This window comes from Paraclostridium dentum, assembly GCF_048568265.1.
Classification (GTDB): domain Bacteria; phylum Bacillota; class Clostridia; order Peptostreptococcales; family Peptostreptococcaceae; genus Paraclostridium; species Paraclostridium dentum.
On the sequence record NZ_CP183813.1, the window covers coordinates 173,014 to 230,684 of the forward strand.

53 protein-coding genes, 1 other RNA gene, 1 pseudogene and 1 other annotated feature (2 of these 56 only partly in view) are annotated in these 57,671 nt (G+C 29.7%); of the genes and pseudogenes, 48 read left to right on the forward strand and 7 right to left on the reverse strand.

Annotated features, from left to right (window positions below; translation table 11 throughout):
* Together feoB and ACN6I1_RS00790 are read right to left on the reverse strand one after the other, a co-directional pair.
* A protein-coding gene (feoB, locus tag ACN6I1_RS00785) for a ferrous iron transport protein B (protein ID WP_021430273.1) crosses the window boundary here: on the reverse strand, positions 1-1,558 show its 5' portion. 371 nt of this gene lie to the left of the window's left edge; only the first 1,558 of its 1,929 coding nucleotides appear in the window; the start codon lies at positions 1,556-1,558; its stop codon lies beyond the left edge, outside the window.
* Between the two features lie 11 nt (positions 1,559-1,569).
* Positions 1,570-1,788 carry a FeoA family protein gene (locus ACN6I1_RS00790; RefSeq protein ID WP_025162334.1) on the reverse strand — a complete coding sequence of 73 codons (219 nt, stop codon included), beginning with the start codon at positions 1,786-1,788 and terminating at the stop codon, positions 1,570-1,572.
* Between the two features lie 174 nt (positions 1,789-1,962).
* Between ACN6I1_RS00790 and ACN6I1_RS00795 the strand changes: the two genes are divergently transcribed.
* The 14 genes from ACN6I1_RS00795 (at position 1,963) to ACN6I1_RS00860 (ending at position 17,065) form a co-directional block, all read left to right on the forward strand.
* The gene (locus ACN6I1_RS00795; RefSeq protein WP_419742398.1) at positions 1,963-2,472 is read left to right on the forward strand and encodes a Gx transporter family protein; all 510 of its coding nucleotides are present in this window, start codon (positions 1,963-1,965) and stop codon (positions 2,470-2,472) included.
* Between the two features lie 65 nt (positions 2,473-2,537).
* Positions 2,538-2,711 carry an aspartyl-phosphate phosphatase Spo0E family protein gene (locus ACN6I1_RS00800; protein ID WP_021430156.1) on the forward strand — a complete coding sequence of 58 codons (174 nt, stop codon included), beginning with the start codon at positions 2,538-2,540 and terminating at the stop codon, positions 2,709-2,711.
* 125 nt (positions 2,712-2,836) lie between these two features.
* Complete coding sequence (locus tag ACN6I1_RS00805) at positions 2,837-3,673, forward strand: mechanosensitive ion channel family protein (RefSeq protein ID WP_025162336.1); 837 nt, start codon at positions 2,837-2,839, stop codon at positions 3,671-3,673.
* A gap of 151 nt (positions 3,674-3,824) precedes the next feature.
* Positions 3,825-4,445, forward strand: coding sequence for an MgtC/SapB family protein (locus tag ACN6I1_RS00810; protein ID WP_419743286.1), 621 nt, complete (start codon positions 3,825-3,827; stop codon positions 4,443-4,445).
* Positions 4,446-4,492: 47 nt separating this feature from the next.
* Positions 4,493-5,344, forward strand: coding sequence for a DegV family protein (locus tag ACN6I1_RS00815; RefSeq protein ID WP_226892056.1), 852 nt, complete (start codon positions 4,493-4,495; stop codon positions 5,342-5,344).
* A 26-nt stretch (positions 5,345-5,370) separates the two neighbouring features.
* The gene (pepF, locus tag ACN6I1_RS00820; RefSeq protein ID WP_419742399.1) at positions 5,371-7,155 is read left to right on the forward strand and encodes an oligoendopeptidase F; all 1,785 of its coding nucleotides are present in this window, start codon (positions 5,371-5,373) and stop codon (positions 7,153-7,155) included.
* A gap of 229 nt (positions 7,156-7,384) precedes the next feature.
* The gene (pstC, locus tag ACN6I1_RS00825) at positions 7,385-8,290 is read left to right on the forward strand and encodes a phosphate ABC transporter permease subunit PstC (RefSeq protein WP_085282889.1); all 906 of its coding nucleotides are present in this window, start codon (positions 7,385-7,387) and stop codon (positions 8,288-8,290) included.
* A gap of 1 nt (position 8,291) precedes the next feature.
* Complete coding sequence (pstA, locus tag ACN6I1_RS00830) at positions 8,292-9,116, forward strand: phosphate ABC transporter permease PstA (RefSeq protein WP_021430334.1); 825 nt, start codon at positions 8,292-8,294, stop codon at positions 9,114-9,116.
* A gap of 1 nt (position 9,117) precedes the next feature.
* Positions 9,118-9,873 (forward strand): phosphate ABC transporter ATP-binding protein PstB, encoded by a 756-nt coding sequence (gene pstB / locus ACN6I1_RS00835; protein ID WP_021430165.1) that lies wholly within the window; start codon positions 9,118-9,120, stop codon positions 9,871-9,873.
* Between the two features lie 37 nt (positions 9,874-9,910).
* On the forward strand, positions 9,911-10,564 hold the full coding sequence (gene phoU, locus ACN6I1_RS00840) for a phosphate signaling complex protein PhoU (RefSeq protein ID WP_025162341.1): 654 nt from the start codon (positions 9,911-9,913) through the stop codon (positions 10,562-10,564).
* A gap of 168 nt (positions 10,565-10,732) precedes the next feature.
* On the forward strand, positions 10,733-11,545 hold the full coding sequence (locus ACN6I1_RS00845; protein ID WP_195945627.1) for a polysaccharide deacetylase family protein: 813 nt from the start codon (positions 10,733-10,735) through the stop codon (positions 11,543-11,545).
* A gap of 67 nt (positions 11,546-11,612) precedes the next feature.
* Positions 11,613-11,843: a binding site (T-box leader), on the forward strand.
* Positions 11,844-11,897: 54 nt separating this feature from the next.
* Positions 11,898-14,561: a valine--tRNA ligase gene (locus tag ACN6I1_RS00850; protein WP_419742400.1), complete on the forward strand. Its 2,664-nt coding sequence runs from the start codon at positions 11,898-11,900 to the stop codon at positions 14,559-14,561.
* 268 nt (positions 14,562-14,829) lie between these two features.
* Complete coding sequence (locus ACN6I1_RS00855) at positions 14,830-15,453, forward strand: PH domain-containing protein (protein ID WP_021430242.1); 624 nt, start codon at positions 14,830-14,832, stop codon at positions 15,451-15,453.
* 316 nt (positions 15,454-15,769) lie between these two features.
* Positions 15,770-17,065 (forward strand): bifunctional folylpolyglutamate synthase/dihydrofolate synthase, encoded by a 1,296-nt coding sequence (locus tag ACN6I1_RS00860; protein ID WP_419742401.1) that lies wholly within the window; start codon positions 15,770-15,772, stop codon positions 17,063-17,065.
* 52 nt (positions 17,066-17,117) lie between these two features.
* On the opposite strand, the gene ACN6I1_RS00865 is transcribed toward ACN6I1_RS00860, so the two are convergent.
* On the reverse strand, positions 17,118-17,369 hold the full coding sequence (locus ACN6I1_RS00865; RefSeq protein ID WP_021430220.1) for a TIGR03905 family TSCPD domain-containing protein: 252 nt from the start codon (positions 17,367-17,369) through the stop codon (positions 17,118-17,120).
* 165 nt (positions 17,370-17,534) lie between these two features.
* On the opposite strand from ACN6I1_RS00865, the gene ACN6I1_RS00870 reads away from it, so the two are divergent.
* The gene (locus ACN6I1_RS00870; protein ID WP_419742402.1) at positions 17,535-18,401 is read left to right on the forward strand and encodes a YncE family protein; all 867 of its coding nucleotides are present in this window, start codon (positions 17,535-17,537) and stop codon (positions 18,399-18,401) included.
* Position 18,402: 1 nt separating this feature from the next.
* On the opposite strand, the gene ACN6I1_RS00875 is transcribed toward ACN6I1_RS00870, so the two are convergent.
* The 3 genes from ACN6I1_RS00875 to ACN6I1_RS00885 form a co-directional block, all read right to left on the reverse strand.
* A complete protein-coding gene (locus tag ACN6I1_RS00875) occupies positions 18,403-18,939 on the reverse strand; it encodes a DUF4364 family protein (RefSeq protein ID WP_021430274.1) in 537 nt (178 codons plus the stop codon).
* 178 nt (positions 18,940-19,117) lie between these two features.
* Complete coding sequence (locus ACN6I1_RS00880; RefSeq protein ID WP_021430292.1) at positions 19,118-19,315, reverse strand: alpha/beta-type small acid-soluble spore protein; 198 nt, start codon at positions 19,313-19,315, stop codon at positions 19,118-19,120.
* 261 nt (positions 19,316-19,576) lie between these two features.
* Positions 19,577-19,741 (reverse strand): hypothetical protein, encoded by a 165-nt coding sequence (locus ACN6I1_RS00885; protein ID WP_220796087.1) that lies wholly within the window; start codon positions 19,739-19,741, stop codon positions 19,577-19,579.
* 123 nt (positions 19,742-19,864) lie between these two features.
* On the opposite strand from ACN6I1_RS00885, the gene ACN6I1_RS00890 reads away from it, so the two are divergent.
* From ACN6I1_RS00890 to rnr, 27 genes and pseudogenes are all read left to right on the forward strand, one after another.
* Complete coding sequence (locus tag ACN6I1_RS00890; RefSeq protein ID WP_419742403.1) at positions 19,865-20,629, forward strand: polysaccharide deacetylase family protein; 765 nt, start codon at positions 19,865-19,867, stop codon at positions 20,627-20,629.
* A gap of 139 nt (positions 20,630-20,768) precedes the next feature.
* On the forward strand, positions 20,769-22,538 hold the full coding sequence (prdR, locus tag ACN6I1_RS00895; protein ID WP_021430194.1) for a sigma-54 dependent transcriptional regulator PrdR: 1,770 nt from the start codon (positions 20,769-20,771) through the stop codon (positions 22,536-22,538).
* A gap of 334 nt (positions 22,539-22,872) precedes the next feature.
* A complete protein-coding gene (prdC, locus tag ACN6I1_RS00900; RefSeq protein WP_173391677.1) occupies positions 22,873-24,159 on the forward strand; it encodes a proline reductase-associated electron transfer protein PrdC in 1,287 nt (428 codons plus the stop codon).
* Between the two features lie 19 nt (positions 24,160-24,178).
* Positions 24,179-26,062, forward strand: coding sequence for a D-proline reductase (dithiol) proprotein PrdA (gene prdA, locus ACN6I1_RS00905; RefSeq protein ID WP_150886668.1), 1,884 nt, complete (start codon positions 24,179-24,181; stop codon positions 26,060-26,062).
* A 37-nt stretch (positions 26,063-26,099) separates the two neighbouring features.
* Entirely contained in the window at positions 26,100-26,369 is a 270-nt protein-coding gene (locus ACN6I1_RS00910; protein WP_021430161.1) for a CBO2463/CBO2479 domain-containing protein, read from the forward strand.
* A 16-nt stretch (positions 26,370-26,385) separates the two neighbouring features.
* The gene (prdB, locus tag ACN6I1_RS00915; protein ID WP_419742404.1) at positions 26,386-27,111 is read left to right on the forward strand and encodes a D-proline reductase (dithiol) protein PrdB; all 726 of its coding nucleotides are present in this window, start codon (positions 26,386-26,388) and stop codon (positions 27,109-27,111) included.
* A 58-nt stretch (positions 27,112-27,169) separates the two neighbouring features.
* A pseudogene (gene prdD / locus ACN6I1_RS00920) lies at positions 27,170-28,414 on the forward strand (proline reductase cluster protein PrdD).
* Positions 28,415-28,436: 22 nt separating this feature from the next.
* Positions 28,437-29,444, forward strand: coding sequence for a proline racemase (locus ACN6I1_RS00925; RefSeq protein WP_021430157.1), 1,008 nt, complete (start codon positions 28,437-28,439; stop codon positions 29,442-29,444).
* Between the two features lie 113 nt (positions 29,445-29,557).
* Positions 29,558-30,430, forward strand: coding sequence for a sulfite exporter TauE/SafE family protein (locus ACN6I1_RS00930; RefSeq protein ID WP_220796092.1), 873 nt, complete (start codon positions 29,558-29,560; stop codon positions 30,428-30,430).
* 181 nt (positions 30,431-30,611) lie between these two features.
* The gene (locus ACN6I1_RS00935; protein ID WP_220796093.1) at positions 30,612-31,247 is read left to right on the forward strand and encodes a single-stranded DNA-binding protein; all 636 of its coding nucleotides are present in this window, start codon (positions 30,612-30,614) and stop codon (positions 31,245-31,247) included.
* 139 nt (positions 31,248-31,386) lie between these two features.
* Entirely contained in the window at positions 31,387-31,950 is a 564-nt protein-coding gene (locus tag ACN6I1_RS00940; RefSeq protein ID WP_419742405.1) for a class I SAM-dependent methyltransferase, read from the forward strand.
* A gap of 187 nt (positions 31,951-32,137) precedes the next feature.
* On the forward strand, positions 32,138-33,913 hold the full coding sequence (locus ACN6I1_RS00945) for a sigma 54-interacting transcriptional regulator (protein ID WP_419742406.1): 1,776 nt from the start codon (positions 32,138-32,140) through the stop codon (positions 33,911-33,913).
* Between the two features lie 174 nt (positions 33,914-34,087).
* Entirely contained in the window at positions 34,088-35,389 is a 1,302-nt protein-coding gene (locus tag ACN6I1_RS00950; RefSeq protein WP_419742407.1) for a serine dehydratase subunit alpha family protein, read from the forward strand.
* Between the two features lie 76 nt (positions 35,390-35,465).
* Positions 35,466-36,005: a hypoxanthine phosphoribosyltransferase gene (hpt, locus tag ACN6I1_RS00955; protein ID WP_021430311.1), complete on the forward strand. Its 540-nt coding sequence runs from the start codon at positions 35,466-35,468 to the stop codon at positions 36,003-36,005.
* Positions 36,006-36,170: 165 nt separating this feature from the next.
* Entirely contained in the window at positions 36,171-37,289 is a 1,119-nt protein-coding gene (locus ACN6I1_RS00960; protein WP_419742408.1) for an N-acetyldiaminopimelate deacetylase, read from the forward strand.
* Between the two features lie 71 nt (positions 37,290-37,360).
* Entirely contained in the window at positions 37,361-37,615 is a 255-nt protein-coding gene (locus ACN6I1_RS00965; RefSeq protein ID WP_142730867.1) for a small, acid-soluble spore protein, alpha/beta type, read from the forward strand.
* Positions 37,602-38,348 (forward strand): class I SAM-dependent DNA methyltransferase, encoded by a 747-nt coding sequence (locus ACN6I1_RS00970; RefSeq protein ID WP_021430329.1) that lies wholly within the window; start codon positions 37,602-37,604, stop codon positions 38,346-38,348. Before ACN6I1_RS00965 ends, ACN6I1_RS00970 begins: the two co-directional genes overlap by 14 nt.
* A 34-nt stretch (positions 38,349-38,382) precedes the next feature.
* On the forward strand, positions 38,383-39,264 hold the full coding sequence (gene hslO / locus ACN6I1_RS00975; protein ID WP_419742409.1) for an Hsp33 family molecular chaperone HslO: 882 nt from the start codon (positions 38,383-38,385) through the stop codon (positions 39,262-39,264).
* A 108-nt stretch (positions 39,265-39,372) separates the two neighbouring features.
* Positions 39,373-40,719, forward strand: a complete 1,347-nt coding sequence (gene rpoN / locus ACN6I1_RS00980) for an RNA polymerase factor sigma-54 (protein WP_419742410.1) — start codon at positions 39,373-39,375, stop codon at positions 40,717-40,719.
* Between the two features lie 144 nt (positions 40,720-40,863).
* Complete coding sequence (locus ACN6I1_RS00985; protein ID WP_114542604.1) at positions 40,864-41,886, forward strand: sugar-binding transcriptional regulator; 1,023 nt, start codon at positions 40,864-40,866, stop codon at positions 41,884-41,886.
* A 58-nt stretch (positions 41,887-41,944) separates the two neighbouring features.
* A complete protein-coding gene (gene gap / locus ACN6I1_RS00990) occupies positions 41,945-42,952 on the forward strand; it encodes a type I glyceraldehyde-3-phosphate dehydrogenase (RefSeq protein ID WP_021434093.1) in 1,008 nt (335 codons plus the stop codon).
* A 239-nt stretch (positions 42,953-43,191) separates the two neighbouring features.
* Positions 43,192-44,391, forward strand: a complete 1,200-nt coding sequence (locus ACN6I1_RS00995; protein ID WP_114542603.1) for a phosphoglycerate kinase — start codon at positions 43,192-43,194, stop codon at positions 44,389-44,391.
* A 111-nt stretch (positions 44,392-44,502) separates the two neighbouring features.
* Positions 44,503-45,249: a triose-phosphate isomerase gene (tpiA, locus tag ACN6I1_RS01000; protein ID WP_021430225.1), complete on the forward strand. Its 747-nt coding sequence runs from the start codon at positions 44,503-44,505 to the stop codon at positions 45,247-45,249.
* Between the two features lie 15 nt (positions 45,250-45,264).
* Positions 45,265-46,794 carry a 2,3-bisphosphoglycerate-independent phosphoglycerate mutase gene (gene gpmI / locus ACN6I1_RS01005; protein WP_220796101.1) on the forward strand — a complete coding sequence of 510 codons (1,530 nt, stop codon included), beginning with the start codon at positions 45,265-45,267 and terminating at the stop codon, positions 46,792-46,794.
* Between the two features lie 109 nt (positions 46,795-46,903).
* Positions 46,904-48,196, forward strand: a complete 1,293-nt coding sequence (gene eno / locus ACN6I1_RS01010; RefSeq protein WP_021434089.1) for a phosphopyruvate hydratase — start codon at positions 46,904-46,906, stop codon at positions 48,194-48,196.
* Between the two features lie 556 nt (positions 48,197-48,752).
* Positions 48,753-48,974 carry a preprotein translocase subunit SecG gene (gene secG / locus ACN6I1_RS01015; protein WP_052169208.1) on the forward strand — a complete coding sequence of 74 codons (222 nt, stop codon included), beginning with the start codon at positions 48,753-48,755 and terminating at the stop codon, positions 48,972-48,974.
* A 210-nt stretch (positions 48,975-49,184) separates the two neighbouring features.
* Complete coding sequence (rnr, locus tag ACN6I1_RS01020) at positions 49,185-51,323, forward strand: ribonuclease R (RefSeq protein WP_419742411.1); 2,139 nt, start codon at positions 49,185-49,187, stop codon at positions 51,321-51,323.
* Between the two features lie 476 nt (positions 51,324-51,799).
* Here rnr and ACN6I1_RS01025 read toward each other — a convergent pair whose 3' ends face one another.
* Positions 51,800-52,126 (reverse strand): hypothetical protein, encoded by a 327-nt coding sequence (locus ACN6I1_RS01025; RefSeq protein ID WP_021430155.1) that lies wholly within the window; start codon positions 52,124-52,126, stop codon positions 51,800-51,802.
* Positions 52,127-52,392: 266 nt separating this feature from the next.
* On the opposite strand from ACN6I1_RS01025, the gene smpB reads away from it, so the two are divergent.
* From smpB to ACN6I1_RS01055, 6 genes are all read left to right on the forward strand, one after another.
* Positions 52,393-52,848, forward strand: a complete 456-nt coding sequence (gene smpB, locus ACN6I1_RS01030) for an SsrA-binding protein SmpB (protein ID WP_021430171.1) — start codon at positions 52,393-52,395, stop codon at positions 52,846-52,848.
* A gap of 126 nt (positions 52,849-52,974) precedes the next feature.
* Positions 52,975-53,326: a transfer-messenger RNA gene (gene ssrA, locus ACN6I1_RS01035) on the forward strand.
* Between the two features lie 73 nt (positions 53,327-53,399).
* Entirely contained in the window at positions 53,400-55,685 is a 2,286-nt protein-coding gene (locus ACN6I1_RS01040; RefSeq protein WP_419742412.1) for an ATP-binding protein, read from the forward strand.
* Positions 55,686-56,060: 375 nt separating this feature from the next.
* The gene (locus ACN6I1_RS01045; RefSeq protein WP_419742413.1) at positions 56,061-56,261 is read left to right on the forward strand and encodes a hypothetical protein; all 201 of its coding nucleotides are present in this window, start codon (positions 56,061-56,063) and stop codon (positions 56,259-56,261) included.
* 18 nt (positions 56,262-56,279) lie between these two features.
* Positions 56,280-57,116 (forward strand): LPO_1073/Vpar_1526 family protein, encoded by an 837-nt coding sequence (locus ACN6I1_RS01050; protein WP_419742414.1) that lies wholly within the window; start codon positions 56,280-56,282, stop codon positions 57,114-57,116.
* A gap of 216 nt (positions 57,117-57,332) precedes the next feature.
* Positions 57,333-57,671, forward strand: partial view of a tetratricopeptide repeat protein gene (locus tag ACN6I1_RS01055; RefSeq protein ID WP_419742415.1) — the start only. The gene runs 3,552 nt beyond the window's last position; 339 of the gene's 3,891 nt are visible here — the first part of the coding sequence; the start codon lies at positions 57,333-57,335; the stop codon falls past the right edge of the window.

A 57,671-nucleotide genomic window follows, 5' to 3' on the forward strand; every position in this document is an offset into this window, starting at 1 on the left:
CTGTATTTAAATTTCCGTAAAGTATTTCCATTGTACTTATAAGAACTTCTTTTGCACTTATACCAGTTAATATAGAAACTCCTGCTCTCCAATCTCCGAATCCTAAAGGAGCAAATATAGGAGCTATTAATCCACCGATTAAAGCTAAGAAACTGCTATTTATATCACTAGTAAATCCGCTGAAATTAAATGATGATAATGCCCATATAACAACAGACATAGCAAACATTATTGTACAAACTTTTATTAAGAAACCTTTAGCTTTATTCCATGTATTTTTAAATAGAGCGTTTAGAGTTGGAAGTTTGTATTCTGGTAACTCTAGAACAAAAGGTTCTATATCAGCTTTATACACTGTTTTATTTAATATTAAGGCTATTATTATTGCAACTACTATACCTAATAGATATAAAGATGTAGTTACAATAGCTGCATTTTTAGGGAAAAATATAGAAACAAATAATGCGTAAACAGGTACTTTAGCACCACAAGTCATAAGCGGAGCAATAAGTGCTGTAACTTTTCTATCTTTTTCACTTTCTAAAGTTCTAGTAGCCATTATCGCTGGAGAAGCACAACCGAATCCCATTATCATAGGTATAAATGCTTTACCAGATAAACCAACTTTTTTCATTATGTTATCCATTAAGAATGCTGTTCTAGCCATATATCCACTATCCTCAAAGAATGACATTCCTAAGAATAATACAAATATTAATGGGAAGAATGGTAGAGCTCCACCTAATCCACCTATTATTCCATCTACTATTAGTGAATGGAACCAAGGACTAGAATTTGCTAATAAAGCATCTACAGGTGTAGCTATATAAGTATCTATTAAAGTTTCTGTTAATGTTTGAAGAGGCCCACCGACCCATTCAAATGTAAATTTAAAAAGTGTTAATAGTGCTAAAACAAATATAGGATAAGCTAATATTGGATTTAATATTATATTATCTAATTTACTACTAATACTTTCTTTATTTTTAGAATCCGACTTCATAGATTTACTTAATATTTTTTCGATTTCCTTATAGGTATTTATTTCGTTTCCAAAATCTTTTCTATAATTAAAAGTTGTATTTAAACATGATTTTATTTCATTAGATATATTTTCAAGACCTTCTTTTTTCTTAGCAACTATAGGTATTACTTTAACCCCTAATTCCTTTTCAAGCTTTGCTGGGTCTATGTGTACACCCTTAGCTTCTGCAACATCTATCATATTAAGCAATAATATAATTGGTTTATTGTATTGCATAAGCTGAGTAGTTAAATATAAGTTTCTATCTAAGCTAGATGCATCTACTATGTTTAATATTAAGTCTACATCTCCGCTTTCTAAAAATCTTTTAGATACTTTTTCTTCGTTAGAGAATGTATCCATAGCGTATATACCAGGAAGATCTACAACCTTAATATCTTCATTTATAAATCCTTCTTTTTTTTCTATAGTAACTCCAGGCCAGTTACCTACATATTGTTTAGATCCAGTAAGAATATTAAACACTGTAGTTTTACCAACGTTAGGATTACCGAATAATGCAACATTAATCACGATGATACCTCCTATTTTAAGCTAATGTTTTTTGCGTCACTTTTTCTTATCGCTAAATCAAATCCTCTAAAACGAACTAATATAGGATCTCCTAATGGAGCGATTTTTCTTACTTCTATTTCAGTTTCATTTATACATCCAAGAGCTAATAATCTTTTAGCTAATTTTTCGTTTCCATATATATTATTAATGATACCTTTTTCACCGACTTTTAAATCGTAAACAGTCATCATTAGCACCTCCTAATGAGTTTCATTCTCAATTAATTATAATATAAATATACCATTTAATATTCAAAAAGTCAATAAATAGTGTATAGATTAAAAAAATAATTAAAAAACTTACTTTAAGACTATGGTAATATATAGGTAATAGAAAATTTCAACTAAGGGGGAGCAAAATATATGAAGACTAAAAAACTGGCTCATATGTCATTGATGGTTGGATACAGCTTAATATTGTATATAATAGAAAGCTATATGCCAAACCCACTAATTGCTATATTTCCAGGCGCTAAGTTAGGGATTGCAAATATAGTTACGTTAACTTCTTTAGTTTTATTTGGTCTAAAAGATACATTCATAATTTTATCTGTAAGGGTTATTATGTCATCTATATTTGCAGGACCAATATCATATTTATTGTTTAGTATAGCGGGTTCATACTTAAGTTTGATATTTATGTACTTAGCTTTAAAAATTAATAAATTTTCATTAATAGGGGTAAGCGTCATAGGAGCTATTGGTCATAATATAGGGCAGTTAGCAGTGGCTGGAATGTTAATAAAAAATGGGATGATATTTGGATATTTACCATATATGTTGTTCGCATCTATAATAACTGGGCTGTTTGTTGGAATTGCTTCTAAATTTACAGTAGGAAAGTTATCTAGTATTGATAAAAACGTTTATTGACACACTAGGGAAAACCTTGTTAAAATATAAATGAATATATATAAATTTGTAACTATGGTGATAATATGACTAAAAATGAACTGGTTTTGCTAAAGAAAGAAATAGAAGCTTTAAGGGAAGAAATAAATACTTATATAGAATACCCGGATATATTTAAAGACGAGTTGGTTAGTACGAGTAATAAAATTGATCAAGCGATAAATAAGTATATACAGCTTAGCAAAGAGTCTTCCGAATAAAGAGAAGGCTTTTTTGTGTGTCAAAAAATTGATATATAAACTAGTTTGATTAGGTATATGATTTAAATATAGAGTTAATAATTAATAATTGAGATATAGAAATTGTTAAAAGAAAGGTATTAATTATGATTTTAGCAAAGTTAATAAACTCAGTTATTATAATTGTTTGTGCGTACGTTTTATTAAAATTAATACAATACTTTTTAAAAAAACTATTTGAATTTACTAGATTTGACGTAAGATATGAAAATACTTTAAACAGTCTTTTATGCTCAATGTCATACTATGTGATATTTATTTTGACAATAATATTATTATTGAAAGAATTTAATATAGTAGATGTAACTAAATTTGGTACTTTGGTTACAGGAGCAAGTATAGTCGGATTGATAGCTGGGGTTGCATCTCAAAGCATATTAAAAGATATATTTAATGGTTTTTTTATAATATTTGAGAAACAAATACAAGTTGGTGACTTTGTTTATATAAATGAAAAATATAGAGGGACTATAGAAGAAATAGGTCTTAGGAGCACCAGCTTAAGAGATTGGGATTTGAGAAGAGTAACTATTCCAAATGGAAATATTGTTAGTATCAGAAATTATAGCAGGAAAAATATGAGAGTAGTTGTAAGTGTTAGAGTTCCATATCAAGAAGATCCTCTAGAAGTTATTAAGTCTTTAGAAGAAGTATGCGACATATTAAATGAAAGACATAAAGAATTTTTACATACAAAAAAGGGGAAGGAAAATGCTGGGTCATTTAGCGTATATGGAGTTACAGATATTGAAGAAAAGTCTGTAGGAGCTAAGTACACTATAACAGGTGTTGTTCAATCTCATAAGTACTTTACAGTTCTTAAAGACACAAAATTGCAGATACTCATAACATTTAGAAATAATGGAATAAATATAGCTTACCCTACTCATATAAATATAGTTAAACAAAATATGTGTGATTAAGATTAAGGACTATTCAAAATAGTCCTTTTTATTTTCGGTTAAAATATAGTCGTAATAATGGACTAACCCCTGCAAATATAAATATAAATATACCTAACTATAAAGGAGGGGGAGTAAAATATCACCTACTGAAATTTTAACTAGATTATTAATAGCTCTTATTATAGGAGGACTGACTGGACTAGAGAGGGAAAAGTCGTATCAATTTGCAGGATTTAGAACACACATTTTGGTTTCAATTGGATCGTGCATAACAGCTATAACATCTGTAATATTATTTATTGAGTATAGTTCAAAAACAAATTTAGATCCATCAAGATTAACAGCTCAAGTATTATCAGGTATAGGTTTTTTAGGAACAGGAGCTATACTTAAAAACTCAAGCGGAATAAGAGGACTTACTACTGCAGCGGGAATATGGGCAACAGCGTGTATAGGAATTGCTATAGGATATGGTCAATATATATTAGGAATATCAGCGTGGCTATTTGTAATGGTTACATTATATATATTGAAAAATATAGATAAGGTAGTTTTTAGAAAAAAGCAAAATATATTAACTATAAAGGTAGATAATGTAAATATTATTTCTACTATATACAATAAACTTGAAAAATCTCAAATAAATGTTAGTAATATTGATGTAGTTAGTGGAGAAAATGATTATATAATAAACTTTTTCATTGTTTATGATAGACGAATTATGGTAGAAAAGATAATATTAGAATTAAATGACCTAAAAAATATAATAAGTGTAGATTATTTACATTAAAATATATAAAATAAGATATAGCTATAATTAAAATCGAGGTGTATGAATTGAAGACAAACATAAGAGTAATAATTGAAGGGTCAACTGATTTCCCTAAAGAACTATTAGATAAAATGGGAGTAAAAGTTGTAGGAATAAATATAGCATTTGGAGAGGAAAACTATATAGGCGGAGAAGAAATTACTGAAGAAACGTTTTATGAGAAAATGAAGGGGTGCAAAGAATTACCGAAGACATCAAGTCCATCACCTGAGAGATTCATAGAAATGTTTGACTGTGAAGAAGAGGAAATATTAATTATTACACTTACTTCTAAATTATCTAGTACTTATAGTAGTGCTGTATTAGCTAAAAATATATATTTAGAACATAATCCTGAAAGTGAAAAAAGAATAGCTGTTGTAGATTCATTAAGTGGGTCTATAGGAGTTGGATTAATGGTTTATAAAGCTAACAAATTAATAGAAGAAGGAAAATGTTTAAAAGAAGTAGTTGAATACTTAGAAGATATAAAAGGAGACATAGCTTTTTATGGTGCGTTAGATACGCTTGAAAACGCTATAAAAGGTGGAAGAGTGAATCCTATTGCTGGAAAATTAATAAATGCGCTTAACTTTAAAGTTATAATAGAAATATCAGAAGGATTAGTTAAACCTATAGATAAAGCAAGAGGCGAAGGTAATAGTATGAAAAAGCTATTTGAAAAGGTAAAAAACAATGTTCATGATATAAAAAATAAAACTTTAGTTATAGGACATTCAAACTGTAAAGAAAAAGCTGAAAAAATAGCTAAACATATAGAAGAAAATTATGAACATAAGGACATAATAATATCAAGTATAGGTCCTGTTATGGGAACTTACACATCAGAAGGAGCAATATTAATAGCTGTTCTGTAAAATATTATAAACAAAGGAGTGAAATTATGGGATTAGATAGAGCTTCTATAGAAGAAAAGTTTAAATGGGATATAGACACTATGTATAAAAGTGAAGAAGCTATAGACCAAGATATAAAAAAAGTAGATGAAATTATAGGTGAACTTAAAACTTATAAAGGAAAACTTGCTGATAGCAAAGAAAACCTTTATAAGGTATTAACAGATTCAGAAAAAGCATCTAGAATACTTCAAAATTTATATGTATATACTCATATGAAACAACATGAAGACACTAGAAAAAATGAGAATCAGGCTAAAGCTACTAAGACTGAAATGTTATCTACAGAACTATCGATGGCAACATCATATATGGTTCCAGAGATAATAGCAATGGATGAATCAAAATTACAAGAGTACTTAAGTGATGAAAAATTAAGCTTTTATAAAAAACATTTAGATGAAATACTAAGAGATAAACCTCATACACTTACAGAAAAAGAAGAAGAAATACTAGCAGCAGCTTCAGATTTAAGTGGAATAGCTGAAAATGTATATGAAATGTTTTCTTTTGCAGATTTAAAATTCCCTGAAATAAAAGATGAAAAGGGCGAAACTGTACAAATTACTCATGGAAATTATTCTGCGTTCTTAAAGAGCAAAGATAAAAGAGTTAGAAAGGATGCATTTGATGCTGTGTATTCAACTTACGATGAATATAAAAATACATTTGCATCAACTTTATACGGTGGAATAAAAAGTGAAATTTTCTATGCGAAAATGAGAAACTTTAAATCAGCTATAGAAGGTTCATTATTCCAAGATGATATAAGCGTAGATGTATATAATAACTTAATTGATGCAGTTGATGAGAGTTTAGATACATTAAATAAATATGTAGATTTAAGAAAAAAATATTTAGGTATAGACGAAATGCATATGTATGATTTATATGTACCTATAACATCAAACTTTGATATGAAGGTAACTTATGAAGAAGCACAAGAAATAATATTAAAAGCATTAAAACCATTAGGTGAACAATACTTAAGTGTTGTTAAAAAAGCTTTTGATGAAAGATGGATAGACGTTTATGAAAATGAAGGTAAGCAAGGTGGAGCTTATTCGTGGGGAAGTTATGATTCATCTCCATACATATTGATGAGCTACAAGGATGATTTAAACTCATTGTTTACATTGATTCATGAACTTGGACATTCTATGCATAGTTACTACTCAAGAAGTAATCAAGAATATTTATATTCATCATATAAAATATTTGTAGCAGAAGTTGCATCAACTTTAAATGAATTATTACTTGTAAATTATTTATTAGAAAACTCAAAATCAAAAGAAGAAAGAATGTATCTTTTAAATTATTATTTAGAACAATTCAGAACTACAGTATATAGACAAACTATGTTTGCTGAATTTGAAAAGATAACTCATGAAAAAGTAGAAAACAAAGAACCGTTAACTGCTAAAGAATTTACAGAAATATATTATGATTTAAATAAAAAATACTATGGGGAATCTTGTATAGTAGATGAACCAATTGGATTAGAATGGGCTAGAATACCTCATTTTTATTCAAATTTCTATGTATATAAATATGCAACAGGATTTTCAGCAGCTAGTGCTTTAAGTGAAAAAATCTTAAAAGAAGGCGATGCAGCTGTTGAGAAGTATATAGAATTCTTAAAAAGTGGAGGATCAGAATATCCACTTAATCAACTAAGAGCTGCTGGAGTAGACATGGAGAAAAAAGAATCTATAGAAAATGCATTACATGTATTTAAAGAATTAGTAAATGAATTAGAGAGAGAATGTTAATCAACATTCTCTTTTTTTTGAAAATATTTAATTTAGTTTGAAAAACATCATTTTACGGCGAGTTAACATACTTTACTTTCAGTTAACATAACTCTAATTTAAACTTAACATTTAAACTTTATTATTGAATTGTAGAGAAAAAACTTAAAAAAGAATAAAGCATAGTAAAGTTGACAAACTAAAATTATAAATTAGAAATCATAAGAGTTATAAAAAAATGGAGGTATTTATGTTAGCTAATGAGCAACTGATTAAAACTAAAAATAACAACAAAACAAAGTATACAATAGAAAAAATAGCAAAAAATGTATTTATGATAAGTGCTTTAATTGCAGTAATTAGCTTATTACTTATTATAGGTTTTGTTTTTTATAAAGGGCTTACACCATTTATATCAAAGGGATACTCATTTATAGACTTTTTAACAGGTACTTCATGGGTTCCAAGTGCAGATCAATATGGAATTTTACCTATGATAGTAGCATCAATTTTATCAACAATAGGTGCACTTTTAATAGGAGCTCCGATTGGAATTCTTACGGCAGCATTTATTGCAGAAGTAGCTCCTAAAAAAATAGCAAACATAATAAGTTCTGGAGTTGACTTATTAGCAGGAATACCATCTGTACTTTATGGATTATTTGGATTAGCAGTTATTGTTCCCAATATTCAAGATGTATTTAATTTACCAAAGGGACAAAGTTTATTTGCTGTAATAATAGTTCTTTCTATAATGATGTTACCTACAATAATAGCTGTTTCAAAAACTGCTATTAAAGCTGTACCAGATGCTTATAGAGAAGGGTCTTTAGCTTTAGGAGCATCAAAAATTGAAACAATATTTAAAGTAGTTTTACCAGCTGCAAAATCAGGTATTTTAGCGGCGGTAGTATTAGGAACAGGAAGAGCTTTAGGTGAGACTATGGCAGTAATACTAGTTGCAGGTAACTCACCAGTTTTACCTAACTCACTTATGGATAGTGTAAGACCATTAACAACTAATATTGCATTAGAAATGGGATACGCATTTGGAACACATCAAGAGATGTTATTTGCGACAGGAGTTGTACTATTTATATTTATATTAGTACTTAACTTAGTATTAAGTAAACTTTCTAATAAGGCAGGCAATTAATATGAGAAAATTAAGAGAAAATTTTTTAAAGGCGGCAGTTTGGCTATCAGCTATATTTACAATAGGAATGTTGTTAGTAATAGTTGGATTTATATTTATAAAGGGTATTGGGGGAATAAACCTAAACTTTTTAATTAGTGATTATTCAGCAAGTGGTGATGGTGGAATACTACCAATGATCGTCACAACTTTATATACAGTATTTTTATCATTAATAGTTGCTACACCAATAGGTGTTTTAGCGGCAGTATATTTACAAGAATATGCTAAAAAAGGACCAATAGTTAATATTGTAAGATTTGCAACAGAGAGTTTAGCAGGTATACCATCTATAGTTTATGGATTATTTGGAGGTATATTCTTTGTTATAACACTTCAAATGGGATATTCAATTATTGCAGGATCATTAACAGTAGCTATAATAATTTTACCTGTAATAATACGTACAACAGAAGAAGCATTAAAGACAGTTCCACAAGGATATAGAGAAGCATCTTTAGCTATGGGAGCTACAAAATTCCAAACTCTATACAAAGTAATAGTACCAAGTGCATTACCAGGGATTTTATCAGGAATAATACTATCAATAGGTCGTGTGGTTGGGGAGTCAGCAGCTATATTATTAACAGCTGGAACAGTAGCACAAATGCCAACTAGCATATTTGATAGTGCTAGAACACTTACAGTTCAATCTTACTTAGTTGCCAAAGAAACTGGAAATATACAACAAGCAGCTAGTGTAGGTGTAGTTTTAATAATTATAGTATTATGTTTAAATACTTTAGCTAAATTTATAGTTAAAAAGCTTAGTAAGGAGAGCTATTAAGATGAATAATATAAAAATAAATGTAAAAAACTTAGAACTTTTCTATGGAGATAACAAAGCATTAAAAGGAATAGACATGCAGATAAAAGAAAATAAAGTAACTGCATTAATAGGACCTTCAGGATGTGGAAAATCAACTTTTTTAAGAACTTTAAATAGAATGAACGATTTAATTGAAAATGTTAAAATAAAAGGGGAAATATCTGTAGACGGAGAAGATATATATAAATCTGATGATGTTATAAAACTACGTACAAAAGTAGGAATGGTATTCCAAAAACCAAATCCATTCCCAATGAGTATATATGATAATGTTGCTTATGGACCTAGAATACATGGAATAAAAGATAAAGCTACATTAGATAAGATTGTTGAAGAAAGTTTAAGAGGAGCTGCTATTTGGGAAGAGGTTAAGGACAGATTAAATAAATCAGCTTTAGGATTATCAGGAGGACAGCAACAACGTATTTGTATAGCTAGAACAATAGCTATGAAGCCAGAAGTAATATTAATGGATGAGCCAACTTCAGCGCTAGATCCGATATCAACATCTAAAGTAGAGGAATTAATAGATGAGTTAAAAGATAAATACACTATAGTAATAGTAACTCATAATATGCAACAAGCCGCTCGTGTATCGGATGAAACTGCATTTTTCCTATCAGGAGAAGTTGTAGAATTTGACGAAACAAAAACTATATTTACTAGTCCAAGGGATAAACGTACAGAAGATTATATAACAGGAAGATTTGGATAAAATAAATATAAAATAATCAATAAAAAGGAGTTTTAAAATGGTCAACAATAACTTAGAGTTAAATATAAATACCCTTATAAACTATACACTAAAAATGTTTGATAAAAGTCAAGAAATTCTAGAAGAATCAGTAAACAGCATGATAACAAAAGATATTGAAAAAGCAAAAGGAATTTCAGAAAAAGATGATGAAATAGACACTTTAAGAGACTATATAAGGGATAGAAGTATTGAGCTTATGGCATTAAAACAACCTATGGCAAAAGATTTAAGATTTATATATGCATTAGAAAGTATGTGCTTAGAGTTAGAGCGTATAGGCGATTATTCTGTAAATATATCGGTTGAAGTTGTAAAGATAGGAAAAGAAGAATATATAAAAGAATTAATAGATATACCTAAAATGAAAGATATATGCATTGATATGATAAAAGATGCAAAGAAAGCTTTAGAACTAAGAGATGAAGAACTTGCATACAATACAGCTTTAAAAGATGACTTAGTAGATAAGTTGTATGATGTTATACATGAACATACACTTAAGGTTATGCATGAAAAAGAAGTAAACATAGATCAAGGAGTGACGATGCTGTTTGTTGCTAGGTATTTAGAAAGAATTGGAGACCATATTACCAATATATGTGAAAAGATTATATATGCATTAAGAGGCGATATGATTGAAATAGGATAAAACTACAGGAATGTAGTTTTATTTTTTTTGTGCTAATATTTTATTGAGTACAAACATATCTATTAAAGTACAGTGTTTAATTATAAAATTTAGCTATATTGATTGAAATAATTGTCAATAATAACTAATAGTATTTATTAAAATATAAAAAACAAAGGGGAAGTGGGGATGAAAAGAAAAATAAAACCTATTTTTTTAAGTGTATCTACAGTTGTATTACTTTTGTTTTTATTATTTGTTACATTTGATAAAATAATTGCTACATCAAGTGAACAAAATAATATAGATATAAAATTGCTAGAAAGTGATACGATGACATTAACTGACCTCATGATGAAAGCAAGTAGTGTAAATAATAGAGGACCGAAGCCAAAACCTGAGAAGGTTGCTTATATAACAATTGATGATGGACCATCTAAATATACTGATGGAATACTATCTATTTTAGATAGCAATAATGTTAAAGCCACGTTCTTTATGATAGAAGGTAATATGAAACAACATCCAGAACAATTAAAAAGAATCGCTCAAGAGGGCCACTCTATGGGATTTCACAGTGTAAGTCACGACATATCTGTACTATATAAAACTCCTGAAAATACTGTTAATGAATTTGACAAGTGCCAAGACACATTAAATAAAATTGCTAAAGTAAACTCAAACTTAATAAGATTACCTTATGGTAGTAAACCTTATGCTCCAGAAGAATCATACAATGCATTAGTTGATGATGGATTTAAAATCTGGGATTGGAATTTGGATACAGAAGATTGGAAGGGTACTCCACAAACTATAGTAAATAATGTAAATAAATATTCAAATCAACATAGTGAGGTTGTACTTTTAATGCATGAAAAGGAACAAAGTGTTAAAGCTCTTCAAGGTATAATAAATCAATTAAAAGAAAAAGGATATACAATAATGCCAATAGAAGAAAGTGATATGCCGAAAAATTTTTGGGAACAAAATTTACGTAACTGAATATAATATTTATAAATATTGACAATAATAATGATGATTATATATAATTAAAAGATAAACAGAATATTTAAAAACTGAGAAAAAGAGGAGTATGCAAACTCAACTTACAGAGAGGAAAGTTCACCGGCTGAAAGACTTTCCAAGAAATGAATTGCAGAAGGTAGCTTTGGAGTTTCTAAGCTGAAAATAATAGTAAGCTTAGACGGTGAGAATCGTTAAATTTATTAAGTGTTATGTAAGGTTTGATTAAAAGCTTTACATAAAATTAAGGTGGTAACGCGAGCTTTTCGTCCTTAAATAGGATGAAGGGCTCTTTTTTATGTATATAAAATAAAAAATAGGAGGAATTTACATGGAAAATACAAACTTACCAAAAACGTATAATCCAAAAGACTTTGAATCAAGATTATATTCAAAGTGGGTAGAAGAAGGTTTATTCAAATCTAAGCCAAACCCAAATAAAAAGCCATTTACTATAATGCTTCCCCCACCAAACATAACGGGGCAATTACACATGGGGCATGCTCTTGACCATACATTACAAGATATACTTATAAGATGGAAGAGAATGGACGGTTATGAAGCTTTATGGCAACCAGGAACAGACCATGCTTCTATAGCAACAGAAGTTAAAGTTGTTGAAAGAATAAAAGAACAAGAAGGAAAAACTAAGTACGAAATAGGAAGAGAAGAGTTCTTAAAAAGAGCTATGGACTGGAGAAATGAATTTGGTAGAAAGATAGTAGACCAAATGAAACAATTAGGAGATTCATGTGACTGGGAAAGAGAAAGATTTACAATGGACCAAGGTTGTAATGAAGCAGTTACAGAATTCTTTGTAAAGTTATATGAAAAAGGTCAAATTTACAAAGGAAATAGAATAATAAACTGGTGTCCTGATTGTAAAACTACATTATCTGATGCTGAAGTTGAGCATGAAGAACATGATGGAAAGTTCTATCATATAAAATACCCAATAGCAGGTAGTGATGAATTTTTAGAAATAGCTACAACTAGACCAGAAACGATGCTTGGGGATACAGGTATAGCTGTAAATCCTGAAGATGAAAGATACACTCATTTAGTAGGAAAACATGCTATACTTCCACTAGTAGGAAGAGAACTTATTATAGTTGCAGATGATTACGTTGATTTAGAGTTTGGTACAGGTGCAGTTAAAATGACTCCAGCACATGACCCTAATGACTTTGAAGTAGGGCAAAGACATAATCTTGAAAAAATAAACGTAATGAACGAAGATGGAACTATGAATAAATTAGCTGGTAAGTACGAAGGTATGGACAGATATGAGTGTAGAAAGCAACTTATAGCTGACTTAGAAGAAGCTGGGTACTTAATAGCTATAAAAGATCATAATCACAATGTAGGATCTTGTTACAGATGTAAAACTGTAGTTGAGCCAAGATTATCAGATCAATGGTTCGTTAAAATGGATGAATTAGCAAAACCTGCTATAGACATATTAAAGAAACAAGATTTAGAATTTGTTCCAGATAAATTTGATAAAACTTACCTACAATGGTTAGAAAATATAAGAGACTGGTGTATATCAAGACAGTTATGGTGGGGTCACCAAATACCAGCATACTACTGTCAAGAATGTGGTGAAGTAGTAGTTGCTAAAGAAATGCCAAAACAATGTAAATGTGGACATACTCACTTCAAGCAAGATGAAGATGTACTAGATACATGGTTCTCTTCTGCATTATGGCCTTTCTCAACATTAGGATGGCCTAATAAAACAGAAGAGCTAAACTATTACTATCCAACAAGTGTACTTGTAACTGGATACGATATAATATTCTTCTGGGTTGTAAGAATGGCATTTGCAGGAATGTTCTGTATGGGAGAAACTCCATTTGAACATGTATTAATACATGGACTTGTAAGAGACTCAGAAGGTAGAAAAATGAGTAAATCTCTAGGAAACGGAATAGATCCATTAGAAGTAATAGACATGTATGGAGCTGATGCTTTAAGATTCATGTTAGCTACAGGAAACTCTCCAGGAAATGATATGAGATTCTATATGGAAAGAGTTGAATCATCTAGAAACTTTGCTAATAAGTTATGGAATGCATCTAGATTCGTATTTATGAATATAGATGAAGAAATAATGAATGGTGTTACTAGAGAATCAGTAGAAAAAAATATGACTTTAGCTGATAAATGGATAATATCAAGAGCTAATAATGTTGTTAAAGAAGTTACTGATAACATGGATAAGTTTGACTTAGGAATAGCAGCTCAAAAGATATATGACTTTGCTTGGTCAGAGTACTGTGACTGGTATATAGAAATAGTTAAGCCAAGATTATACTCAGATGATAAAGAAGCTAAGCAAACAGCACTATATACATTAACATATGTATTAGAAAAAATATTAAAACTTCTTCACCCATACATGCCATTTATAACTGAAGAGATATACACTCATCTTCCAACTGTAGAAGGAAGTATAGTTGTAGCTCAGTTCCCTCATTACGATGAAGCTGACAATATGGCTAAAGAAGAAGAAATGATGAATTTAACAATGGATGGTATAAGAAATATAAGAAACGTAAGAGCTGAAATGAACGTGCCACCATCAAAGAAAGCTAAAGTGATAATAGTTCCAACAGCTGATAAGAAAGAAGCTATGGAAGCTGGACTTGATTACTTTGTAACATTAGCATCTGCATCTACAGTTGAAATAGTTGAAGATGAAACTAATATACCAGAAGACGCTGTAAGTGTTGTTATAGATGGTGTAAAAATATTTATACCTCTTGATGAATTAGTTGACTTCACTAAAGAACTAGATAGATTAAATAAAGAAAAAGCTAAATTAGAAGGTGAAATAAAGAGAGTTAACGGAAAACTTTCTAATCAAGGATTCTTAGCTAAAGCTCCAGAAAGCTTAGTTAATGAAGAAAAAGCTAAAAAAGAAAAGTTTGAAGAAATGATTAAGTCAGTTCTTGAAAGAATCGAAAATATAGAAGCTAAAATGAAGTAGTAAAAATAGTAGAGACCCTGTTTAAGTTTTGCTCCACAAAGCTGAAAAGATGCTTTGAAATGTCGCTAAAACTTAAACAGGGTCTTTTTATGGTAGGAATGAAAATGAAGGTTTTGCTCCACAAAGCAGAAAAGATGCTTTGAAATGTTGCTAAAACTTAAACAGGGTCTCTTTATGATGGGAAGATAAGGATAAAGGTAAAGAGTTATGTGAAGAATATAGATTATAGGGTATAATAGTAAATAATAAAATTTAAGGAGGGGTATTTATGGCAGGAAATTTATTTGGAAGAATGGCAGCTGATACTTTAGGTTTATCTGATATAGGTAAAATAATATCGCCAAGAGATTTTGATAAAGTAGATGGTGATGATTATATAATGCATGAAGATGGAGAAAAAATATTCTTTGTTATAAAATCAAAATCGGATGAGTATGTATTTACAAATAGAGGTCTTTTACATGTAGATGGCGCGAATGCAATTAGTAAAAAAAGAACTGTTAAAAGACATGAATTTTATTATGAAAGAGTACATTCAGTAACGCTAGAAACTGCGGGAACTGTAGATTTAGATATAGAGATAAAATTTAGTTTTGGAGAAGAAGCATTTAGTATAGATGTAGATAAAAAACAATTAGAGCAATTAAAAGATTTATATAAAGCTTTAGTTGAAGTTGGAATACAACAAGGTAAAAATCAAGTTGCTATACAAGATGGAACAAAAGGGCTTGATATGGCAAACAATGCAATTTCAAGATGTAAGTTAGATGGAAATGCAGTAAATGTTGTAAAAGAGTTAACTAACTTTAACTTAGATTGGATGGAATCGCTAAGATTAAATTATAGCAATAAAGATTTCACTGAAGTATTTGAAAAATATATAAATAATTAAACTAATATATAATAGTAGAGTATGTAGAGTCCATATATAAGTTTTGCTCAACAAAGCGGTAAAGATGCTTTGAAATGTAGCTAAAACTTATATATGGGCTATTTTATGTTTATAGATAAAAAATATGAAATAGTATATAGATAACTTACCTAAATATAAGTTAAAATATAAGTTGGCAATTTTATTTTTGAAAATTTTCAGGCAAGAAATTTGCATAGAATTTTTAAGTTATTAACAAGAGGATTAATTGAGTATTTTGCCGAAATTAAATAACATTAGAAATAATTTACACTTAATTATACAATGGAGGAACAATATGAATTATAATGAGGCTTTACAGTTTATACACGAAAGTCATAAGTTTGGTATGAGACTAGGTTTAGATAATATAAAAAAATTATTAGAACTATTAGGAAACCCGCAAAATAATTTAAATATAATACACGTTGCAGGTACTAATGGTAAAGGATCAACATGTTCTTTCATATCATCTATTTTAAAAGAAAGTGGATATAAAGTAGGATTATATACTTCTCCATTTTTAGAGACATTTACAGAAAGAATAAGAGTAAATGGAGAAAATATACGTGAAGAAGAAGTTGGAAAAATAGTATCTTTAATAAAAGAAAAAATAGAAATAATGGTTAGTGAAGGATATTCTTATCCTACTGAATTTGAAATAGTTACAGCTATGGCATTTTATTATTACAACCAAGAAAAAGTTGACTTTGTTGCTCTAGAAGTTGGTCTTGGAGGTAGATACGATGCAACTAATGTTATCGATAAACCTGTAGTAAGTGCAATAACTTCAATAAGTTTAGATCATACAGGTATACTTGGAGATACATTAGGAAAAATAGCTTTTGAAAAAGGTGGAATTATAAAAGAAGATTGCCCTACTATAGTGTATCCACAGCAAGAAGAAGCAAGTGAAGTTATAAAAAATATATGTGCTGAAAAGAAGTCTAAATATATAGAATGTGATTTTAAAAATATAGAAATAAAATCATCAAATATTAACTCGCAAATATATAGTTGTAATATAAATGGAAAAGAATTAAGAGATTTAGAAATTAAATTAATAGGAGATCATCAGATAAAAAACTCTATTGTAGCTTTAAATGTTATTGATTATTTAAATGATATTAAAATTACAAATATATCTGAAGAAAATATTAGAAAAGGGTTATTAGAAACTAAGTGGCCAGGAAGAATAGAAAAAATAAGCGAAAATCCAATGTTTATAATAGATGGAGCACATAATGAAGAAGGTGCTAAATCACTTGCAAATTCTATTGATAAATATTTTGAAAATAAAAACAAGATTCTAGTTATAGGAATGCTTGAAGACAAGGATATAGAATCTGTACTAGATTTATTAATACCGAAATTCAATAATGTTATAACTACTACTCCTGATAATCCAAGAGCTATAGATGCTAATAAACTTAAAGAAAAAATAGAAAGATATAATATAGAAGTAACTTGCAAACCAAATATAAAAGAAGCTGTTGACTATGCATTAGAAATATCAAATAAAGATGATGTAATAATAAGTGCAGGATCTTTATATATGATAGGAAATGTAAGGACTATAATAGTAAATAAATAAAAATAGAGTTTGTAATCTGAGTTAAAATACTTAAATTACAAACTCTATTTTTTTATTTTGATAATTGTTCACGTAAAGCTTTAGATAATTGATCAGGACAAGAAGTAGATTTTCCTCCACAAGTTATACCAGCTAATTTCTCCGCAACTTCATCAGCACGAGTTCCCTCTACAAGATGTTTAAGACCTAATAAGTTACCAGGACATCCACCAACGAAGTCTACACTTGTAACTATATTATTTTCATCGATATCAAACACCATTTCCTTACAACAAACCCCTGATGGTTTAAATGATACTTTCATTGTAAATACCTCCAAAAACATGATAAGTAAATAATATCAAATAATATAGATGAATATCAACAACTTTTTAATAAGTATAATTTCCTAGTTAGTAAAAAAAGTAATAAGACGAGCATTTTAAACAATATACTATGATAGTACATTTTATTGCGAGGAGGTTTTGTTTTGAAGCTATATACATCTAATTATTTATCACAGAGTTTAAGTGTAATAGATTATCAGACTCTTAAATTGGAAAAAGAAATAAATTTAGGCCCAGACATATATCCTCACCATTTTTGCATAGAAAAAGATAAAAACATAATGTATATACCAAGTTCGTTTGATGGAGTTCTTTATGTTTTAGATATTGAAAAAGAGAAAATAATAGATTCTGTATCTATAGGAGGAAATTTAAGCCAGGTTTCGCTTTGTAAAAATGAACTTTTTGTAGCTAATGAAGATTCCAATAGTATTTATGTATTGGATAAGGATAATCTGGAACCAATAGGGGTTATTAGCGTTGATAATATGCCTCATGGGTTTGCGTATGATAAAGTAGATAATAAACTATATGTGCCTTGTATCGATTCTATTTTATGTATAGATATAGAAAAGAAAATAGTTGAACGAAAGGTCGATTTAGATTATAAAGCATGGCATATAAAAATAGATAAATATAAGGATATTATATATACATCTACATTAGATGGTAAGATAATTATTTTAGATAAAAAAAACTTAAACATATTAGATACAATAGGAAATTTTTTAATACCAGTTGAAATTTGCGTAAATTATAAAAAAGAACATATATATATAGCAGACTTAGGCTATAAAGCTATAAAAATATTAGACTATAAAACACATAAAGAAATTGGATGTATAAAGATAAATGGGAATCCTCAAGGGTTAGAACTATCAAATGATAGTAAATTTTTGTTTTTAACTGATACTTTTAATAATAGTGTTAAGGTTTATGGAACGGATAAAAATGAGATTATAGATGAAATTAAGGTAGGAAAAGAGCCTACCACTATAGTTTTTGTGTAGGCTATTTTTTGTTTGTAATAAGTAGTTCTATTATTTCAGCATACATATACGATGCATTCTTTTTCCAATTGTCGCATATTAATTTTGCTTGTTTTTCGGAAGATACGTTTAAATTTAAATCTATTAAGTTTGATTGGTTTTCAATAACTCGTAGATTTACTATATATTCATTATCACTTTGCTTGACAAAGCTTGACTTTACTTGAGTATCTGCTAATAAGTTTTCTTTATTTAATTTTATATACTCATCTAGCTTCTCTGTAATTTGAGAAGGAATTCTAGATAAGAAGTAGTTTAGAGTCTCAATACCTTTTTGTGTTAAAGTGTAATACTCTCTATTTGAATCTTCATATATTTTTAAGAATTTGGCATCCATAAGTTGTGAAAGAAATTGCTGTAATGAGAAATAATTCATTACTTCCGTCTCAAGAATAACTTGTGTTATTTGAGAATTTGTTAAATCCATTTTAGCTTTTTCTAAAACATATAAGATTAATAACTTATGGTAAGCTAATTCTTCAGATGAGTTTTCAAACATAATATCATCCTCCGTATAATGTTTCTATATAACTACTATATTAAACTAAAACATATAAAAATAAAAGTAGAATTTAATATTTAAATATATGCACTTATATAAAAATTTTATTTATCTATGTAAAAAGGCTACCTTGTCAGGTAGCCTTCTTATGAATCCTAGGTGTCTAATTTACTACTTATTTTCCAGACATTTGTCTTTCTGCCATTTCTACTAGCTTTTTAGTCATGTATCCACCTACATATCCATTTTGTCTAGCAGTTAAGTTTCCTTTATCTACTGATTCATAGTTAGATAAACCTAACTCATTAGCTATTTCTAGCTTCATTTGATTTAATGCTGCTTTAGCTTCTGGAACGGCTTTTTTAGTTGACATAGTAAATTTCCTCCTTAAAGTTATAAGATGTCTCAACAAGTTTTTTCTAAAATCTTGTTGTTGGTATTAATTTAACCAATGCCCAAAATTATATTCACATTTTTTAAAATTTTTTTTAATTCTTAGGAAATTATATTTAATCTTGAATTATAGATAAATATAATTTCCAACTTAAAAGCTTGAGCAACGGACCTGTTTTTTCAAAAGGTCGTTGGCGACATGAAGTGGTTCGCCGACGTAGTCGCTCAAGTGAAGCGAATTTTATTTAAATTTTTTATTTATTTTTATCTTTTTATCTTTTCTAATTCCTTCTTGAATTCCATGAGCTTCTCTTAAAAAATGTGTACTGTTTAATTTAACACTTTTGATTTCATTGTTTTCAGCTTTTCCTTTTAAAAATCCAAACTCACTTCTTAGATTAGTCATAAATACACCACCTTTTTTTAGATTACAATTAACTTTCCCAATTAATAAAATTAATTTAGTAGTAATTTTTTGAAAAAAATAAAAATAAACTTGTACTAGAGTATTTATAATTGGAGGGATGATATGAATAAGAAAATAACTGAAATTAAATCGTTGATATCTAGTTTCTTGTTTTTTGCTTTTACGCTTACAATTGTATTTGGGGTAGTGTATAGCGTAAGGTACATAGGGGAAAATATGTCAAATGAAAAAATTCCAATAAGTAAAGTGGAAACTGATGATAGAAAAATATCTTTAACTTTTGATATAGCATCTGGATCATCTAATGTAGAAACTATATTGGATACTTTAGATAAATATAATGTAAAAGCATCATTTTTTCTAGTTGGAAATTGGGTAGATGAAAATGAAAAAATAGTAAAAGAAATTAATGAGCGTGGGCACGATATAGGAAACCATTCAAATTCACATGCTAATATGAAAGAGATAAGTGAATCTGATTTAAAAAATGAATTAAATACAACATCATACAAAATAGAATCTATAACAGGAGAAAAGACAACTATGTATAGACCTCCTTTTGGAGAATTTGATAATAAGAGTTTAAAGGTTTGCGAAGATTTAGGATACACTGTAGTTAATTGGGATATAGATTCGTTTGACTGGAAGGAAATAGGGCCTAATTTTGTTACAGAGAAAGTTTTAAAGGGAGTTAAACCAGGATCTATAGTTTTATTTCATGGAGATATAAAAAATAGTGAACAATACTTAGAAAAAACAATATCAAAGTTAAAAGAAAAATATGAAATAGTTCCATTATCAAAGTTAATGTATAATGAAGGTTATGAAGTTGATTCAAATGGAATTCAAAAATTAAAAAGTAATTAGAAAAAAAGTTATAGGCAAAAGCCTATAACTTTTTTTCTAATTATGTATTTTCTAAAAGGTATTTAAATAGAAAGTATTTTATGCAGAAGGTATATAGTATAATAGTACTTATAAAAATTTTCATTCTCAGGAGGTTATAATGTTTTCTGTACCAGAAACTAAAATAGTAAAAGATGTTATGGGAAAGAGTTTTGTCTTAGTTGATGAAAACATCACACTAGGACAAGCTATCGACTTGATTGTAAGTAAAAATGAAAGAGAAGTTATGGTTGATAATGGAAACGGCGGCATAAAAGGAATCGTATCATTAACGGATATATGCAATCTATCATTAAAACGTAAAGATTATAAAAATGAGTTAGTTAAAAATGCAATGAGTAAAAATCTAATAAGTATAAATAAAGATGCAAAGTTAGATGAATGCAGAAACATAATGATGAGAAATAACATAGGGGTACTACCAGTACTAGAAAATGAAAAGTTAATAGGGGTCGTAAATCAAAAACATATAAGAGATTTCTTATATATGGAGTTAGAAGATTACGGAATAACTGTTAAGCATATAATAGGTGAAATAAAAGAAGGAATATGTGCTATAAATACAGATGGAAAAGTTGTTCTTTGGAATAAATTTATGGAAAATCGATATGGAATAAAGTCAGAAGAGATTGTTGGGAAATCCATGGAGAAGTATCTTAGTGGAACTATATCAGCTAGAGTTTTAAGAACTAAAACAAGAGAAAGTGGTATATACAAAAATAATGATAATGAAAATGATGTTTATGGAGTAGTTGATGCAAACCCTATATTTATAAATTCGGAATTTGTAGGAGTTGTATGTACAGAAGTAGACATAACAGAGGCGCAAAAGCTTTCAAGAAAGCTTGATAAGGCAAATGATAGATTAAAATACTTAGAGGATGAAGTAAAAAACTTATCAAAAGGAAGTTTTGATAATATATTAGGCAGAAGTTATAAATTAGAAAGAGCTAAGGAAGTGGCTAAAAGGGTTTCGAATACAAATAGTAGTATATTTATATTTGGAGAAAGTGGAACAGGTAAAGAAGTTTTTGCACGTGCTATACATGATTATAGTGAAAGAAAAGGTCCTTTTATACCTGTAAACTGTAGTGCCATACCATCAGAATTATTTGAGAGTGAATTTTTTGGATATGAAGCAGGGTCGTTTACCGGTGCAAATAAAAAAGGCAAAATGGGTATATTTGAACTAGCAAAGCACGGTACTGTATTTTTAGATGAGATAGCAGATTTACCATTAAGCATGCAGGCGAAACTATTAAGAGTATTGCAAGAAAAAGAAGTAAGAAGAATAGGTGGAGAAAAAACTATAAAAATAGACGCTAGAATTATATCTGCAACTAATAAAAATTTACAAAATTTAGTTGAAGAAGGTAAGTTTAGAGAAGATTTATATTATAGATTAAATGTAGTAGAAATAGATTTACCACCATTAAGAGAAAGAAAAGAAGATATATTACTTTTAGTTAATAAATTTATAAAAGAGATATGTGAAGAAAATAATAGAGAGCCACTAAAAATAAGTAAAGAAGCTATGGATATATTACAAAGATACACGTGGAAAGGTAATATAAGAGAATTAAAAAACACAATAGAAAATATAGTAGTGTTATCTACTGGAGATATAATAGATAAAGATGATATACCTGTTTATATAGTTGAATCTAGTCAACATATAAGTGTAGATGAAGAATATCCATTAGATCTTAATAAAGCTATAAGCAAATTAGAAGTAAAAACTATAAAGGTTGCACTAAGCATGACTAATGGAAATAAAGCAAAAGCAGCTAAAATACTTAATATACCAAGAACAACTCTTTATTATAAGATTGAACAGTATGATATAGAAGTGACTAAAAATAGACATTAGACGAAAAACTGACATTTGTAACGTTTTCAATTTGAAATAGGGAAGTTAGGGGGATGTGATAAAAATAACTATAAAAAAATTAAAATGAAACCTTAAAAGTGTCGGAAATATGACGTTTATTCTTGGGAAAACGTAATTTGTCGTTGTAATTTGATGAAATTTGGTATAAAATATATGTAGAGATTAAAGATAAATACAAAAAACGTGTCGAAAAATGATATTTTATAAACAAATACGACAAAAATTTTAAAAAAATAATTAAAATAAAATATTTGGCACGGTAATTGCTAATAATAAAATAGTGTAAAATAAAATTAGTCAGGGGGTGAAATCTATGATGCTTAAAATAGAATTAAGACAGCATGTAGGTGCGCCATGTAAACCTATAGTTGAGGTTGGAAGCGAAGTTAAAAAAGGACAACTTATAGCTGAGCCACAAGGATTAGGAGCAAATATACATTCAAGTGTTTATGGTAAAGTTGTTGAAGTTACAGAAAGTTCTATAATAATAGAGGCTTCTGAGAATCAACCTGATGAGTATGTAAAAATAAAAGATACAGAAAGTAACTTAGACGCTATAAAAGAAGCTGGTATAGTTGGTGCAGGAGGAGCTGGTTTCCCTACACATGTAAAACTTAATGTAGATCTTACAGGAGGATGTATCATAGCAAATGCTGCAGAATGTGAGCCAGTACTTGGTCACAATGTGGAGTTAATGGAAAATAATCCAGAGATAATAATTAAAGGATTAAAATACATGCTTGATATAACTAAAGCTGATAAAGCTTATATAGCTGTAAAGCCGAAGTACAAAAAAGCCATAATGGCATTAGGAAAAGCTTGTAAGAATGAAGCAAACATAGAATTAAAATATTTACCAGATATGTACCCAGCTGGTGACGAGAGGGTTATAATAAGAGAATTATTAGGAATAACTCTTGTTCCGGGACAACTTCCAATAGAAGCTAAAACTGTAGTTTCTAATGTTGAAACTATAAAACGTATAGTAGAAGCTATAGAAGAAAGAAAACCTTTTATAACTAAAGACATAACTGTTGGAGGAAGAGTAAAAGGTGCAGAGAACAAAGGCAAAGTATTTATGGATGTTCCTATAGGAATGCCTATAATAACATATATAGAAAAATGTGGAGGATTCATTGCACCATATGGAGAAATAGTACTTGGAGGTCCTTTCACTGGAAGACACGGTGAAGAAGAAAGCCCAGTTACTAAAACTTTAGGTGGAATATTAGTATCTATGCCACTTCCACAAGAAAGCAAGAAATTAGGAATAATAGCTTGCGAGTGTGGAGCACAAGAAGATAGACTAAAACAAATTGCATCTTTAATGGGTGCTGAAGTTGTAGCAGAAGAAAAATGTAAGAGAATGACTGAGGTAAATGGTAGATTTAGATGTGATTTACCAGGTATATGCCCAGGTCAAGCAGAAAAAGTGCTTAAGTTAAAGAGTCAAGGAGCTGAAGCTGTATTAATAGGTAACTGCGAGGACTGAACAAACACAGTTATGCAAGTGGCGCCTAGGTTAGGTTTGCCTGTATACCATAGTACAGACCATGTATTAAGAGCTTCGGGACATAGATTATATAGAAGAAAAAAATAATGCTAGGAGGTATTAGAAAATGTCAATAACTGTAGAAACAGCTAAAGCTCATGCTAAAGATCCAGCGGTATGCTGCTGTAGATTTGAAGCTGGGACTGTACTAGAACCATCAAATTTAGAAGATCCAGCAATATTCGCTGACTTAGAGGATTCAGGATTATTAACAATAGCAGATGATTGTTTAACAATAGAGCAAGTTTTAGGAGCTAAATTATTAAAAACTTTAGATGCTTTAACTCCAATAACTGCTGACTGTGTAGAAGGTGTAGTAGCAGTAGCTGAAGAGGCTAAAGAAGAAGTTAAGGAAGAAGTTAAAGAAGTAGCACCAGTTGCTTCAGTAGCTCCAGTATCTCAAATAGCTCCAGTAAATGGACAAACTATAAAGATACATATAGGTGAAGGTAGAGATATAAACTTAGAAATACCTTTAAATGTAGCTCAAGGAATGGGTGTAGCACCAGTTGCTCCTGTAGCTGTAGCAGAAAATGCAGAAGCTGTAGAAGTTAAAGCTGAGCCAGTTCAAGAAGCTAAAGCAATAAGAAGCTTAACTAAAAAACATTTTAAAATAGAAAAAGTAGTTTTCGCTGAAGAAACTAAAATAGATGGAACTACTTTATACTTAAGAACTCCAGAAGAATTAACTAAAGAAGCTGTAAATTCAGAAGAATTAGTTGTTGATATGAAGTTAGAAATAATAACTCCAGCTGAATACAACAAATACAGTGAAACTATAATGGACGTTCAACCTATAGCTACTAAAGAAGAAGGAGATATAGGAGAAGGTGTAACAAGAGTTATAGACGGAGTTATAATGATGGTAACTGGTACTGATGAAAACGGAGTTCAAATAGGTGAATTCGGTTCTTCAGAAGGTGTATTAGAAACTAACATAATGTGGGGAAGACCAGGTGCTCCTGATAAAGGTGATATATTCATCAAAACTCAAGTAACAGTTAAAGCTGGTACTAACATGGAAAGACCAGGACCATTAGCTGCTCACTGTGCATCTGATTATATAACTCAAGAAATAAGAGAAGCATTAAAGAACGCTGAAGAGTCTTTAGTAGTTGATACTGAAGAATTAACTCAATATAGAAGACCTGGTAAGAAAAAGGTTGTTGTAGTTAAAGAGATAATGGGACAAGGGGCAATGCATGATAACTTAATATTACCTGTTGAGCCAGTTGGAACATTAGGAGCTAAACCAAACGTTGACTTAGGAAACGTTCCAGTAGTATTATCTCCACTTGAAGTATTAGATGGTGGTATACATGCATTAACTTGTATAGGACCTGCATCTAAAGAAAACTCTAGACATTACTGGAGAGAGCCATTAGTAATAGAAGCTATGCATGATGAAGAAATAGATTTAGTAGGTGTTATATTTGTAGGATCTCCACAAGTAAATGCTGAGAAATTCTATGTATCTAAGAGATTAGGTATGATGATAGAAGCTATGGGTGTTGATGGTGCTATAGTAACAACTGAAGGATTCGGAAACAACCATATAGATTTCGCTTCTCATATAGAGCAAATAGGTAAGAGAGATGTAGCTGTAGTAGGTGTAAGTTTCTCTGCTGTTCAAGGTGCTCTAGTTGTTGGTAATGAATACATGAAATACATGATAGACAACAACAAGTCTAAACAAGGTATAGAAAATGAAGTATTATCAAACAATACATTATGCCCAGAAGATGCTGTAAGATCTTTAGCAATGTTAAAGACAGTAATGGGTGGAGAAGAAGTTAAAGCTGCTGAGAGAAAATGGAATGCTAACGTTAAATTAAATAACGTTGAATTAATAGAAAAAGAAACTGGTAAGAAGTTAGAACTTGTTGAAAACGAGCAAACTTTACCAATGAGTGAAAAAAGAAAGAATATATACGAAAAAGACGCTAAATAGTAAAAGACGTTAATAGGTTATGGAAGGATGAAATATTATGGATAGATTAAAATATATATCAACTGAAAGAATGTATGAAGGAGTTATAGTAGATATCACTGACGGTGGAGTTACTATAGACTTAAAAGGCAGATTAGGCCAATTTAAAATACCGAAAAGAATGCTTATAACTGATTATGAGCTTAAGCTTGGTCTTGAGGTTGGGTTTATGTTAAGTTATCCAGAAGTACTAAGTCCGGAACCTAATCAAAAGTATGTAGATATAATCGAAAGAAATAAAAAAAATAAAGAAGAATTAGAGAAATAGAAGGGAGAGAAAAACTATGAGCCTTACAACAATAAAAGGACTTCAATCTGAAATATTTGTACCAATAACACCTCCTCCTGTTTGGACTCCTGTAACTAAAGAACTAAAGGATATGACTATAGCTTTAGCTACAGCGTCAGGTGTACATTTAAAAGCTGATAAGAGATTCAACCTAGCAGGTGACTTTACATTTAGAGAAATACCAGACACAGCAACTACTGATGAGATGATGGTATCTCACGGAGGATATGATAACGCTGATGTTAACAAAGATATAAACTGTATGTTCCCTATAGACAGACTACATGAATTAGCTAAAGAAGGATTTATAAAATCTGTAGCTCCAGTTCATATAGGATTCATGGGTGGTGGTGGAGACCAAACTAAATTCACTGAAGAAACTGGTCCTGAAATCGCTAGAAGATTAAAAGATGAGGGAGTAGACGGTGTAGTTCTAACAGCTGGCTGAGGTACTTGCCATAGAACTGCCGTGATCGTGCAGAGAGCAATAGAAGAAGCTGGTATACCAACTATAATAATAGCAGCTCTTCCTCCAGTAGTTAGACAAAACGGAACTCCAAGAGCAGTTGCTCCACTAGTTCCAATGGGTGCTAATGCTGGTGAACCAAACAATAAAGAAATGCAAATGCATATATTAAGAGATACTTTAGAGCAATTAATAGCTATACCATCTGCTGGTAAGATAATTCAATTACCATACGAGTATGTAGCTCAAGTATAATAGATAACACAGCCCTTCCCTAGCAATAGAGAAGGGCTTATATAAAAAGGTGATATAAATGGAAGAGAAAATACTTAGACGTTTGGTAATTAAACCATTTCATATAAATAATGTTGAATTCAATGAAAAGTTCTCAATAAAAAAAGGTACACTATCCATAAACAATGACTACATAAATGAAATTAAAGATTCACATGAATTAATAACGGACATAAAATTAGATATAATCAAACCAGGAGATTATAACAAGGAAATTAATACTATCATGGATATAATCCCTATATCTACTAAAGTTTTAGGTAGATTAGGTGAAGGAATAACACACACTTTAACAGGTGTTTATGTTATGCTTACTGGTGTTGATGAAGATGGAAGACAAATGCATGAATTTGGATCTTCAGAAGGTATACTTTCTGAGCAAATGGTGTTTGGAAGATATGGTACTCCATCTACTAATGATTACATAATTCATTTTGATGTTACAGTTAAAGGTGGGTTGCCATATGAGAGAAAACTTCCGATGATGACATTTAAGGCATGTGATACTTTTATACAAGGTATAAGAAATGTTTTAAAACAGCAAGACGGAAGAGATGCTACAGAAATTCGTGAATATTTTGACAAAATTAGACCTGACGCTAAAAAAGTTGTAATAGTAAAACAAATAGCAGGTCAGGGTGCAATGTATGACAATCAATTATTTTCTTATGAACCAAGTGGTTTAGAGGGAGGTACATCCATTATTGATATGGGAAATGTACCGATGATAATATCACCTAATGAATACAGAGATGGCGCCTTGAGAGCTATGACTTAATGAGGTGAGATAATGGGTATAGGACCATCAACTAAAGAAACATCATTACATCACTTTAGAGATCCGCTTCTTGATATAGTTAGTAATGACAAAGACATAGATCTTCTGGGGATAGTAGTAGTAGGAACACCTCAGGACAACAAAGAAAAAGAATTTGTTGGACAAAGAACAGCTGCATGGCTAGAAGCTATGAGAGCAGATGGTGTTATAATTTCATGTGATGGGTGGGGAAACTCACACGTAGATTATGCTAATACTATTGAAGAAATAGGAAAAAGAGAGATCCCGGTAGTTGGACTTACATTTAATGGAACGCAAGCTAAGTTTGTAGTTACAAATAAATATATGGACACAATAGTAGATTTTAATAAATCAGACAAGGGGATAGAAACAGAAGTTGTCGGAGAGAACACTGTAAGCGAGTTAGACGCAAAAAAATCATTAGCCTTATTAAAATTAAAAATGCAAAGAAATAATAAAAAATAATAATAATATAGGGGGCCGTAAAATGAAATTTTCAAGAAGTATACAAGCGATAGATTCTCATACAATGGGAGAACCAACAAGAATAGTAACAGGTGGAATACCTAATATAAAAGGAAAGACTATGGCTGAGAAAAAAGCGTTTTTAGAAAATAATCTAGACCACTTAAGAACAGCTATAATGTTAGAGCCAAGAGGACATAATGATATGTTCGGTTCTATAATAACTCAACCTTGCAACGATGAAGCAGATTTCGGAATAATCTTCATGGATGGTGGAGGATACCTAAACATGTGTGGACATGGTTCAATAGGGGCTGTAACAGCTGCAATTGAAACTGGTATGGTAGAAATGAAAGAGCCTACAACTCATGTAGTTATGGATACTCCAGCAGGAATAGTAAGAGCAGATGCTAAAGTTGAAAACGGAAGAGTTCAAGAAGTTTCTATAGTAAACGTACCTGCATTCTTATACAAAAAAGATGTACAAATAGAAATGCCTGAAATAGGAACTGTAACTTTCGATATATCTTTCGGAGGAAGTTTCTTTGCTATAGTTAAAGCTAGTGAGTTAGGATTAAAAGTTGAGCCAAAGAATGCTCAAAAACTAACTGAAATAGGTTTAAAAATGAGAGATATAATAAACGAAACTATAGAAATACAACATCCAGAGTTATCTCATATAAAAACTGTTGACTTAGTTGAAATATATGACGATCCAACTCATCCAGAAGCTACTTACAAAAACGTAGTTATATTTGGACAAGGACAAGTAGATAGATCTCCATGTGGAACAGGAACAAGTGCTAAGCTTGCAACTTTATACTCTAAAGGAGAATTAAAAGAAGGCGAATTATTCGTATATGAAAGTATATTAGGAACTCTATTCAAAGGAAGAATAGTTGGTGTTGATAAAGTAGCTGATTATGAAGCAATAATACCTGAAATAACAGGAGCTGCGTATATAACAGGATTCAACCATTTCGTAATAGATGATAATGATCCAGTAAAATATGGATTTATACTAAAGTAATAAAATAACTGTATAAATTCTAATTAAAATATGATTAAATACTACTAGTAGTATTTAATCATATTTCTATGTAAGACACTTTTTAGTAAAATCATTAGGAGGAATTATTTGAGATGTTAAATTTAGTAAGAGTATTATTAGCAGCTTTTGTTTCATTATTCGGTTTTAACTTCATCAAGGACTTATCAAAAGCTAAATCATCTAACGGATTTGAAGATGTACCAGCTTGGAAGCCTTTAGCTACAGGTTTTGTAACAGACTTCTTTGACACTTTAGGAATAGGGTCATTTGCGCCAACAGTAGCAATGATGAATGCTCTAAAAATTAATATACCTGACAAGTTAATACCAGGTACGCTAAACGTATGTCATACAATACCAGTTGTATTTGAAGCATTTATATTCACGACAGTTATAAAAGTTGATTCAATAACTTTAATAAGTTTATTAGGAGCAGCAGTTGTAGGATCTTATGTAGGTGCTGGAATTATATCTAAGATGGATGAAAGAAAAATCCAAATAGTTATGGGATTCGCACTAGTTGTAACAGCTATATTAATGTTATTAGCTCAATTAAAATTAATGCCTGGTGGAGGAAACGCAACAGGATTAACTGGAGCAAAACTTGTTATAGGGGTAGTAGGTAACTTTATATTAGGAGCATTAATGACTGCTGGAGTTGGACTATATTCTCCTTGTATGGCAATGGTTTATTTCTTAGGAATGTCACCAACTGTAGCATTCCCTATTATGATGGGATCTTGCGCTTTATTAATGCCAACAGCAAGTGTTAAATTTATAAAAGAAGGAACATATGCTAAGAAAACTTCTCTATTTATAACAATAGGTGGAGTTATAGGGGTATTTATAGCAGCTAACTTTGTTAGCTCAATGCCTATGGATATATTAAGATGGGTAGTAATAATTGTAATAGCATATACTTCAGTAACTATGTTAAAAAAAGCATTTGCTAAGCAAACAGCTTAATAAATTAATGAGATAAGAATATACCGTATTTAAAAATACGGTATATTTTTTATTTTTTGAAATTTAAAGCTTTTAATCAAATTTATTTTATTAAAGGTGTAATAAAAATGGCCATGCAGAAATATATTTATTATATAGATTTTAAGATAAAATATGGTTTAACAATTGTGGGGGGAATAAAATGATAAATTTAAAAGAAGATACTAACATAGTAAATTTAAGAGGAGAACTTGAAGAGGAATTGACATTTAGCCATGAAATATTTGGGGAAAAATTTTATAGTGCAAGGATAAAAATACATAGATTAAGCGATACATATGATGTTTTACCTATAACTATATCAGAAAGATTATTAGAAGAAGTAAATTTAAATGAAAATAACTTAGTTGACCTAGTTGGTCAGTTAAGATCTTATAATAAAAATATAGATAATAAAAATAAATTAGTTCTCACTGTATTTGCAAGAGAAATAAAAGTTGTTGATGGAGAAGCTAAAGATCCAAACAATATTTTCCTTGATGGATATATCTGTAAAGATCCAATATACAGAAAAACTCCATTAGGAAGAGAAATAGCAGACTTACTAGTTGCTATAAATAGACCATATAATAAATCTGATTACATACCATCTATAGTATGGGGTAGAAATGCTAAATTTGCAAAAAATTTAAAAGTTGGAGATAGAATCCAAATGTGGGGTAGAGTACAAAGTAGAGACTATGAAAAAAAACTTGAAAGTGGAGAAACAGAGAAAAGAGTTGCATATGAAGTCTCTATTTCTAAGATAAAAAAACTGGATGAAAACAATATAAATTAATATAGAAAGTCAAGGAAAACATTATTAAAAAAATAATTTCAAAATACTTTAAAATGGTTATTGAATAGTTGCTTGGGATTTATTATAATCTATTCTATGATGTAAAAAATGATAATAAATCCAAAAGAGGGGGAGCACTGTGAAAAGCGTAGTACAATGGAATTATGAAGCAAATTATTTTGCACAGGATACCGTAGAAGATATATTAAATGTAATTAAATATGAAATGGGAGAAAGAATCCTATTGGTAGGAAATATAGGTACCCTAGGCAAGAGGTTAAGGATGCTTGGAGCCAATGTAACTATACTTGAAGATAGTGCATACCAAGATATTTGCTATTCTTTAATTCATAATGAAAACTGCAGTGTCGTTAAAGGTTGTTTAGAATTATTACCATTTGAAGATGGATTCTTCGATAAAGTAATAGTACTAAATCAATTTAATTACACTCATAACCAAAAGAAAGCATTGAAAGAAATTTATAGAGTGTTAAAATTAAGAGGAGAAGTTGTTTTACAAGACTCTAATTTACACAAATTTAAAGTTAAACTTAAAAAGCTTAAGCATAGAGTATGTGGAGAACGTATAAAATACTATTACCCACATGAACTTATAAAGACATTAGAACATTCAAAATTTAAAGGAATATTAGAAAATAAAGACTGTGAAAAGTATATTTATATAGGAATGAAGAATGATTAAAAAGACTGGGGTTAAACCTAGTCTTTTCTTGTAGGAGGAAATTTTATGAAAATACATTATAATGTGATAATTATCTGTATGTTGTTTGTAATCTTAGTATCAATACAGTATACTTTAAATAAAATATACAAAACTCTCAATGAAATTAAAGTACTGATGTACAAAGATAAACTAAGGGATGGGAAGTATGATTAATTTAAACTTTATAAGAAAAGATATACAAAACATAGCAGAAGCTATATCGTCTGTTTTAGAAATTGATGTAACAATAGTAGATTCGAGTTTAGTTAGAATAGCGGGTACCGGAACTTATTTTCATAAAATAGGACAACAATTAGAAGAATACTCAGCATTTAAATATTCTTTAACTACTAAAAAAGAATTAATAATAGAAGATCCAAAGAGCAATGAGATATGCAATGAATGTTATACTCGTGAAGTTTGTAAGGAGTTTGCAGAGGTATGCTGCCCTATAGTATATGATGATAAGTCTTATGGTGTAATCGGGCTTATAGCTTTTACTAAAGAGCAAGCCGATGTAATTAAATTTAGAAAAGATGATTTAATGAACTTCTTGCATAAAATGGCAGATTTAATATCAAGTAAGTTAAAAGCAGAAATAAAAACTTATGAGGTAGAGTTAGAAAAGAAAAAGCTAAAAACATTGTTAGATAATATGGACAAAGCAGTTGTGTCATTAGATAAAGATGCGAATATAGAAAAGTACAATTTGAAATTCAAAGAAATTTTTGAAGTTAAAGGTAATATAATAGGAAGCTTTATAGGCGATGTATTAAACTTTGCGAAAGACAATAATTTCAATAATATAAATAATGATAAATCTTGTAGCTTTACATATATAGGTGCAAAGAAGGAATTTAAAGGGATATATAATATAAAGCCGATTATTTTAAATGAAGAACTAAAAGGATATGTGTTAGATTTTATAGATAAAGTAGATGCTATAAAAAACTACAACAAGATAAGTAATCACCATAAGATATATTTAGAAAATATAATTGGAAGCAGTTATGCTATAAATAAATCAAAAGAAGAAGCGTTAATGGCATCTAAAACTAATTCTACAGTTTTAATAACTGGAGAGAGTGGTACAGGAAAAGAGCTATTTGCAAGAGCAATACATAATCATAGTTGTAGAGCAGGAAATCCTTTTATAGCTATAAACTGTGCAGCTATTCCAGATAACTTACTAGAAAGTGAATTATTTGGATATGAAGAAGGTGCATTTACAGGAGCTAAAAAAGGTGGAAGCTTAGGTAAATTTGAATTAGCTGATAAAGGTAGTATTTTTCTTGATGAAATAGGTGATATGAGTTTACACTTACAAGCAAAATTACTTAGAGTATTACAAGAAAAAGAAGTTGATAAAATAGGGGCTAAACACAATGTATCGATTGATGTAAGAATAATAGCGGCTACTAATAAAGACTTAGAGCATATGGTCAGAAAAGGCACATTTAGAGAGGATTTATACTATAGACTAAATGTTATACCTGTAGTTCTTCCAACTTTAAGACAAAGAAAAAATGATATACACTTACTAATTGAATATATGATGAAAGAATATTCTAATAAGCTAGATAAAAATGTACAAGATATAGATTTACAAGCATTAGAATATTTATGTGAATATAGTTGGCCAGGAAACATTAGAGAACTACAAAATGTTATAGAATATAGTGTTAATAGATGCGAAGGCAAGATTATAACATTAGATAATTTACCTAACAGAATAAAACGTGCAAATTCAAATGAAGATCAAATTATAGATTCTAATGAAAACATAAAAACTTTAGACGAGCTTGAAAAGAAAGAAATAATAAAAGCATTAGAAAAATATAAAGATTATAAAAAAGATAAGGATTTAGCGGCAAAAGCTTTAGGAATATCTAGAGCTACCTTATATAGAAAAATAGAAAGATATAAAATAGTCTCAAAATGATACTTAATCTCATTTTGAGACTATTTTTTTTCGAAATGAGATTGGAATGATAAAAAATTATTTTTATAAATTATAAATAAAGCGATTTCAAGGGTTTAAAAAATAATAAAAGTTGGCACAGTTCTTGCTTTATAAATAAGACATAAATATTATAGCTATCAGGAGGAAAACACAATGAAAAATTTACAAACAAAATTAGTTAATATATTAAACGCAGAAGTTAAACCAGCTTTAGGTTGTACAGAACCAGTAGCAGTAGCATTAGCTTGTGCTAAGGCAAAAGAAACTTTAGGTGAAGAAGTAGTAAAATGTACAATAGGTCTTAGCCCTAACGTATACAAAAATGGTATGTGTGTAGGAATACCAGGAACTGAAAGATTAGGATTAAAAATATCTGCAGCAATGGGACTTATAGGTGGAAAATCAGAAAACGGATTAAGAGTTTTAGAAACATTAACAAAAGAAGATGTTAAAGTTGCAGAAGACTTCATGGATAACAACGATATAAACATATCACCAATAGATACAGAAGAAAAAGTTTATATAGAAGTTGAATTAGAAGGTAAAAACAACACTGCTAAAGTTGTTATAAGAACTAAACATGACAATATAGTATTTGTTAAAAAAAATGAAGATGTATTAGCAAGTGAAGAAGTAGTTGAAGTTGCAACTACAGCAGAACCTAAAGAAAATATATTAGATACTATAACAATAAAAGAAATAGTAGAAGCTATGGAAACTGTAGATTTTGAAGACATAAAATTCTTATTAGATGGAATAACTATGAATGAAGAGATAGCTAAGTACGGATTAAATGAAAAAGTAGGAGTAGGTGTAGGATTCGGTATAAAGAAATCTATTGAATCAGGATTATTAGGTGATGACTTAATGAACTACACAATGATGATAACAGCAGCTGCATCTGATGCAAGAATGGCTGGAGTTAAATTACCAGTTATGAGTTCTAACGGAAGTGGAAACCACGGTATAACTGCTATACTTCCAATAGTTGCATACAACGATAAATTCCCTCAAAGCGAAGAAAAATTAGCTAGATCATTAGCAATATCTCACTTATTAACTGCATACGTTAAAAACTACACAGGAAGATTATCAGCAGTATGTGGATGTGGAGTTGCAGCAAGTATAGGAGCTACATCAGGATTATCTTGGTTAATGGGATGTAATGAAACTCAAATAGAAGGTGCTATAGAAAATATGGTAGCTAACTTAAGTGGTATGATATGTGATGGAGCTAAGGCTGGATGTGCATTAAAACTTGCATCAGCAGCATCAGCAGCAGTACAAAGTGCTATAATAGCTAAACAAGACTGTATAGTACCTCCAATGAACGGAATAGTAGGAACTGGAGCAGAGCAAAGTATACAAAACTTAGGAAGAGTAAGTGATAAAGGAATGACTACAACTGATAAGGTTATAATAAGAGTAATGGACGACATGAATAAAGCTAACTAATATTGTATTTACCCCGTTGCAAAATTGGTAAATCTCCTATAAAATAGATATACTATAACATTTCGGAGGTTGTAACATGGATATAGAAACTAAAAAATGGGAAGTATTATGCTCAGAAGAACAAATACAAGAAAGATTAAAAGAATTAGGAGCACAAATATCTAAGGATTATGAAGGAAAAAAATTAATGGTAATATCACTATTAAAAGGAAGCTTCATATTCTGCGCAGACTTAGTAAGAAACATAACAGTACCTGTTAAAATCGGATTTATGACTACTTCAAGCTACGGGCATGGAGAAAGCAGTACTGGTCAAGTTAACATGGTAGCAGATATAAGTGATGATATAGAAGGATATGATGTTTTAGTTGTAGATGATATAACAGATACAGCTCTTACAATGAACTTTGTTATGGGTCACTTAAAAACTAAGAACCCTGCTAGTATAAAATGTTGTGTTCTTTTAGATAAACCAAGTAGAAGAAAAGTGGAATTAGTTCCTAATTACTGTGGATTTGAAATAGAAGATAAATTTGTTGTAGGATACGGATTAAACTTCGGAGACTACTACAGAAATATACCTTACGTATTTAACGTTACTGACGAAGATAGATAATAAAAAGATTGGGATTTTCCCAATCTTTTTTTATGCTTAAATAAATTATATTAAACAAGGCATTAATAACAATAGTTTTAAAAAAGTTAGGCACTAATAGCAATACAAAGCGCATATATATTGGGTATAATAAAAACATATAAATTGATAATAAAGGAGATTTGTATGAAGAATATATGTAATATAAAAGAGTGCATGAAAAATAATAGAAAAGAATTACATGTACTAGCTGAAATAGGAAATCAAGAGTTTAAAACTAGTAAATATATAAAAGATTATTTAAATAATATAGGTGTAGAATATGAAGAAATGTTAGACACTGCTGTAGTTGGAATTATAAAAGGAAAAAATCCTAAAAAAACTATAGCTTTTAGATCGGATATGGATGCTCTTACATTAGGGGAAAAAGCTATGCACTTATGTGGTCATGATGGACATATGAGTATATTACTTGGATTAGTAACATACTTAAATGAAAATAGAGAAAACCTGATGGATAATATTGTATTTATATTCCAACCAGCAGAAGAAGGTCCAGGAGGAGCTAAACCATTAATCAACGCAGGTATAGTAGAAAAGTATAAAATAGATGAAATATATGGTCTTCATATATATCCAGAAATACCTGAAGGTTATGTGGGAACTAGACCAAATTACTTCTTAGCTCAAGTTGGAGAATTAGATATAGATATTATTGCTAAAAGTGGTCATGGAGCTATGCCTCAAAATGGAATAGATGGAATAGTTTTAGCGTCTAGCTTTATTAGTAGCTTACAAACAATAGTATCAAGAAATATAAGTCCACTAGATAATGCTGTACTTACTATAGGTAAGATGCATGGAGGGACTAGAAGAAATATAATAGCTGAAAATATTAGAATAGAAGGTACTATAAGAGCTTTTAAACCAGAGGTATATGAAACTATTAAAGAAAGAATTAGAGAACTAGCAAAAGGATATGAAGTGGCTTATAACTGTAAGATAGAAGTAGAAATAAGAGATGACTATCCAGCTGTTAATAATAATGAAGTTTTATTTGAAGAATTTGAACAGGCTATAGGAAGCGATAAACTTATCAAACTAGAACCTATAATGATATCAGAAGATTTTTCTTACTATCAACAAGTTCTCCCAGGCTTATTCTTCATGCTAGGTGCAAGAAATGAAGAAAAAGGATTTGTAAATGGACTTCATAGTTTAAACTTTAATTTTGATGAAAATATATTAGGAAATGCATTAGATGTATATATCAAATTATTAAAATATAAAAAATCAATATTATAATACTAAATCACTCCTCAATTTTGTATAAATTTTGTTCATATGACAAAAATATAAATAAAGGAGTGATTTTTATGAATTATAAAGATATTGATATAAATAAACCAAGAGAGAAAAGCGCGGCTAAGAAAAAGAAAATATTGACAGATGATGATATAATGAAATATGAGATAGCATCAGAACTTGGTCTAATGGATAAGGTTTCTGAGCTTGGTTGGGGAGGTTTAACAGCCAAAGAAGCAGGGCGTATAGGTGGTACGTTAACATCTCGTAAAAAGAAAAAGAAAAAAATGGAAAAGGAAGAAAATAAAGACGATGGATCAGTATAGAGATTTTGCATTTGTATATGATGAACTTATGAATGATGTTGATTATGACAAATGGGTTAAATATATAGAAGATATAATAGACAACGAAAATGTAAAAGTTAAAAATATACTAGAATTAGCATGTGGAACAGGAAATATAACTATTCCTTTAGCTAAAAAAGAATACGATATAGCTGGAATTGATATATCTGCAGAAATGTTAGGTGTAGCTAGAGAAAAAGCTGAAAAACAAGGAATAGAGCTTGTATTATTACAACAAGATATAGCTGAACTTGATTTTGATATAACAGGTTTAGATTGTGTTTTATGTGCTTGTGATGGATTCAACTATATAACTTATGATGATGATTTACAAAATGTTTTTGATACAACACATGAGTTATTAAAAGAAAATGGAATATTCATATTTGACATAAGTTCATATTATAAATTAGCCAATATATTAGGTGGTAATATATATGGTGAAAATAGAGAAGATGTATCTTATTTATGGCAAAATTATTTTGATGCAGAAGAAAACTTATTAGAAATGGAATTAGCATTTTTCATAAAAGGTGAAGATGGAAGATATGATAAGTTTGAAGAGGTACATCAGCAAAGAGCATATACAGAAGATGAAATAGTAGAAATGCTTCAAGAATCAGGTTTTAAAGATGTAAAAGTTTATGGAGACTTTACATTCAATAAACCAAGCGATGATTCGGAAAGAGTATTTTTTGTTTGTAAAAAATAGACAGAAAGTTTTAACGTGATTGGAGGAAAATATTATGAAGGATTATGTTTTAAGATCAACGGCTGGAGATGGACAGGTAAGAGCTTTTGTTGCAACTACTAGAAATATGGTAGAAAGAGCTAGAGATCTTCATAAGACAAGTAAAGTTGCTACAGCTGCTTTAGGAAGAACATTAACAGCAACATCTATGATGGGGCTTATGATGAAAAACGATGGAGATAAAATAACAGTTATAATAAAAGGTGGCGGACCTATAGGAAGTATATTAGCTACAGCTAACTCTAAGGGGATAGTAAAAGGGTACGTTGATAACCCAAATGTTGTAGTAGAAGATTATGAAAATGGTAAGTTAAATGTTGCAGCTGCTGTTGGAAGTGAAGGAACAGTAAGAGTAACAAAAGACTTAGGATTAAGAGAACCTTATAATGGGTCATATCCTATGGTTAGCGGAGAAATAGCCCAAGATTTAACATATTATTTCGCACTATCAGAACAAACTCCATCAGTAGTAGCACTAGGAGTATTGACAAAAGAAGAAGAAGTTGAATATGCAGGTGGATTTATAGTTCAATTAATGCCAGATGCAACTGAAGAAACTATATCAAGATTAGAGTCTAACGTTGCTAACTTAGATTCTATAACAAATATGTTAAAAGAAGGAAAAACTCCTGAAGATATACTTAATATAGTACTTGATGGATTAAATCCTCAAATTCTAGATAAGTGTGATGTTGGATTTGAGTGTGAATGCTCTAAAGAAAGAGTTGAAGGAGTTTTAATATCTATAGGACAACATCAATTAGCTGAAATGATAGAAGAAGATAAAAAAGCTGAAATAGGATGTCAATTCTGTAACTCAAAATACATGTTTGATGAAGATGAATTAAAAGCTATATTAGATAAAATGAACAAGTAATGAAATAATAAATAAAACCCTTTTGCATAAGAGTCATACCAAGTGGTAGAATATATTTATGCGGAAGGGTTTTTTTGGATTGAAAAAATAAAAGCGGGGTGAAAAAATTTGAACTTTAACAACAGGCTAGAATTAACTCAATCTCAAAAGCTGGTGATGACTACACAGCTAAAACAGTCATTAGCAATACTCAATATGAGTAAAGTTGAATTAGAAGAAGAAATAAGAAAAGAATCAGAGGAAAATCCCTTATTAGATATAGAACGAAAAGAAGAAATAGACTGGGAAGCTTATGTGAAAAATATGGACACCGGATATAAAAGAGAAGTAAATTATAATCCAGATAATGATTTGAATTTAGAAAATATGATAAAAGAAGATGTTAATTTATATGAACACTTAAGTCTTCAAATAGGATTATATAAAATTAGCGACTTCGAAAAAGAAGTTTGTAATTACATAATTGATAGCTTAGATGAAGATGGATATCTAAGATTTTCAGAAGAAATAATGTTAAATGAGTTAAAAGAGTTAAATGTAGATGAAACTACATTTTTAGAGTGTTTAGAAAAAGTTCAGCAGCTAGATCCTATAGGAGTTGGGGCTAGAGATTTAGTTGAATGTCTAATCTTACAAATTGAAAATTCAGGAGAATATGATGAAGATTTAATAAATATAATCAAAGAAGATTTGGACTTAATAGCTTCTAATAAAGTTAAGGAAATAAGCAAAAAACATAAGATTCCGATGCAAAGATGTGTTAATTTAGTTCATAAAATCAAGTCATTGGATCCGAGACCGGGTAGATTATGCTGCAGTGAGAAAACGATATACGTGCAACCTGATGTTATAGTTGAAAAAATTGATAATGAGTTTATAGTTTATAAAAATGAAAAAGATTCTTATATGTTAAAGATTAATAATTTTTATAAAGAAGTACTTAGAAATACATCATCAGATAATGATGCTAAAGAATTTATTAAATCAAAATTAAATTCTGCTACTAGCTTAGTAAAAAATATACAAAGCAGAAACCATACAATACTTAAAATTGCAGAAACAATAGTTTCTTGCCAAGAAGAATTTTTTAATAAAGGACCACAATTTATAAAACCACTAAAATTAAAAGATATAGCTCACATAATTGACTGTCATGAATCTACAGTAAGTAGAGGAGTAAATGGAAAATATATGTTAACTCCATTTGGAGTATACGAATTTAAATACTTCTTTAGTAGTGCCATAGAAACACAAAATGACGAAATGGCATCTAGCACCAGCATAAAAAAAATAATAAAGGAAACAATAAAGTCTGAAAATAAGAAGAAACCGTTAAGTGATGAGCAACTATCTAAAATTTTAAAGGAAAGCGGAATTTCAGTAGCTAGACGTACTGTAGCCAAGTACAGAGAAGAGTTAAAGATACCTTCATCTAGTAAAAGAAAAGAGTATTAAAATAATTAAATATAAAAAAATTTTAAAAACTATTGAAATTAATAAGGATTTCCTATAAAATAAAATTAACTTGTGGGACTAAAATATGAACAGGGGACACAAAATGTCCCTGAGATAAGAATTATATTGAAGGAGTAACTTTTAATGAATGACTTAATTAATATACAAAAGAAACTAATTCCACAGGTAATAGAAATCATGGAAAGAAGATATTCTATATTAAGACAGATATCTTTAAGTGAACCAATAGGAAGACGTACATTATCAAATATGCTAGAGATTAGCGAAAGAATAGTTAGATCAGAGACAGAAGTCTTAAAAGAACAAAATCTAATAAATGTAGCCGTTTCAGGAATGACGGTGACAGAAGAAGGATTAGAACTTTTAGATCAACTAAAAGATATTATGAATGATGTTATGGGTCTTTCACAGCTACAACATAAAGTTAAAGAGAAATTAGGAATTAAAAAAGTTATAATTGTTCCTGGTGACTTTGAAAAGAATGAGAGCTTGTTAAAAGATGTAGCAAAACAAGGTGCTGAATACTTCTTAAGTATACTAAAAGACAATAGTGTCGTAGCAGTAACAGGTGGAAGTACTATGCTAGAGTTTGCCAACAGTTTAAAAAGCGACAAAAAATACAATCAAACGACTATAGTTCCTGCTAGAGGAGGAGTCGGAAAAGATGTAGAAACTCAATCGAATAACATAGTAGCTATATTAGGAAAAAAATTAGGAGCACATTACAAATTACTTCATGTACCAGATGAACTAGGTGTAGAAGCAATGAAAACGCTTAGTCTAGAACCAGAAATACACAAAACATTAAATTTTGTTTTAAACACAGACATACTTGTATTTGGAATTGGAAGAGCAGATGAAATGGCTACAAGAAGAAAATTACCAAAAGAGCAAGTCGAAGAAATTTTATCTAAAGGAGCTGTAGGTGAAGCATTTGGATATTATTTCAACAAAAATGGTGAAATAGTATATGAATTAAATACTGTAGGAATAAAATTAGAAACATTTAAATCTGTAAAAAATAACATAGCAATATTTGCAGGATCAAGCAAAGCAGAAGCAGTTACTGCAATATCTAAGTTAAATGATAATATGGTCATAATTACAGATGAACAAAGTGCTTATAAAATATTAGAAGTAAATTAGTTAATAACTAGCAAAGCTAGCTAAATATACACACATTTATATTAGGGAGGCAAACATAATGGTTAAAGTAGCAATTAATGGATTTGGAAGAATAGGTAGATTAGCTCTAAGAAGATTAATGGAGCAAACAGATAAATTTGAAGTAGTAGCAATAAATGACTTAACAGACGCTAAGACATTAGCTCACTTATTCAAATATGATTCAGCTCAAGGAAGATTCAACGGTGAAATAGAAGTTAAAGAAGGAGCTTTCGTAGTTAACGGACAAGAAATAAAAGTTACTGCTGAGAGAAACCCTGCAGACTTACCTTGGAAAGAATTAAACGTTGATATAGTATTAGAGTGTACTGGATTCTTCACTTCTCAAGAAAAAGCTGGTCTTCATTTAGAAGCTGGAGCTAAAAAAGTTGTTATATCAGCACCTGCAACAGGAGACTTAAAAACAGTAGTATTTAACGTTAACCATGATATATTAGATGGAAGCGAAACAGTTATATCAGGGGCTTCTTGTACAACTAACTGTTTAGCACCAATGGCTAAAACTTTAAATGATAAATTCGGATTACAAAAAGGATTCATGACTACAATACATGCATACACTAATGACCAAAATACTTTAGATGGTCCTCATGCTAAAGGAGATTTAAGAAGAGCTAGAGCTGCTGCTGCTAATATAGTTCCTAACACTACAGGAGCTGCAAAAGCTATCGGTTTAGTTATACCAGAATTAAAAGGTAAATTAGACGGAGGAGCTCAAAGAGTTCCAGTTATAACTGGTTCTTTAACTGAATTAGTTTGTACATTAGATAAAAAAGTAACTGTAGAAGAAATAAATGCTGAAATGCAAGCTGCAGCTAATGAATCTTTCGGATACACTGAAGAGCCATTAGTATCTTCAGACATAGTAGGAATAGAGTTCGGATCATTATTCGATGCAACTCAAACAAAAGTTATGGAAGTAAACGGAGAGCAATTAGTTAAAGTTGTTTCTTGGTATGACAATGAAATGTCTTACACTTCTCAATTAATAAGAACTTTAGGATACTTCGCTAACTTAGCTAAGTAATTCGTATAAATAAAAATATACAGGCTTTAAAAAAGTCCGGGTTTGTAGTTTAACACTACGGGCTCTGGACTTTTTTACGATTATAGATCGTACTAGACAAAAATTTGATTATAAATCAGCAAAAATAAGTATATCAAGAAAAGCAAATTTTTCTATAAATGTGACATACTTTATTGGTCAAAAAGCATAAATGTGATATACTGATTTGTGGAAAACATTTTTTGAGAGGAGATAGTACCATGTCAATGCTTAATAAGAAAACGATAGAAGATATAAATGTGTGTGGTAAAAGAGTTTTAGTTAGATGTGACTTCAACGTACCTTTAAAGGATGGGGTTATAACTGATGAAAATAGATTAAACGGAGCTATGCCTACTATAAAATACTTAGTAGACAACGGAGCAAAAGTTATATTATGCTCTCACTTAGGAAAACCAAAAGGTGAAGCTAAGCCAGAATTATCTTTAGCACCAGTAGCTAAAAGATTATCTGAAATGTTAGGTAAAGAAGTAGTATTTGCAGCTGACGAAAATGTTGTAGGGGAAAATGCAAAAACTGCTGTAGAAAAAATGGAAAACGGAGATATAGTATTATTAGAAAATACTAGATATAGAAAAGAAGAAACTAAAAATGAAGAAAACTTCTCTAAAGAGTTAGCTTCATTAGCTGAAATATTTGTAAATGATGCATTCGGAACTGCTCATAGAGCTCACTGTTCAACAGTTGGAGCTGGAGAGTTCTTAAATGAAAAAGTTTGCGGATACTTAATACAAAAAGAATTAAAGTTCTTAGGAGAAGCTGTAGCTAATCCAGTAAGACCTTTCACTGCTATATTAGGAGGAGCAAAAGTTTCTGATAAGATAGCTGTTATAAATGAATTATTAGAAAAAGTAGACAACCTAATAATAGGTGGAGGAATGGCTTACACATTCTTAAAAGCTCAAGGATACCAAATAGGAACTTCATTAGTTGAAGAAGACAAGGTAGAATACGCTAAAGAAATGATGGAAAAAGCAAAAGCTAAAGGTGTTAAATTATTATTACCAGTAGATAATGCTGTTGCTGATAAATTTGCAGATGTTGCTCCAGTTATAACTGAAGATGCAAACATACCAGAAGGATTCATGGGACTAGATATAGGACCAAAAACTATAGAAGAATACGTGAATACAGTAAATGCTTCTAAAACAATAGTATGGAATGGACCTATGGGAGTTTTCGAATTTGAAAACTTTGCAAAAGGAACATTAGCTGTTGCTAAAACTATGGCAGCTTTAGAAAATGCTACAACAGTAATAGGTGGAGGAGACTCTGCTGCAGCTGTTAACCAATTAGGATTTGGAGATAAGATGACTCACGTTTCTACAGGTGGAGGAGCTTCTCTAGAATTCTTAGAAGGTAAAGACTTACCAGGTATATCAGCATTAGACAATAAATAGGCCTTAAATTTTATCAATAATTATATATAGCTTGCAGTAGATAAAATTGATTTTATCTACTGCAAGCAAAAAAAGTACTATATTCAATTTATAGTAATGGAGGAAGTAAAAATGAGAAAACCTATAATAGCAGGAAACTGGAAAATGCACAAAACTATAGCAGAAGCTGTAGAGTTTGTTAATGAGATAAAAGGAAAAGTAAATAATACAGATGTAGAGGCAGTTATATGTGCTCCTTTCACTTTATTAAAAGATTTAAAGGAAGCTACAAAAGGAACTCCTATAAAAATAGGTGCTCAAAATATGCACTATGCAGATAATGGAGCATTTACAGGAGAAATATCTGCACCTATGTTAAAAGAATTAGATATAGATTATGTAGTATTAGGACATTCTGAAAGAAGACAATACTTCAATGAAACTAACGAAACAGTAAACAAGAAAGTATTAAAAGCTTTAGAAGCTGGAATAGATCCAATATTATGTATAGGTGAAACTTTAGAAGAAAGAGAAGCAGATAAAACTAAAGATGTTTGCAAAGTTCAAACTGAAAAAGCTTTAGAAAATGTAACTGCAGAAGATATGAAAAAAGTTGTTATAGCTTACGAGCCAATATGGGCTATAGGAACTGGAAAAACTGCAACTGCTGAGCAAGCTAACGATGTAATAGCATACGTTAGAGAAGTAGTTAAAGGATTATACGGAGAAGAAATATCAGAAGAAGTAAGAATACAATACGGAGGAAGTGTAAAACCTTCTAATGTATCAGAAATAATGAACCAAACTGATATAGATGGAGCTTTAGTTGGTGGAGCTAGTCTACAACCAGCTGACTTCACAGAACTTGTTAATTTCTAAGGAGTGAAAAAAGACATGAAAAAACCAGTAGCATTAATAATAATGGACGGTTTTGGATGTAGTGAAGTAAAGATAGGAAATGCAGTAGCAAGTGCAAAAACTCCTAACTTAGACAAATTACATGAAAACTACCCTCATACTTTAATACAAGCTAGTGGTCTTGATGTTGGTCTTCCAGATGGACAAATGGGTAACTCAGAAGTTGGGCACACAAACATCGGAGCAGGAAGAATAGTATATCAAGATTTAACTAGAGTTAGTAAGGCAATAGAAGATGGAGAACTTTTCAAAAATGATGTCTTATTAGAAGCAATGAAAAATGGGAAAGAACATTCACTTCATTTAATGGGATTAGTATCTAATGGAGGAGTTCATTCACATATAGACCATTTAAAAGCGTTAATAAAAATGGCTAAAGAAAATGGTGTTGAAAATGTATATGTTCATGCATTCACAGATGGTAGAGACACTGATCCAAAGAGTGCTTTAACATTCATCGAAGATGTTGAAAAATACATGCAAGAAGTAGGAGTGGGGAAATTTGCATCAGTATCTGGGAGATACTATGCTATGGATAGAGATAAAAGATGGGAAAGAATACAACTAGCTTATGAAGCTATGGTTGATGGAAAAGGCGAAACTGCTACTTCTGCAAAAGAAGCAGTAGAAAAAGCTTATAAAGAAAATAAGACTGATGAATTCGTACTACCAACTGTAATAGTTGAAGACGGAAACCCAGTAGGTCTTATAAAAGAAAATGACTCTATAATATTTGGTAACTTTAGACCAGATAGAGCAAGACAAATAACAAGAGCATTAGTTTGCGATGAATTTGTTGGATTTGAAAGACCATGTATGAAAACTTACTTTGTTTGTTTAACTACATATGACATAACTATAAAAAATGTGCACGTAGCATTCAAACCACAAAGCTTAGAAAATACATTAGGAGAATATTTAGCTGAAAATGGTAAGACTCAATTAAGAGCTGCTGAAACAGAAAAATATGCTCATGTTACTTTCTTCTTTAATGGTGGAGTTGAAGAACCAAACAAAGGTGAAGATAGATTGTTAGTACCATCTCCAAAGGTTGCAACATATGATTTACAACCTGAAATGAGTGCTGATGAATTAACAGAAAAAATGTTAAAAGCTATAGATGAAGATAAATATGACTTTATAGTACTAAACTATGCTAACCCAGATATGGTTGGACATACTGGAGTTATAGAAGCAGCAGTTAAGGCTGTAGAGGAAGTTGATAAATGTGTTGGACAAGTTACAAATAAAGTTTTAGAAAAAGGTGGAGTAGCTTTAATAACAGCTGACCATGGTAATGCAGAATTAATGCAAGATCCAGAAACTAAAACAACTATAACTGCGCACTCAACTAACCCAGTACCATTTATGGTTGTTGGTGATGAATACAAGTCTTCTAAACTTAGAGAAGGTGGAAGATTATCTGATATAGCACCAACTGTACTTGACATAATGAATTTACAAAAACCAGAAGAAATGACTGGAGATTCATTAATACAAAAGTAATGTAATTTTACAAAAGATTACATTAAATACTATTAATTACCAATATTTATAATATAATATAGATATATATTTAAAACTTTAATATATAAACTTGAAAGGAGACATAATTATGTCATTAATCGATTTAGTATACGCTAGAGAAGTATTAGATTCAAGAGGAAACCCAACTGTAGAGGTTGAAGTAGTATTAGAAAGTGGAGTAACTGGTAGAGCTATAGTTCCATCAGGAGCATCAACAGGAGCTTTCGAAGCAGTTGAGTTAAGAGATGGAGATAAAGGAAGATACTTAGGAAAAGGTGTTGAGAAAGCTGTTGACAACGTTAACGAAATAATAGCACCTGAATTAGAAGGTATGGATGCAACAGACCAACCTGGAATAGATGGATTATTAATAGAATTAGATGGAACTCCAAACAAAGGTAAATTAGGAGCAAACGCTATATTAGGTGTTTCTATGGCTGTAGCTAGAGCTGCTGCTGAAGAAGTTGGTTTACCATTATTCCAATACATAGGTGGAGTAAACGCTAAGCAATTACCAGTTCCAATGATGAACATACTAAACGGTGGAGAGCATGCTGATAATAACGTAGACGTTCAAGAGTTCATGATATTACCAGTAGGTGCTAAATCTTTCAGAGAAGGATTAAGAATGGGAGCAGAAGTATTCCATTCATTAAAGAAAGTTTTAGGTGAAAATGGATTAGCTTGTGGTGTTGGTGACGAGGGTGGATTCGCTCCAAACTTAGATTCAAACAGAGCTGCTTTAGAATTAATAGTTGAAGCTATATCAAAAGCTGGATACGAGCCAGGAAAAGACGTTATGTTAGGACTTGACGTTGCTGCTACAGAAATGTACAACAAAGAAACTAAAAAATACGTTTTAGCTGGAGAAGGAAAAGAATTAACTTCTGCTGAAATGGTTGATTTATATGAAGATTGGGCTAACAACTTCCCTATAATAACTATAGAAGATGGATTAGACGAAGAAGATTGGGATGGATGGAAAGTATTAACTGACAGATTAGGAAACAAATTACAATTAGTTGGAGACGACTTATTTGTTACTAATACTGAAAGATTAGAAAGAGGAATAGAAGCTGGTGTAGCAAACTCTATATTAGTAAAAGTTAACCAAATAGGTACTTTAACTGAGACTTTAGATGCTATAGAAATGGCTAAGAGAGCTGGATACACTGCAGTTATATCTCATAGATCTGGAGAAACTGAAGATACTACTATAGCTGATTTAGCAGTAGCTGTAAATGCTGGTCAAATAAAAACTGGTGCTCCATCAAGAACTGATAGAGTTGCTAAGTACAACCAATTATTAAGAATAGAAGAGATGGTAGGGGAGTCTGCTAGATACTGCGGATTAAACTCATTCTATAACTTAAAGAAATAACCTCAAATTATATAGATAAATGCTAAAAAAGAGTCTTAGTTTACTAAGGCTCTTTTCAGTTTTATAACCTTTTAGAGGGTCCTCGGGTGTATGTATAAGTTTTGCTCCTAAAGCTAGAAAGAAGCTTTAAAAGTCGCTAAAACTTATACATGCACCCTTCGGACATTTTGGAAAAAACTTAAAAAACTGAAAAGATGCTTTAAAGGGCGCTGAAACTAACATATTAACCCTTCGGACATTTGTGAGATGAAAAGAAGTTTCGTTTCCAAAGCTAGAAAGAAGCTTTAAAGGGCGTTGAAACGTATAGATTACCCATTCGTACGTAAAAGGTAGCGTGTGGCTCCTAAAGCCAAAAATAAGCTTTAAAAGTCGATAAAACTAAGATATTAAACCTTCGGATATTTATGAGAGAAAAAAGAAAGTTTTGTATCAGGATTATTGTGGTTAAGATTGGGTAATAATACAACAAGATTGACTTTATAACTTGAATGTAGTATATTATTATGCTACACTAAAATTATGCTATATTAGTGATTATAAATGTAGGAGGATAGCTATGTTTAATGTATTAATGGGAGTACAGGTAGTAATATCTATAATTTTAGTAGTAAGTATATTACCACAAGATACTAAGAGTGCTGTACCTACTGAATTTGGTGGAGAGGGAACTCAAAGTTACTTTAAACCAAAAGGGAAAGAAGCATTTTTAGCAAGAGTAACTAAAATAAGTGCAGTATTATTTTTCTTAAATGCTATGGCAATACTTTTAGTTAAATAATAAAATTGAATTTATTTTACACATAAGATGACAATTACGATTTAACGTAATTGTTTTTTATTATCATATAAAACAGAATTTACCATTATAACCATTTAATGATATAATTTATGGATAATTAATCTTATTGTAATTTATATAAATAAAATGGGAAAAATATTTAGTAAAAGCATAGAATAAAGTAATAACTAAATTAATAGGAGGAAAACAATGGGTGAAGAATTAAAACAAAAATTGTTGGGACTTATATCAGAAGCAGCATACAATCCTCTAAAAAAAGAAGAATTAGCAATGATATTTGATATACATCATACAGAAATGCCTATGTTCTACAACTTTTTAGATGAATTAGTAGAATCAGGGTATTTAATACTTACTAAAAAAGGGAAATACACATCTCCAAACCAGATGGGACTTTTTGTAGGTAAGCTAGTATCTCATAAAAAAGGATTTGGATTTGTAGAATCTGATGAAGAGTATACGCAAGATTTATTTATACCTGCTGATAGTCTTAATGGAGCAATGCATAATGATAGAGTTATAGCTGAGATCACAACTCCAGCAACTGATGAAAAAAGAGCAGAAGGTAGAATTATAAAAGTTGTAGAAAGAGCTATAACTGATGTTGTAGGAACTTTCCAAGAAAGTAAAAACTTTGGATTTGTCTTACCAGACAATAAGAAGTTTAATAAAGATATATTTATACCTAAGAAGTTTTTCAATGGAGCTAGAGGAAATGACAAAGTAGTTTGTAGAATAACTCAATGGCCAACAGAAGATAGAAAACCAGAAGGTAAAATAATAGAAATATTAGGGCAAAAAGGGGACAGATATGTTGAGATAGCATCTGTAATAAGAGAACATGGTCTTCCTGAAGAATTCCCTAAAAAGGTATTAGATGAAGCTGAAAAAGTAGCTATCGAAATACCACAAGAAGAAATAGATAGAAGATTAGATATAAGAGATATGAATATATTCACTATAGATGGTGAAGATGCTAAAGACTTAGATGACGCTGTATCTATAGAAGTATTAGATAATGGAAACTATAAATTAGGAGTTCATATAGCTGACGTTACTCATTATGTAAAAGAAAAGAGTAAGTTAGATAAAGAAGCTTTAAAAAGAGCAACTTCTGTTTATTTAGTTGATAAGGTAATACCTATGTTACCTAAAACTTTATCTAATGGAGTATGTAGTTTAAATCCGTTTGAAGATAAGCTTACATTATCAGTATTTATGGAAATAAACCATAAAGGTGAAGTAGTTAAGCATGATATAAAAGAAACTATAATAAATTCAAAAGCTAGAATGACTTATACAGAAGTATCAGATATTCTTGAAAAAGATGATGAGAAACTTAAAAAGACATTTGCTAAGGTAGCTGATGATTTCTTCACTGCTGAAAAGCTAGCTAGAATATTAATGAAGAGAAGAGAAAAGCGTGGGGCTATAGATTTTGATTTCCCTGAAGCTAAGATAATATTAAATAATGATGGCGATGTTGTTGATATAGTACAATATGAAAGAAGAATATCTAACAGAATAATAGAAGAGTTCATGTTAATAACAAATGAAACTGTAGCAGAACATTTCTTCTGGTTAAATATGCCTTTTGTTTATAGAGTTCATGAGACTCCTGCACATGAGAAGATAGAAACTTTAAATAAGTTTATATCTACTTTTGGATATGTTATAAAAGGAGATTTAGAAAGTGTTCATCCTAAAGCATTACAAGGTATAATAGAGCAAATACATGGTAAGACAGAAGAAAAAGCTATAAGTACTATCATGTTACGTTCTTTAAAACAAGCTAGATATTCACCTGAGTGTGTAGGTCACTTTGGATTAGCTGCTCAATATTATTCTCACTTTACTTCACCTATAAGAAGATATCCAGACTTACAAATTCATAGAATTATAAAAGAGTTCTTAAACGGTAAGATAAGTCAAAAGAGACAAGATCAATTAGCTCAAATAGTTGATTATGCTTCTACTCAATCATCAGAAAGAGAAAGAGAAGCAGAGCTTGCTGAAAGAGATGTTAAAGATATTTATAAAGCTAGATATATGGAAGATAGAGTTGGAGCAGAGTTTGTAGGTATTGTTTCAAGTGTAACTTCTTTTGGTATGTTTATCGAGTTAGATAATACTGTTGAAGGTTTAGTTAGACTTGCAGATATGAATGATGATTATTATATATTTGATGAGAATACTTTTACTATTTTAGGTGAGAGAACTAAGAAAATGTATAGAATTGGTGATGTTGTTAAGATTAAAGTTGAAAAAGTTAATGTGGATTTTAAAGAGATAGACTTTAAACTTCTAGGGAAGATAGAACAAGAGTAATTGAAGTGGGAGAGTTTGGATTATTATTTACTTCACACAAAGACCTGAAGATCTCGGTCTTTAAGTGTTACGTAAACAACAATTCCAAACTCTCCCTTTTTGTAATTAATCTTTATTTGGAGGGTGAATGGGATTTAAGTATTTCAGAAATAACAAATCCGAACTCTCCCTCATTTTATGATTGTGATGATTTTTTTGCACATAGTGTTATGTATGTTAGTGATACTCTTAGGATTATATACGCCGGTATTAGGTAGTAGTATATATCCAAGTGTTTGTTTACTATTAAGATGATACTTAATAATATGTAGAATAATAAGTCTACGAAGTCTGTTACGTTTAGTACTTTTCTATATAGAATTTCTGGGAAATTTGATGTACTTCTAATTTCTTTCGAAAAGTTATTTTTAATTGATTTAAATGTATCATTTAAAATTTTAAGTATGATTATTAAAAATAGTATCCGTGGTAATACGCTAATTTGATTCACCTACTTTCTTTGAGATTGTTTCAAATACCTTAGCTGCTATTATTTTAAGTCCTGCAAATACAAAAAAAGTAATGAAAAATATTAATATAAAAAACTTACTATCTCTTAATGATAGTATTGTTATTCCTAAATATGATATATCTTCTAATACAAATAAGGATTTGTAGCATTTAGCTGCTTTTTTAGCTAAATCCTCATATTTTAATTTTTCTATTATGTCTTTTTCTATTTGGAATGTATTCATTGTAGCTAAATCATATAGATTTTTTGTACAATAAAGAATAAGCAGTAAAGCGCATAGTTTTGAAACCATAATTTTTTAACCTCTTTTTAACATTTTGGTAAAAGAGTAGCATAATTGGGTATAAGTTGTATATAAGGATGGACTAACATTGGAAATTTTGGGAGTGAAATGTTATTGATTTTATATACTATGTGTAATATATAGTATGCTTATTACATATAATACTAGTGCATCAAGTTTTAAGTTAACTCGATATTTGTGAGTATTGACTAGTATGGTTATATATGGTATATTTTAAGGTAATTAATGAAGGATAAGGATAAGAGGTGATTTGTATGGCAGGTGTTAAGGTTTTAGCTACTAATAGAAAAGCAAGACATGAGTATTTTATAGAAGAAACTTATGAATGTGGTATCGAATTAAAGGGTACTGAAGTTAAGTCTATTAGACAAGGTAAACTTAACTTAGCTGAAGGATATGCTTCTGTTGATAATTCAGAGGTATTTTTAAAACAAGTTCATATAAGTCCATACGAACAAGGAAACATATTTAATGTGGATCCTCTTAGAGTAAGAAAATTATTACTTCATAAACATGAAATAAGAAAGCTTATAGGGGCTACAACTATAAAAGGTTATGCTTTAATTCCTTTAAGTGTTTATCTTAAAAATGGTAAAGTTAAAGTTGAACTTGCTTTAGCAAAAGGTAAAAAATTATATGATAAACGCCAAGACTTAGCTAAGAAAGATGCTAATAGACGTATTGAAAGAGAGCTGTCTGGTAGATACTAGATACAATTCCAATGAGATAATATTGCTTTTAAGTTTAAAAAGTTTTATTATATATATAACAACTTAATATTGATTAATGGTGAAAAAAGTTTGCGATAGAAAGTCTCAGGACTATAAAACAACCACGGGGGCGTAATGGTTTCGACGTGGGTTTGGCACTTGAGGCTGCGTGTCGTGTTACTCTGGGTCACGTAAAAACTGGGGAACTTAAAATAAACGCAAACGATAATTACGCTTTAGCAGCATAATGACTGCTCGTCCCGCCTAAGCCCTCCTGCCGGCCAGGCCTGGACGTCATTTATGCAGGGAACTACTTTCGGGGTGTCTCGACCGAGAGTGGACTAATTGGGACTGGTCAATCACAGAGCCTGCCACTGTGCGATGTGTGCGACGAGATTTAAAAATCAGATGGCTACGCACGTAGACGCAGCGAGGAAAGGACTTGCGGACAGGGGTTCGACTCCCCTCGTCTCCACCATTGAAATAATAAGAAAAGCATTATCTTAAAGATAATGCTTTTCTTACGTAAAGAATTAATATCAGGGGGAAATATGGGCAAAATACAGATTGATTTGAAAAAATTAACAAATATTAAAAATGAAACAATTAATAATGAATTTATCAATAGTGATGCAGAAAAAATAATAGACCAGCTAAAACAACATATAAACAGTGGAAATAATAGTTGCTTCTTGGTTTCAGGATATAGAGGAACAGGCAAAACTAGTGCTATTGAAAGTCTTGAAAAAAAAATGGATGATGATCATATGCTTTTTATAAAGTTGAATATATCTAAATATGAAGAACATTGTTATATAATGAGAAAACTAATACGAGAGATTTATAGAGAGTATACTTCTAAAAATAAATATACTTCTTTTAATATAAAAAACATATTAGATAAAAAGTATTGGGAAAAATACAAAAATAAAAAAAGAACTAGGAAAAAGGAATCTGACTTTAGAAAAAGAATTGAATTACTATATGATAGAACATTTAACGAAATAGTTAATACTAATATAACCAAGGATACATCTATTTTTTCGGCGAATTTTACCAAAGAATCGAATATAAAAAACTTGATTGAACTTATATTTTCTATAGTTACTATAGTGTTTACTATAAATTATAATTTTAAATATAGGTGGATGAAAGACATATTTAAAATTATAAGTATAATTTGGATTCCAATATCAACTTTAAAAATAATGATTAAAATATCGCATGAATTAAGTATTTCAAAGGAGATAAGTAGGAAATCTTTATATGACGACGAAATCGCAGAGTTACAATTAATAGATATTTTAAAGGAACTAAATAAATTAGAGTATAAGGTTATTATAGTCTTGGATGAGCTAGATAAAATAGAAAATGAAGATAATATTAATAAAATACTTTCTGAGTTTAAACCATTATTAATATCTGATTTAGCGACATTTATTGTTATATCCGGACAAAAATTATATTATCAATTATCAAACTCTAGCATTATAGATGATTCATTAATATCGAATATATTTTCAAAAACAATTCATACACCTTTAGCATCCTATAATATGCTTAGTGAATTATTTAGCAATTGTATTATAGAGTTAGATATAGATGATGATACGAAAAAGAAATATATTGATTCTGTAATATTAAGATCAAATACTACAATAAGATTATTTATAAATATAATTTCTCAAGATATAACGTGGGATGAAAATAAATCGTATATACATATAGATACTGATAATATAGGAAAGTTTGAAACAGATTCTAAAATATTAAAGGCGGTTAATGCTGTAGTTAAAGAAAATATAAATACATCTAATGATTTAGATACAGCGATTAAAGATTTTTTTATATGTCAGTTATATTTATGGGTAAAGAAAATGAAATTAATTGATAAAGTTAAATTCCATATAAAAGATATTTTAAATTTTGAACAAGATTATAGTGGAATATATCCTAGGTGGTGTGAATTTCAATTAAATGTTTTATTAAACAATTTACTTGAAAATCTAGTAAATAATGAGGAAATAATGGAAAAATATGAACAAGGAAATGATGATGAAAAGGTAATTTTGTATAAATGGATTGATGGTATAGCTATTAATGAAGAGTCCGACATTGAAAAAATTGCAAAGATAAAAATTAACTTTATAGATGAGTTTATAATAATGGAAAAATATTGTAGAGAGATATGTACAGTAATTGATAAAAACAATTATAGGATGCCTTTTAATCAAATGATTACAAAAATGCTTGAATTGAAAATTATAGATAAAAATATTTATGGTGAGTTAAAGAATTATGCTTATTTGAGGAATAGGATAGTCCACGGGGAATATATAGAAAATATAAAAGAACATGATACAAGAATGAGTAATATGATTAGTATAATAATAGAAAAATATTCATATCATATATGTAAAAAATATTTAGAGGATAAAGGATACACGTTACAATACAATAATGATATGAATTTAGGTGTTGATTTTATTGCAAAGAATGATGATGTAAATAAAGAAGATATATTAATAGAAGTTAAATACATAAGATATTTATCTAAAGTTAGAAGTAAACAATTAATTAATAAGTTATTATCAATTACAAATGGATATGATTATAAAAAACAGTTTAAATTAGTAGCTTTAATATATACTGAAGAACGAATAAATGAACAAACTAACTATATAGATAAGAAATTTAGAGATGAAAACTTAAATACTATATACATATCTAATCTTTTAAAATTAAATATAGATAGTTGTTTTAATAATATACTCGATACAGAAAATGATGATATAATTAATGATGAAATAGCTATATCAATAGAATCATTAATTTAGAAATTTTAAATATTAATATAATCGTGGGTATTATTCCTAAGAATCTTCTAACAATTGGAATCCACGAAAACACATTGACAAATTTGTCAATGTGTTTTTTAATTTGTAAAAATATGGTAAAATTGTGTAGTGTTAATTTATGATATAGAATAAATTGTATACACGTTAAAACGGACTTAATATATATAAATGAAAATAATATGGAGTATTTAATGAAACTTATAGATAAACTTAGTATTCCAATAGAAAATATAGTGTCTAGTAAGGATTAAAAAAATATCAAGACTTTATTAAATTTACCAAAAATGAATTTAATTTGATAGTATAAGTTATACAAACTATGGCTTTTAAATGATAATAGAGGAGTAAATGTAAATGGTAGATTGGATTATATCGAATAAAGAGTGGTTTTTAAGTGGATTAGGGATATTAATTATAACTTCAATAGGGAGTGTTATAAAGTTTATATTAGGAAAAAATAAAGATTCTAGCAATGGCAATGGAGGATTTAATCAGAGACAAAAAGGGGGAAAAGGATCTACAAATATTCAAATAGGACAGATAAATAAAAAATAATGAGGGGAGTTTATAAAATTGGAAACTATCAAACAGGAGCAAAAAGGTGGAAAAGAATCGACTAATATCCAAGTTGCAAATGTAAACAATTTTCAAGGCATAGGATATAATGATGTTAAATGTATATGTAGAGATTTATTTGAACAAAATTTTATAACATTAAAAAATGAAGCACTAGAAGTAGTACAAGAGAGAATTGAAATATTTAATAATAAATACATAGATAAATTAATAGATGAAAAAATTGAAAATATAAGTGAATTGAAGAAACCGGATATGCAATTTGTATTATATGAAGCTCAGAAAAGTTATGCTAGAAATGGAGGCAATAATTTATTAGAAATTTTAGTAAGTATTCTAGCAGAGAGAACGAAAGAAAGTAATGAAAGTTTATTAAATCTAAATTATAATGAAGCACTAACCATAATACCTAAAATTACATCTGAACAAATGGATTTGCTTACATTGGTATTTTTATTAAGGTATACGTGCAATAATTCAGTAAAATGCGAAGAAACCCTAAAATCATATCTAAAAACATATATACTTCCATTTTCTGATATTAGCAATATAAAAAATAGTACATTAAAATATATGACATACTTAGGGTGCGGAAATGTTTTAGTAGGGGATAAGTTAGAGTTGATATTAAGTAAGACATACCCAGAAGTTTTTGAAAATAAAAATATAAAGCAGTATATGATAAACTTAGTTCCAGAGATAGGTAAAGTTTTTGGAATTTGGGATGGTAGTGAATTACATTGTTTTGATTTAACAAGTATAGGAATTTTAATAGGACATGCTAATTTAAAGATGAAAACAGGAATTAATCCAAATTTATCGATTTGGATTTAGATGCAAAAATATTGATATAATTAAATTAACATCATTGAAGGACAAGCTAGAATGGTATTTGTAAAATTAAAGATAATTTATATATCGAATATAATTGTAGAGATGATTCATGTGAATCTTCTCAACCATTGAAGTCAACTAAAGGTATATTAATTTTAATATATCTTTTTTTAGTTTTAGAATAAATCTATTAAAAGATACAGGGAGAATAAGTTTATGGACAAATTTTTAACAAGCATTGATAATTTTACTATATGTTTAGGGGAATATAGCGACGATGAACAAAATGCATTATTTTGGCTTCAATTATTGATAAGCAAGGTAAAAGGAAAAGTATATGTAGTAAATTTTACAGGAGAAAATGTTAAAAGTTTTATTTATAAATGCAGAGAAAGATGGAATGAAGATAGTTTTATAAGTCGAGACATATTTGATAAAAAAGTGATTTTTGAAGAGAATTTATCTTGTAGTATGAGATTTGTCTATGGCTATATAAATAGTGCTAGTAAAGATGATTATATATTAATAATTGGAGGAGAAAGGCTACTTCCATAC

Coding starts and splice junctions, on each gene's coding strand:
- ACN6I1_RS00790 (WP_025162334.1), bottom strand. CDS start 1,788: ATGACTGTTTACGATTTAAAAGTCGGTGAAAAAGGTATCATTAATAAT.
- ACN6I1_RS00795 (WP_419742398.1), top strand. CDS start 1,963: ATGAAGACTAAAAAACTGGCTCATATGTCATTGATGGTTGGATACAGC.
- ACN6I1_RS00800 (WP_021430156.1), top strand. CDS start 2,538: ATGACTAAAAATGAACTGGTTTTGCTAAAGAAAGAAATAGAAGCTTTA.
- ACN6I1_RS00805 (WP_025162336.1), top strand. CDS start 2,837: ATGATTTTAGCAAAGTTAATAAACTCAGTTATTATAATTGTTTGTGCG.
- pepF (WP_419742399.1), top strand. CDS start 5,371: ATGGGATTAGATAGAGCTTCTATAGAAGAAAAGTTTAAATGGGATATA.
- pstC (WP_085282889.1), top strand. CDS start 7,385: ATGTTAGCTAATGAGCAACTGATTAAAACTAAAAATAACAACAAAACA.
- pstA (WP_021430334.1), top strand. CDS start 8,292: ATGAGAAAATTAAGAGAAAATTTTTTAAAGGCGGCAGTTTGGCTATCA.
- pstB (WP_021430165.1), top strand. CDS start 9,118: ATGAATAATATAAAAATAAATGTAAAAAACTTAGAACTTTTCTATGGA.
- phoU (WP_025162341.1), top strand. CDS start 9,911: ATGGTCAACAATAACTTAGAGTTAAATATAAATACCCTTATAAACTAT.
- ACN6I1_RS00845 (WP_195945627.1), top strand. CDS start 10,733: ATGAAAAGAAAAATAAAACCTATTTTTTTAAGTGTATCTACAGTTGTA.
- ACN6I1_RS00850 (WP_419742400.1), top strand. CDS start 11,898: ATGGAAAATACAAACTTACCAAAAACGTATAATCCAAAAGACTTTGAA.
- ACN6I1_RS00855 (WP_021430242.1), top strand. CDS start 14,830: ATGGCAGGAAATTTATTTGGAAGAATGGCAGCTGATACTTTAGGTTTA.
- ACN6I1_RS00860 (WP_419742401.1), top strand. CDS start 15,770: ATGAATTATAATGAGGCTTTACAGTTTATACACGAAAGTCATAAGTTT.
- ACN6I1_RS00865 (WP_021430220.1), bottom strand. CDS start 17,369: ATGAAAGTATCATTTAAACCATCAGGGGTTTGTTGTAAGGAAATGGTG.
- ACN6I1_RS00875 (WP_021430274.1), bottom strand. CDS start 18,939: ATGTTTGAAAACTCATCTGAAGAATTAGCTTACCATAAGTTATTAATC.
- ACN6I1_RS00880 (WP_021430292.1), bottom strand. CDS start 19,315: ATGTCAACTAAAAAAGCCGTTCCAGAAGCTAAAGCAGCATTAAATCAA.
- ACN6I1_RS00885 (WP_220796087.1), bottom strand. CDS start 19,741: ATGACTAATCTAAGAAGTGAGTTTGGATTTTTAAAAGGAAAAGCTGAA.
- ACN6I1_RS00890 (WP_419742403.1), top strand. CDS start 19,865: ATGAATAAGAAAATAACTGAAATTAAATCGTTGATATCTAGTTTCTTG.
- prdR (WP_021430194.1), top strand. CDS start 20,769: ATGTTTTCTGTACCAGAAACTAAAATAGTAAAAGATGTTATGGGAAAG.
- prdA (WP_150886668.1), top strand. CDS start 24,179: ATGTCAATAACTGTAGAAACAGCTAAAGCTCATGCTAAAGATCCAGCG.
- ACN6I1_RS00910 (WP_021430161.1), top strand. CDS start 26,100: ATGGATAGATTAAAATATATATCAACTGAAAGAATGTATGAAGGAGTT.
- ACN6I1_RS00925 (WP_021430157.1), top strand. CDS start 28,437: ATGAAATTTTCAAGAAGTATACAAGCGATAGATTCTCATACAATGGGA.
- ACN6I1_RS00930 (WP_220796092.1), top strand. CDS start 29,558: ATGTTAAATTTAGTAAGAGTATTATTAGCAGCTTTTGTTTCATTATTC.
- ACN6I1_RS00935 (WP_220796093.1), top strand. CDS start 30,612: ATGATAAATTTAAAAGAAGATACTAACATAGTAAATTTAAGAGGAGAA.
- ACN6I1_RS00945 (WP_419742406.1), top strand. CDS start 32,138: ATGATTAATTTAAACTTTATAAGAAAAGATATACAAAACATAGCAGAA.
- ACN6I1_RS00950 (WP_419742407.1), top strand. CDS start 34,088: ATGAAAAATTTACAAACAAAATTAGTTAATATATTAAACGCAGAAGTT.
- hpt (WP_021430311.1), top strand. CDS start 35,466: ATGGATATAGAAACTAAAAAATGGGAAGTATTATGCTCAGAAGAACAA.
- ACN6I1_RS00960 (WP_419742408.1), top strand. CDS start 36,171: ATGAAGAATATATGTAATATAAAAGAGTGCATGAAAAATAATAGAAAA.
- ACN6I1_RS00965 (WP_142730867.1), top strand. CDS start 37,361: ATGAATTATAAAGATATTGATATAAATAAACCAAGAGAGAAAAGCGCG.
- ACN6I1_RS00970 (WP_021430329.1), top strand. CDS start 37,602: ATGGATCAGTATAGAGATTTTGCATTTGTATATGATGAACTTATGAAT.
- hslO (WP_419742409.1), top strand. CDS start 38,383: ATGAAGGATTATGTTTTAAGATCAACGGCTGGAGATGGACAGGTAAGA.
- ACN6I1_RS00985 (WP_114542604.1), top strand. CDS start 40,864: ATGAATGACTTAATTAATATACAAAAGAAACTAATTCCACAGGTAATA.
- gap (WP_021434093.1), top strand. CDS start 41,945: ATGGTTAAAGTAGCAATTAATGGATTTGGAAGAATAGGTAGATTAGCT.
- ACN6I1_RS00995 (WP_114542603.1), top strand. CDS start 43,192: ATGTCAATGCTTAATAAGAAAACGATAGAAGATATAAATGTGTGTGGT.
- tpiA (WP_021430225.1), top strand. CDS start 44,503: ATGAGAAAACCTATAATAGCAGGAAACTGGAAAATGCACAAAACTATA.
- gpmI (WP_220796101.1), top strand. CDS start 45,265: ATGAAAAAACCAGTAGCATTAATAATAATGGACGGTTTTGGATGTAGT.
- eno (WP_021434089.1), top strand. CDS start 46,904: ATGTCATTAATCGATTTAGTATACGCTAGAGAAGTATTAGATTCAAGA.
- secG (WP_052169208.1), top strand. CDS start 48,753: ATGTTTAATGTATTAATGGGAGTACAGGTAGTAATATCTATAATTTTA.
- rnr (WP_419742411.1), top strand. CDS start 49,185: ATGGGTGAAGAATTAAAACAAAAATTGTTGGGACTTATATCAGAAGCA.
- ACN6I1_RS01025 (WP_021430155.1), bottom strand. CDS start 52,126: ATGGTTTCAAAACTATGCGCTTTACTGCTTATTCTTTATTGTACAAAA.
- smpB (WP_021430171.1), top strand. CDS start 52,393: ATGGCAGGTGTTAAGGTTTTAGCTACTAATAGAAAAGCAAGACATGAG.
- ACN6I1_RS01040 (WP_419742412.1), top strand. CDS start 53,400: ATGGGCAAAATACAGATTGATTTGAAAAAATTAACAAATATTAAAAAT.
- ACN6I1_RS01045 (WP_419742413.1), top strand. CDS start 56,061: ATGGTAGATTGGATTATATCGAATAAAGAGTGGTTTTTAAGTGGATTA.